This window comes from Streptomyces sp. NPDC044063, from assembly GCF_056434285.1.
This window is the reverse complement of sequence record NZ_JBWKFM010000019.1, coordinates 1-55,869: the sequence shown is the minus strand read 5'-3', so window position 1 is coordinate 55,869 and position 55,869 is coordinate 1. Positions and strand designations below refer to the sequence as shown.

The window sequence follows — 55,869 nt, the reverse complement described above, 5'->3', positions numbered from 1 at the left end:
CTCACTGTTCCGCAGCGAGGTGACCACGACCTTCCGCCGGTGGCGCACCCTCGCGCTGCTGGGCGTCCTCGCGGCCGTCCCGGTCCTGATCGGCGTCGCGGTGAAGATCGAGACGGGTGACGGCGACGGCCCCCACGGCGGTGCCGGGCCGGCCTTCGTCAACCAGGTCACCAACAACGGCCTCTTCCTGGTCTTCGCCGCGCTCGCCGCGACCCTGCCGTTCTTCCTGCCGATGGCGATCGGCGTGATCGCGGGCGACGCCGTCGCCGGCGAGGCGGGCGCGGGCACCCTGCGCTATCTGCTGGTCGCCCCCGCCGGGCGGACGCGACTGCTGCTCGCCAAGTACGCGTCGACGATCGCCTTCTGCTTCGCCGCGACCCTGGTGGTCGCCGTCTCGGCGCTGGCGGTGGGGGCGCTGCTCTTCCCGCTGGGCGAGGTCACGCTGATCAGCGGTACGACCATCGGGTTCGGCGAGGGGCTGCTGAGGGCGCTGGCGATCGCCGGGGTGGTGGCGCTGTCGCTGGTCGGTGTGGCCGCGCTGGGTCTGTTCGTCTCGACGCTCACCAACAGCGGCGTCGCGGCCATGGCCACCACGGTCGGGCTGCTCATCACCGTCCAGATCCTCGATCAGTTCCCGCAGCTGGCCGCCATCCAGCCGTATCTCTTCCCGCACTACTGGCTGAGCTTCGCGGACCTGCTGCGGGACCCGGTGATGTGGGACGGGATCCTGCGTGACCTGGGGCTCCAGGCGCTCTACGCGGCCGTGTTCGGCTCGGCCGCCTGGGCCCGCTTCACGGCGAAGGACATCACGGTGTGAGCGGGCACCGGGCCGTGGTGGGCCGGCCCGGCGCCCGCTCCATGGGGGGTGGAAGGTGCTGGCTCAAGGGATCACACGGTGATCACCTCCGGATCACGCGGTGACCAGGGTGACCAGGGGACCAGGGTGATCAGAAGGTGAGCTTCCAGCTGCCCAGCCGGCCCGTGTCCTGCGCGGCCACGTCCTGGACGCGCAGCTTCCAGGTCCCGTTCGCCGTCTCGGCCGAGGCGTTGACGGTGTAGGTCTCGGTGACGTCCGCGGCCGAGTCGTCGCTGGAGTTCTTCAGCCGGTACGCCTTGCCGCTCGGGCCGATCAGGTCGATCACCAGGTCGCCCCGGTAGGTGTGCCGGATGTCGACCGAGGCCTTGAGCGCGGCCGGGGCGTTGCCCGTCACGCCGGTGACGGCGATCGAGGACTCGACGGCCGAGCCCGCGTCGGGGATGTCGAGCGGCGCCGAGCTCTCGAAGACCTTGCCGGAGGGCGGGGTGGTGCCGCCACCGCCGCTCAGGGTCCAGATCGCGTGGGCGATGGCGTCGCTGTTGGTGTCCAGCGCCGTGTCGTTGATGTTCGCCGTGGTGTCGCAGGACGCGTGGTAGCAGCGGTCGAACGGCTGTCCGGCGGTGCCGCCCCACTTCGCGGCCTGGGCGGCGGTCTTGGTGTAGTCCGCGCCGCTGAAGAGGCCGCCGACGCGGATGCCCGCGTTCTTGAACGGCGCGTGGTCGGACCGGCCGTCGCCCTCGGTCTCGATCTCGGTGGGGATGTTGCGGGCGGCGTACCAGTCCTTGAAGACGCCCTCCAGCGTGGGGTCGTCGTCGTAGACGAAGTAGCCGGGGTTCGGCGAGCCGATCATGTCGAAGTTCAGATAGGCGTCGATCTTCGACCGCTCGGTGGTGGGCAGCTGGCGCACATAGTTCTGCGAGCCGACCAGGCCCAGCTCCTCGGCTCCCCACCAGGCGAACCGCAGGTGCTTGTCGGGCTTGTAGCCCTGCTTGGCGACGGTGAGGGCGACCTCGAGGATGCCGGCCGAGCCGGAGCCGTTGTCGTTGATCCCGGCGCCGCGGGAGACCGAGTCCAGATGGGCCCCGGCGAAGACGACGTGGTTGGCGTCGCCGCCCGGCCAGTCGGCTATCAGGTTGTAGCCGGTGGAGCCGCTGGAGGTGAACTGCTGGACGGTGGTGGTGAATCCGGCGGCGTCCAGCTTGCCCTTCACATAGTCGATCGAGGCCTTGTAGCCGCTGCGCCCGTGGGCGCGGTTGCCGCCGTTGGCGGTGGCTATGGACTGCAACTGGTTCAGGTGGGCCTTGACGTTGGCCACGGAGATGTCGGGCGCGGCGACGCTCCGGCCGGCGGTGGCGGCGGCGGTGGTGGGAACCGCGTGGGCCGTTGCCGGGGAGAGGCCGAGCAGGGTGGCGGCCACGGCCGCGCCGGTGGTGAGGAGCGCGCCGGCGCGGCGTGATCTTCGGTGCAGGGTTGGTCCGTTGAGTTCAGGCATGGGGGGCTCCCAACTCCATTTGACGTGGCCATGATGTTGAGGGCCCCCCGAAGTCGCGTCAAGGGCGGCTTTCGGACACCGATCACCGGTTTCCGGATATCGGGCAGGTGCTCACCCGCTGTGAGCTGTGGTTTCTGTTGCCTGAGGGGTAATTGTGTTTTCTGTGTTACCAGTTGCCACACGTTCGCGCGCCGCCTCCAGATCGGACCGGGACCGCCGGGCCGTCCGCAGCGCGTCCCATGTGAGCACCGCCAGCGCCAGCCACACCAGCGCGAAGCCCGCCCACCGCTCGGCCGGCATCGCCTCGTGGAAGACCAGCAGCCCCAGCGCGAACTGGAAGACGGGCGCGAGGTACTGGAGCATGCCCAGGACCGACAGCGGCAGCCGCACGGCCGCCGCGCCGAAGGAGATCAGCGGCACCGCGGTGATCACACCCGTGCCCAGCAGGAGCAGCAGGTGCCCGCCGCCCTCGGAGACGAACGTGGACTGCCCGCGTCCGCCCAGGAACAGCAGGACCGCGAGCGCCGGGAGGAACTGCACGGCCGTCTCCACGGCCATCGACTCCAGCCCGCCCAGCCCGACCTTCTTCTTCACCAGGCTGTACGTGCTGAAGGTGGCCGCGATCGCGAGCGCGATCCATGGCGGCTTGCCGTAGCCGACGGCCAGCACGACGACGGCGGCGAGGCCGACGCCCACCGCCACCCACTGCCCGACGCGCAGCCGCTCGCGCAGCACGATGACGCCGAGGGCGATGGTGGCGAGGGGGTTGATGAAGTAGCCCAGGGACGTCTCGACGACATGGCCGGAGTTGACGGCCCAGATGTAGACCCACCAGTTCGCCGAGATGACGACCGCGCCCAGCGCCGCCACGGCGAGCCGTCGCGGCTGCCGCAGCAGCGGGCGTATCCACCCCCAGCGCCGGGTCACGGCCAGGGCGATGGCGACGGTCACGAGGGACCACACCATGCGGTGCGCGAGGATCTCGATCGCCCCGCTCGGTTCGAGCAGCGGCCAGTACAGGGGGAACAGCCCCCAGATCCCGTAGGCGGCGACGCCGTACAGCAGCCCCGCCCGGCTCTCGGCGGACGAGCCGGATGAGCTGGATGACGGTGGTGTGGGTGGCATGCGGTTTCCCTCCCGGTTCTCGACGACGACCTGGGGGTGTCCTACGGGTCAGGCCTGATCCGGCCCGACCCGTAAGACACCCCCAGGCGACGGTAGACCCCGGCCAGGGAGGCTGTCATGCCCGTATCGCATTACGGTCGTGGCGAGGGGGCTCCGGGCGGGGTGTGCAGCCGCTGGATGGCGCGGGTCACGTCGAAGGGGAGGATGGTGACGGCCACGTTCGGCAGCTGTTCCAGGACCCTGGCCATCTCCTCCGCCGTGCCCCGGTGCAGCATCCGGCCCAGCGGGGTGGAGTACGTCCGGCGCGGGATCAGCAGGGTCAGGGCCGTCGAGCCGTCCGCCGTGGTGCGCGCCGCCAGGTCGGCGACCGCGTGGCGCAGCCGGCGGTCGGGGCAGTCGACGAGCTCCAGCGGCACGGTGGTGCCCGACGAGCGGTCCCAGCGCTCGGCCAGCCGGTGGGCGCGCTCCTCGTCGATGACGAAGTGGAGGGCCCGCACCTCGTCCGGCCGCAGCTCGTGGGCGTAGCGGAGGGCCTTGATCGTGGCCAGGTCGAGGATGTCGACGAGGACGTGGACCACGTGCCGCCGCCAGTGGGGGCGGTCGGTGGCGAAGGCGGCCACGTTCTCCAGGGCCGCGGCCTCCTCCCGGTACTGCCGGTTGATGACGATCAGCGCCCAGACGCCGAGCGGGAAGACCACCACGACCAGCCAGGCGCCCTCGGTGAACTTGGTGATGGCGAAGATCACGACCACCAGGGCCGACACCACGGCGGCGGCCAGGTTGAGCGCCGTCCGGACGTGGTTGCCCGGGCGCCGCGCGTAGTGGGCGGTCATCCCGGCGGCGGCCATCGTGAAGCCGGTGAAGACGCCGATGGCGTACAGCGCGACGAGCTTGTCGACGCTGGCCCGCGTCACCAGCAGCAGCGCCAGCGAGGTCACCGTGAGGCAGATGATGCCGTTGGAGAAGGCGAGCCGGTGCCCGCGCCGCATCAGCCGGCGGGGCAGGAAGCGGTCCTCGGCGACGAAGCTGGCGAGGAAGGGGAAGCCGGTGAACGGTGTGTTGGCGCCCGTGTAGAGGATGAGGGCCGTGGCCAGCTGGACGTAGACCAGCCCCACGGTGCCCGCCCAGCCGTCGCCGAAGACGAGGTGCGCCTCCTGGGCGATGACGGTCGGGTTGCCGTCCTCGTAGGGGATGGCGTGGGTGTAGTGGGCGAGCGTGGAGACGCCCAGCACCATCGTGCCCAGGGCGCAGCTCATGACGGTCAGGGTGCGCCGGGCGTTGACGCCCTGGGGGCGGCGGAAGGCCGAGACGCCGTTGGAGATGGCCTCCAGCCCGGTGAGGGACGAGCCGCCGTTGGCGAAGGCGCGCAGCACCATGAACACCGGGACGCCGTACAGCCAGCCGTGGCCAGGCTCGCCGAGCGGTACGGCGCCCGCCGCGCGCACGTCGGCGTGCGGGAGGCCGCCGTCCAGGGCCCGCACCAGCCCCACCACGAGCATCAGGGCCACGGCGAGCATGAAGAGGTAGGCCGGGGCCGCGAAGGTCCGGCCCGCCTCCCGCATGCCCCGCAGGTTGCCGTACATGAGGAGCACCACGATGCCCACGGTGAGGGGGAGCTTGAGGTGGTCCAGGCCGGTGTAGCCGCGGCCGACGAGGTGGGCGAGGGAGAGCAGGGCGTCGGTGCCGGCGGCGCTCTGCACGGCGACGGTGACGATGTAGTCGACGAGCAGGGCGACGGCCGCCACCTGGGCCACGCGCGGCCCGAAGTTCTCGCGGGCGACGACGTAGGAGCCGCCGGCCCGGGTGTAGACGGAGACGACGTCGCGGTAGGAGAGGGTGAGCAGCAGCAGGACGAACAGGATCGCGCCCGTCACCGGCATCAGCAGGGTGAAGGCGGCGGCCCCGGCGACCGGGACGAGGATGCGCAGCATCTCCTCGGTGCCGTAGGCCGTGGAGGACATGCAGTCGGAGGCGAGGACCCCGAGCGCCATCGGGTTGGAGAGCTTCTCCCTCGCCAGCTGCTCGGTGACCAGGGGAGGCCCCAGGAGCAGGCGCTTGACGCGGTACGCGAGCCGGTCGCGGACCACCGGCGCCGGGGGCGTCTCGGCGGTCCGGGGCTCGGCGGCATCGGGGTCGGCCATACCCATAGGAGAGCGCCTTCCCCGCTACGCGCCCGGCAGACGCCCCGGCCGGACACCCGAATCGGGTGCCCGGCCGGGGGCGGGTGGCCGTACGGGCCGGCCGGCGTCAGCCGACGACCGTCCAGGTGTCGTTGCCGGCCAGGAGGGCGCCCAGGTCGCCCTTGCCCTTCTGCTCCACGGCGGCTTCCAGCTGGTCGGACATCTGGGTGTCGTAGACCGGGCGGCGGACGTCGCGGAGGACGCCGACGGGGGTGTGGTGGAGCGTGTCGGGGTCGGCCAGCCGCGAGAGGGCGAACGCGGTGGTCGGGGAGGCGGCGTGGGCGTCGTGCACCAGCACGTCCGCCTCGTTCTCCGGGGTGACCGTGACGACCTTCAGATCGCCGGTGGCCCGGTCCCGGACGACACCCTTGCCGTTGTCCGCGCCGAAGCGGATGGGCTGCCCGTGCTCCAGGCGGATGACCGCCTCCTGGGCGCGCTCATTGTCCTTGAGGGCGTCGAAGGCACCGTCGTTGAAGATGTTGCAGTTCTGGTAGATCTCCACGAGCGCCGTCCCGGGGTGGGCCGCGGCCCGGCGCAGCACCTCGGTCAGGTGCTTGCGGTCGGAGTCGACCGTACGGGCCACGAAGGACGCCTCGGCGCCGATGGCGAGCGACACGGGGTTGAAGGGCGCGTCGAGGGAGCCCATCGGCGTGGACTTGGTGATCTTGCCGGTCTCGGAGGTGGGGCTGTACTGGCCCTTGGTCAGCCCGTAGATCCGGTTGTTGAACAGCAGGATCTTGAGGTTGACGTTGCGGCGCAGCGCGTGGATGAGGTGGTTGCCGCCGATGGAGAGGGCGTCGCCGTCGCCGGTGACGACCCAGACGGAGAGGTCCTGCCGAGAGGTGGCGAGTCCGGTGGCGATGGCGGGGGCCCGGCCGTGGATGGAGTGCATCCCGTAGGTGTTCATGTAGTACGGGAAGCGGGAGGAGCAGCCGATGCCGGAGATGAAGACGATGTTCTCTTTGGCGAGGCCCAGTTCGGGGAGGAAGCCCTGGACGGCGGCGAGGATGGCGTAGTCGCCGCAGCCGGGGCACCAGCGCACCTCCTGGTCCGACTTGAAGTCCTTCATGGACTGCCGGGCCTCGGCCTTGGGCACCAGGGAGAGTGCCTCAGTCATGGATGGCCTCCTTGAGCACATCGGCGAGCTGCTCGGCCTTGAACGGCATCCCGCTCACCTGGGTGTGGGAGCGGACGTCGACCAGGTACTTCGCTCGCAGCAGGGTGGCGAGCTGGCCGAGGTTCATCTCGGGCACGACCACGCGGTCGTACCGCTTCAGGACGTCCCCGAGGTTGGCGGGGAAGGGGTTGAGGTGGCGCAGGTGGGCCTGGGCGACATGGCCGCCCGCGGCGCGCACGCGCCGTACGGCCGCCGTGATCGGCCCGTAGGTCGAGCCCCAGCCGAGCACCAGCGTGCGGGCCTCGCCCGAGGGGTCGTCGACCTCGGTGTCGGGGACGGCGATGCCGTCGATCTTGGCCTGCCGGGTGCGGACCATGAAGTCGTGGTTGGCCGGGTCGTAGGAGATGTTGCCCGTGCCGTCCTGCTTCTCGATGCCGCCGATGCGGTGCTCCAGGCCGGGCGTGCCGGGCACGGCCCAGGGGCGGGCCAGGGTGTGGGGGTCGCGCTTGTACGGCCAGAAGACCTCGGTGCCGTCGGCCAGCTCGTGGTTGGGGCCGGTGGCGAACCGTACGCGCAGGTCGGGCAGTTCGTCGGTCTCCGGCACCCGCCACGGCTCGGAGCCGTTGGCCAGGTAGCCGTCGCTCAGCAGGAAGACCGGGGTGCGGTAGGTGAGCGCGATACGGGCCGCGTCCAGCGCCGCGTCGAAGCAGTCGGCGGGCGTCCTGGGTGCCACGATCGGCACCGGCGCCTCGCCGTTCCGCCCGTACATGGCCTGGAGCAGATCGGCCTGCTCGGTCTTGGTGGGCAGGCCCGTGGACGGGCCGCCGCGCTGGATGTCGACGATCAGCATCGGGAGTTCGAGCGAGACGGCGAGGCCGATGGTCTCCGACTTCAGGGCCACACCCGGGCCCGAGGTCGTCGTCACGGCGAGCGCGCCGCCGAAGGCCGCGCCCAGCGCCGCGCCGATGCCGGCGATCTCGTCCTCCGCCTGGAAGGTGCGCACGCCGAAGTTCTTGTGCTTCGACAGCTCGTGGAGGATGTCCGAGGCCGGGGTGATCGGGTACGAGCCCAGGTAGAGCGGCAGGTCCGCCTGGCGGGAGGCGGCGATCAGACCGTAGGACAGGGCGAGGTTGCCGGAGATGTTGCGGTAGGTGCCGGAGGGGAAGGCGGAGGTGGCCGGGGCGACCTCGTAGGAGACCGCGAAGTCCTCCGTCGTCTCGCCGAAGTTCCAGCCGGCCCGGAAGGCGGCGACGTTGGCCTCCGCGATCTGCGGCTTCTTCGCGAACTTCTTCCGCAGGAACGCCTCGGTGCTGTCGGTCGGCCGGTGGTACATCCACGACAGCAGGCCCAGCGCGAACATGTTCTTGCTGCGCTCGGCCTCCTTGCGGGAGAGCCCGAACTCCTTGAGCGCCTCGATCGTCAGCGTCGTCAGCGGCACCGGGTGGACGTTGTACGCGTCCAGGGAGCCGTCCTCCAGCGGGTTGCTGTCGTACCCCACCTTCGCCATCGGGCGCTTGGTGAACTCGTCGGTGTTGACGATGATCTCCGCGCCGTGCGGCACGTCGCCCAGATTGGCCTTGAGCGCCGCGGGGTTCATGGCGACCAGCACGTTCGGAGCGTCGCCGGGGGTGAGGATGTCGTGGTCGGCGAAGTGCAGCTGGAAGGACGACACACCCGGCAGGGTGCCGGCGGGCGCCCGGATCTCGGCCGGGAAGTTGGGGAGGGTGGAGAGGTCGTTGCCGAACGACGCCGTCTCGGAGGTGAAGCGGTCTCCCGTGAGCTGCATGCCGTCACCCGAGTCGCCCGCGAAGCGGATGATGACCCGGTCCAGCCGGCGCACCTCCTTGACGCGCACCTCTTCGACGCGCACCTCCTCGGCGGGCGGATCGGCGGGTGCGGCCTGTTCGGCCGTGCTGCTGACCTGGCTGGTCACTGCTTCGGACCTCCCTCGTGGCGGCGCCGCGCCTTCGGTGGCGCCCAGCGGCGTTCCCACGGTCATCGTACGTTCGGACGATCATGTGCCGATATGAAGTTTGCCGGGGTGCTCTGATGCCGCACTGACGGCGTCCGGGCGGACCCTCGCACCCCGACGGTACGTCGTCGGGGCCGACGGTATGTCCCCATGACCGACGGTAGGTCCTCAGGACCGGAGGTAGGTGAGAACCGCGAGCACCCGCCGGTGATCCCCGTCACTCGGTGCCAGCCCCAGCTTCAGGAAGATGTTGCTGACGTGCTTCTCCACCGCGCCGTCGCTGACCACCAGCTGCTTGGCGACGGCCGAGTTGGTGCGTCCCTCCGCCATCAGCCCCAGCACCTCCCGCTCGCGCGGGGTGAGCCCGGCCAGCACGTCCTGCTTGCGGCTGCGGCCCAGCAGCTGGGCGACGACCTCCGGGTCCAGCGCGGTGCCGCCCCGGGCGACCCGGACCACCGCGTCCACGAACTCGCGCACCTCGGCGACCCGGTCCTTGAGCAGGTAGCCCACGCCCCGGGTGCTGCCCGCCAGTAGCTCCGTGGCGTACTGCTCCTCCACGTACTGCGACAGCACCAGCACCGCCAGCTCGGGAAACTCCTTGCGCAGCCGGACGGCCGCCCGCACGCCCTCGTCGGTGTGGGTCGGGGGCATCCGTACGTCGGCGACCACCACGTCCGGCAGCCCCTCGTCCCCGGCGGCGAGCTCCTGGACCGTCCTGATCAGCGCCTCGCCGTCGCCCACCCCCGCCACGACGTCATGCCCCCGGTCGGTCAGCAGCCGGGTCAGGCCCTCCCGGAGCAGTACCGAGTCCTCGGCGATGACCACCCGCACCCTGTCCTCCACGTTCACGATCTTCCGGCCCCCAGGCAGTGACGCTGATACGAACGTCCCCAGCATCGCAGCATCCGGCCCCGGAGCGGGTCGCTCCGGGGCCGGTGGCGGGCACCTCGAAGGGCGTCAGGAACCGGTGCGGTCCCGCCAGGGCAGCTCGGCCGTGACGACCGTGGGGCCGCCGGCGGGGGAGTCCACCAGCAGCAGCCCGTCCACCGAGTCCAGCCGCTCGGCGAGGCCCGCCAGCCCGGTGCCCGCGGCCGTCCGGGCGCCGCCCCGGCCGTCGTCGGTGACCTGGAGCATCAGCCGGTCCGCCGAGCGCCACACCTCCACCCGCGCCGAGCCGGCCCCGCTGTGCTTGCTGATGTTCTGCAGCAGCTCGGAGACCGTGAAGTAGGCGATGCCCTCGATGGCCGCCACCGGCCGGGTCGGCAGGTCCGCCTCGGTGGTCACCGGCACGGTGCAGCGCGCGGCCAGCGCGGACAGCGCCGGGCCGAGGCCGCGGTCGGTGAGGATGGCGGGGTGGATGCCGCGGGCGAGGTCGCGCAGCTCCCGCAGGGCGAGCTTCACCTCTCCGTGGGCCTCGTCGACCATGCGGGCGGCGGCCTCGGGGTCCTCCAGGAGCTTCTCCTTGGCCAGGCCCAGATCCATGGCGAGGGCGACGAGGCGGGCCTGGGCGCCGTCGTGGAGGTCGCGCTCGATGCGGCGCAGATCGGCGGCCGCCGTGTCGACCACCACGCCCCGGTCCTCCTCCAGCTCCCACACCCGCGTCGCCAGCCGCGACGGCCCCAGCAGCCCCGTCACCAGCAGCCGGTCCACCAGTGCCAGGCCCCGCAGGACCCACGGCGTGCCCAGGACGAGCACCAGGCCCGCGCCGACGGTCAGGGCGATCTCGAAGGGGGTGTCGACGTAGAACGCTTCCCCGTCGGAGTCGCCGTACAGCTGGATGCCCGGCTGCCCGGCGTACCGCGTCAGCGTCCACCGCCACAGCGGGTACAGGAACAGCCCCCAGCCGGTCGTCATCAGCACCACCGACACGACGAACGTGAACAGCGCCCAGGGGAAGTGCACCAGCGGGTACAGCAGCTGCCGCCAGGACGTGCCGCTCTTGAGCAGCGCCCCCACCCACGCCATCAGGCCGCCCCGCGGCCGGCCCCGGCCGTTCGTCCGCCGGGGCCGCACCGGCTCCGGCTCGGCGACCTCCAGGCGCAGCAGCGCCCGGGCCCGGGCCCGCTCCAGCACGCCCAGCCCGCGCGCCCCGGCGAGCGCCCCGGCCAGCACCGGCACGCCCAGGAAGGTGACCAGCAGGCCGACCCCCAGCGCGGTCATGGTGATGACGTAGACGAACGTGACCGTCGCGACCGGCAGGCCGGTCAGGAAGTAGAGGAACTCCCGCCAGGTGCGGCCCTCCAGCGGCGCGCGGAGCACGGCGGGCACCCGGTGGGGGCCGGTCGCCGCCCCCGGGCGGTGCTGGGTTCCGTAGTCGATGGCCATGTTCGTCCTCGTCCTCGCCGTCGTCGTCTTCGTGGTCCGTGGTCCCGGTCCTTGCCGGTATCCAGGCTCGCGCGGCGCGGCCCGGCGGACCATGCGGCGGGTCGGTGTCCCGGGGGTGGGGATGTCCCCACCCCCGCCGGGGCGTCAGCCGCCGGTGCGGTCCCGCCAGGGCAGCTCGGCCGTGACGACCGTGGGGCCGCCGGCGGGGGAGTCCACCGTGAACACGCCGTCCACCGAGCGCAGCCGCTCGGCGAGGCCGGCCAGCCCGCTGCCCCCGGCCGTCGAGGCGCCGCCGCGCCCGTCGTCGCGGACCTGGAGCAGCAGCCGGTCCCGCCGCCGCCACACCTCGACGCCGGCCGAGCCGGCCCCGCTGTGCTTGCTGACGTTCTGCAGCAGCTCGGAGACCGTGAAGTAGGCGATGCCTTCGATCGCCGGCGCGGGCCGGGCCGGCAGGTCCACCGCCACCGTCACCGGCACCGTGCAGCGGGTGGCCACCGACGACAGGGCGGGGCCGAGGCCGCGGTCGGTGAGGATGGCGGGGTGGATGCCGCGGGCGAGGTCGCGCAGCTCCTGGAGCGCGAGCTTCACCTCCCCGTGGGCCTCGTCGACCATGCGGGCGGCGGCCTCGGGGTCCTCCAGGAGCTTCTCCTTGGCCAGGCCGAGGCCCATGGCGAGGGCGACGAGGCGGGCCTGGGCGCCGTCGTGGAGGTCGCGCTCGATGCGGCGCAGATCGGCGGCCGCCGTGTCCACGACGACCCCCCGGTCCTCCTCCAGCTCGGCGACCCGCCGCTCCAGCTCGCTCGACGGGCACAGCAGCCCGCGCACCATCGCCCGGTCCACATGCGTCAGGCCGCGCGTCAGATGGCCCAGAACCGGCCACGCGACGAAGAGGGAGACCAGGACGACCGTGAACGTGAGAACGCCCCATGGCAATCGTATGAACGCGTACAGCGTGCTCCGCCAGCCCACCGGGTCCTTCAGCGTGGCCCACAGCCAGCCCAGGAACCCCCGCTGGTCCCGGCCGCGCGGCAGCGGGCTCGGCTCGTCGATCCGCACGCCCAGCAGCGACCGCGCCCGGGCCCGCTCCAGCCGGCCCAGCACCCGGGACCCCATCAGACCCAGCGCCAGCAGCGGCAGGCCCACCACCGTGACGGACAGCGCCACGCCCGCGTAGAGCCACAGCGAGACGTACAGGAAGCCGATGATGCCCTCGGGCAGATTGACCAGGAGGTGGGCCACCTCCTTCCAGGTCTGTGCCCCGAAGGCGGGACGGACGGGTGGGAGCCGGTCCTCGGCAAAAGCGGAATCAGCGGTTTCGCTGGGGGCGCTGCTGGCGTTCATGGGGCAAGCCTGCCCGGCCCCCACGGGCCGTCGCCATGGGGGCGGTGGGTGCCGGCGGGTGGGGATAACCCCACCTCCGGCCGGACAGCGAGGATCGCCCCGGCCCCGGCAGGGCCTAGACTCGCGTGCGTACAGATCGTCGAACAAACAGGACAGGGAACGAGGGGCGGACGTGCCGGAGGCAACCGTGCGCACCAGTAGCGCCGATGTCCAGCTCGCGTCGGAGTACTTCCACGGCTACACCGTGGTCGGTCTCCTCGCGGTGATCGGGGTGCTCTTCGTCGCCGTGGCCTTCGGGGCCGCGCGGCTCCTGCGGCCGGTGGCGCCGACACCCGAGAAGCTGCTCGCCTACGAGTGCGGGGTGGACCCCGTCGGCGAGGGCTGGGCGCACACCCAGGTGCGGTATTACGTCTACGCGTTCCTTTATGTGATCTTCGCGGTGGACTCGATCTTCCTGTTCCCCTGGGCGACCGTGTTCGCCGCGCCGGGCTTCGGCGGGGCGACGCTCGTGGAGATGTTCATCTTCCTCGGCTTCCTCGCCGTGGGCCTGTTGTACGCATGGAAGAAGGGCGTCCTCGCATGGACGTGACACCCGCCGTGGACCTCCCCGAGCCCCGCCGCCTCGGACCACTGGCCCGCCTCGCCCCCGAGCCCATGAAGGTCGTCCTCAACTGGGGACGCCGCTACAGCCTCTGGGTCTTCAACTTCGGGCTGGCCTGCTGCGCGATCGAGTTCATCGCGGCCTCCATGGCCCGCCACGACTTCATCCGCCTCGGTGTCATCCCCTTCGCACCGGGCCCGCGCCAGGCCGACCTCATGATCGTCTCCGGCACGGTGACGGACAAGATGGCCCCCGCGGTCAAGCGGCTCTACGAGCAGATGCCCGAGCCGAAGTACGTCATCTCCTTCGGCGCCTGCTCGAACTGCGGCGGCCCCTACTGGGACTCGTACTCCGTGACCAAGGGCGTCGACCAGATCATCCCCGTGGACGTCTACGTCCCCGGCTGCCCGCCACGCCCCGAGGCGCTGCTCCAGGGCATCATCAAGCTCCAGGAGAAGATCGCGCGGGAGTCGCTGGGCGAGCGCTACTCGCAGCCGTCGCCGGCGGCGCTGCGCAGCGGGCTGGTGACGCCCCCGCCGGCGCCGGCGCCCGCGGCGGGCCCCGAGGAGTCGGACCGATGAGCGAGCCGACCGAGCCGACCGAGCCGACCGCCGACGCTGCCGAGCCCGCCCCCGCGCCCGAGCCGGTCGTGGGCTGGCTGCCGGCCCCCGCCACCGAGCTGTTCGGCGCGGGTGCCACCGCCGAGGAGGCGTACGACACCCTCACCGTCGACGTCCCCGCCGACTCCTGGATCGCCGCGCTGGAGACCGCCCGGGACCGGCTCGGCTGCACCTTCTTCGACTGGCTGAGCGCCGTGGACGAGCCCGGTACGGGCTTCCGCGTCTGCGCGCACGTGGCCGCGCTGCCGGCCTCCGGGTCCGGCACCCGCCGGCTGCTGCTGCGCACCACCGTGCCGCACGACGCGCCCGCCCTGCCGACCGCCGTCGGCGTCTACGCCGGCGCGGAGTGGCACGAGCGCGAGACCCACGAGATGTTCGGCGTCGGCTTCACCGGCCACCCCCACCTCGTGCCGCTGCTCCTGCCGGAGAACTTCGAGGGCCACCCGCTCCGCAAGGACTTCGTCCTCGCGGCCCGCGTGGTCAAGGCCTGGCCGGGCGCCAAGGAACCCGGCGAGTCCGCCGAGGGCGGCCCCAAGCGCCGCCAGATGCTGCCGCCCGGCGTGCCCGACCCCAACGAGTGGGGCCCCCTCAAGGGCCAGCTCCCCCCGGCCCCGGCCCGCCCCACCCGCGCCGCCCCCGGCGAACGCCGCGCCCGCACGACGACGGACGGCCCGCCCCCGCGCCGTGCGCGCAGCGTGGCGGAGGGCTCGGCGAGCCAGGCCGCGGCCGCGGGCGCGGCCGCGGAGGCGGCTCCGCGGCGTACGCGCAGCGTGGCGGACGGCTCGGCGAGTCAGGCGGCTCCCCGCCGCACCCGTAGCGCGGCGGACGGCTCGGCCAGCCAGGCGGCGGGCGAGGAGACCCGCGCCGCGCGCCCGGCGCCCCGCTCCTCCGACGCCCCCTGGCACCACGCCCGCCCGGCCTTCGACGAGAAGCCCGGCCCGGAGGCGGAGCCCGGCGCGGCCGAACCGGCCGGGACCGCCGAGCCCCCCAAGGACCCCGAGAAGCCCGAGAAGCCCGAGAACCCCCCGCGCACCCCCCGCCACGACACGAACCCCGCCGGAGGCGACCCCGCATGAGCGACACCATGGACGTCGTCCTGCGCCTGGTCGCCGTGTTCGTCGCCTTCGTCGCGCTGCCGCTCGTCATCGGGCAGACCGAGCACAAGGTGATGGCGCACATGCAGGGCCGGCTCGGCCCCATGTACGCCGGTGGTTTCCACGGCTGGGCGCAGCTCGTCGCGGACGGTGTGAAGTTCGCGCAGAAGGAGGACGTGGTCCCGGCCGGCGCGGACCGCAGGATCTTCCAGATGGCGCCCGCGGTGGCCCTGCTGCCGTACCTTCTCGTCCTGCTGGTCATCCCGGTCGGGCCCGGCAACGCCGTCGGGCAGGTCGTCGACGCGGGCATCTTCTTCGTGCTCGCCGTGATGGGCGTCGGCGTGCTCGGCTCGCTGATGGCCGGCTGGGCCTCGGCGAACAAGTTCTCCCTGCTGGGCGGTCTGCGGACGGCGGCCCAGCTGATGGCGTACGAGCTGCCGATGCTGCTCGCGGCCGCCTCGGTCGCGATGGCGGCGGGCACGGTCTCGCTGCCGGGCATCGTGGACGCCTTCCACTGGTGGTGGGTGCCGTGGCAGATCGTCGGCGGGCTGGTCTTCTTCACGGCGGGCCTCGCCGAGCTGCAGCGGCCTCCGTTCGACATGCCGGTCGCCGATTCGGAGATCATCTTCGGCGCGTACACCGAGTACACGGGTCTGCGGTTCGCGATGTTCCTGCTGGCCGAGTACGCGGGCATCGTCGTGCTGTGCGGTCTGACGACCGTCCTCTTCCTGGGCGGCTGGCACGGACCGTTCGGGGCCGACGGCCTCGGCTGGCTGTGGACGCTGCTCAAGACGGCCGTGCTGGCCTTCGTCGTGATCTGGCTGCGGGTGAGCTATCCGCGGCTGCGCGAGGACCAGCTGCAGAAGCTGGCCTGGACCGTCCTCATTCCGCTCGCCCTCGCGCAGATCGCGCTCACCGGCGTCGTCAAGGTGGTGATCCAGTAACCATGGGCATTCCCGGTTCCGGCCTGGCCAAGGGCCTCGCCGTCACCCTCCGCACGATGACCCGTCGCTCGGTCACCGCGCAGTACCCGGAGGTCCAGCCCGAGCTGCCGCCCCGCACGCGCGGTGTCATCGGGCTGTTCGAGGAGAACTGCACGGTGTGCATGCTGTGCGCCCGCGAGTGCCCGGACTGGTGCATCTACATCGACTCCCACAAGGAGACGGTGCCCGCCGCCACCCCGGGCGGCCGCGAGCGCAGCCGCAACGTCCTCGACCGCTTCGCGATCGACTTCGCCCTGTGCATGTACTGCGGCATCTGCATCGAGGTGTGCCCCTTCGACGCGTTGTTCTGGTCGCCGGAGTTCGAGTACGCCGAGACCGACATCCACGAGCTCACCCACGAGCGCGACAAGCTCCGCGAGTGGATGTGGACGGTGCCGGAGCCGCCCGCGCTGGACCCGGCGGCCGAGGAGCCCAAGGAGATCGCGGCGGCCCGCAAGACGGCCGAGAAGCTGGCCGCCCAGCAGGAGCAGGAGCGGCAGGAGAAGGAGAAGGAGGGAGAGGCATGAGCGGTACGAGCACACTCGCCGCGCAGGCGGCGCACGGCTTCCTCTCCACCTCCGGTGTCGAGATCGCCTTCCTCCTGGTCGGCCTCGTCACCCTCGGCGCGGCCCTCGTCACCGTCACCACCCGGCAGCTGGTGCACGCCGCCCTGTGGCTGGTGGTGACGCTCGGCGGGCTCGCCGTGGAGTACCTCCTGCTGACGGCGGAGTTCATCGCCTGGGTGCAGGTGCTGATCTACGTCGGCTCCGTGGTGGTCCTGCTGCTCTTCGGGCTCATGCTCACCAAGGCGCCCATCGGCCGCTCCCCGGACGCCGACTCGGCCAACCGGCTGCCCGCCCTGGGCGTGGCCGCGGCGGCCGCCGTCGCGCTCGTCTGGGTGGTCGTGGACGCCTTCCGCACGACCTGGATCGACGTCCGCGGCGCGCCGCAGGGTTCCACCGAGGTCACCGGCGAGATGCTCTTCCGGCACTGGGTGCTGCCCTTCGAGGCGCTGTCCGTGCTGCTGCTCGCCGCGCTCGTCGGCGCGATCGTGCTCTCCCGCCGGAAGTCCGACGACCGGAAGACCGAGGAGCGCTGATGCATCTCGTGTACCCCGCCGTCCTGGCGGCGCTGCTCTTCTGCGTGGGCCTGTACGGGGTGCTGGCCCGGCGCAACGCGATCCTCGTCCTGATGTCCGTCGAGCTGATGCTCAACGCCGTCAACCTCAACCTCGTCGCCTTCGACGTGTGGCTGCGCGACACGCTGCACGCCGGGCAGGCGCTCACCCTCTTCGTCATCGCCGTCGCCGCCGCCGAGATCGGCATCGGTCTGGCGATCGTCCTGCTCGTCCACCGCAACCGCGGCACCGCCGACATCGACCGGCTCCGCGACCTCCGTGACGACGCACCCGCACCCGACCGCGCAGACCGCGAGGAGAAGGCCGAGGCCGCCGCGTGAGCACCACGACCACCGCCGCCCTCGTCCCCCTGCTGCCCTTCCTCGGTGCCCTCGGCGGGCTGCTGCTCGGCCGCCGCGTCCCCGGTGCCGTCCGGCCGCTGGCCGTGCTGCCGACGCTGGCCGCCGCGGTGCTCGCGGTCGTCGTGGCCTGGCGGCAGGGCGGCGGCGCGCCCCTCGACGCGGCCACCCGGCTCACCCCCACCGGCTCCGTGCCGATCGACCTCGCGCTCCACCTCGACGGTTTCGCGGTGCTGGTCGCCGTGCTCGTCGGCGTCGTGGCGACCTGCGTCCAGGTCTACTCGACCGCCTATCTGCGCGACGACGCCCGCTACCCCTCGTACGCGGCCCTGGTCTCCCTCTTCACCGCCGCCATGCTGCTCGTCGTCTACAGCGGCGACCTGATGGTGCTGCTGGTCGGCTGGGAGATCATGGGCATCTGCTCGTACTTCCTGGTCGGCCACTACTGGGAGACCGAGGCGGCCCGGTCCGCCTCCCTCAAGGCCTTCCTGGTCACCAAGCTCGGCGACGTGCCCTTCCTGATCGGCGTCTTCGCGCTGGCCGCCGACGCCGGGACCTTCCGGATCAGCGGCATCCTCACCACCGCCGCCTCCGGCGGCCTCGACCACCCCACTCTGGTCGCGCTGCTGCTCCTCGCGGGCGTGGCGGGCAAGTCCGCGCAGTTCCCGCTGCACACCTGGCTGCCCGACGCGATGGCCGGCCCCACCCCGGTGTCCGCGCTGATCCACGCCGCCACCATGGTCGCGGCCGGCGTCTACCTCGTCGCCCGGCTGCTCCCCGTCTTCGCCGCCTCGGCCGCTGCCCTGGTCGTGCTGGCCGTGATGGCCGCGGTCACCATGGCCGGCTCGGCGCTCGCCGCCCTCGCCCAGGACGACGTCAAGCGCGTCCTGGCGTACTCGACCGTCGGCCAGCTCGGCTACATGACCGGCGCCCTCGCCGTCGGCGACCGCGGCGCGGCCGTCTTCCACCTCATCTCGCACGGCGCGTTCAAGGCCCTGCTCTTCCTCTGCGCCGGCGTGCTCATCCACGCGGCGGGAACGAACTCGCTGGCCGCGATGGCGCGGATGAACGGCCTGGCCAAGCGGGTGCCCGACGCCTTCTGGACGATGACCTGCGCCCTCCTGGCGCTGGCCGCGATCCCGCCGTTCAGCGGCTTCTTCTCCAAGGAGGCCGTGCTCGGCGCCGCCGAGCACGCGGCCGCCGGCGACGCCCACGGCGTCCCGGCCGCCGCCGGCTGGACCGTCCTGGTCGCCGGCCTGGTCACCGCCCTGCTCACGGCCGGGTACGCCACCCGCCTGTGGCTGCTGGCCTTCCGCGGCCGGGGCACCGAGGCGGCGGGGCACGGCCGCGAGCCGCTCGCCATGACCGCCGTGCTGTGGGTGCTGCTCCTGCCCACCGCCGCGTTCGGCCTGGCCGCCTGGCAGCTGCCCGACTGGTTCGACGGCGGCTCGCTGACCCCCACCCTCACCACCTCGGTGCTCTCCACGGGCCTCGCCGTGGCCGGCGCGGGCGTGATGTACGCGGCCTGGCGCCGGACCACCGCGCTCGCGGCCCGTACCCCGCTGGGCGCCGTGGCCGCCGACCCCGGCGCTGCCCCGGCCGTCTCCGAGGAGGAGTCCATCGCCACCCACGAGGCCGCCTACGGCAGCATCGCGGGCGCCCCCGACCCCGCCGACCCGAGCAGGCTGCTGCTCGGCCGCCTGCACCGCCACGCGGCCGTGGGCTTCCACGTCGACCGCGTGTACTCCGCGGCCTTCGTCAGGCCCACCCTGGCCGCGGCGCGGCTCGCCCGCTTCCTCGACCGCGAGGTCGTCGAGGCGTACGTCAGCGGCGCGGGCACCGCTCCCCGACTGCTCGGCGCCCTCGTCCGCCGCGCCCAGACCGGCAACGTGCAGACCTACCTCAGCGCCCTGCTCGCCGGCTCCGTCGTCCTGGCCGTCGCCGCCGTCCTCGTCGCCACCGGAGCCTGACCGTGAGCCCTACCGTGCTGCAGATCCTCCTCGCCGCGATCGTCGTCGTCCCGCTCCTCGGCTCCGTCGCCGCCCTGCTCCCGGCCCCGCCCGGGCTGAAGGGCAGGAACCCGGACCAGGCCGTGCTCCGGCACGGCGTCACCACCACCGGCGCCGTCCTCGCGCTGTCCGTGGCCCTGGCCGCCGGTTTCGACCACGACCACCCGGCACGCATGCAGGCGACCACCGACATCAGCTGGATCCCGGCGCTCGGCGTCCGCATCCACCTCGGCGTCGACGGCGTCTCGCTGCCCCTCGTCGTGCTGACCGCGCTGCTGACCTTCCTCTGCGCGCTGTACAGCTACCACCGGGCGCCCGACGGGCCGTCCCCCAAGGCGTTCGTGGCGCTGCTGCTCCTGCTGGAGGCCGGCACGCTGGCCACCTTCGCCGTCCTCGACCTGGTGCTGTTCTTCCTGGCCTTCGAGACGGTGCTCATCCCGATGTACTTCCTCGTCGCCCGCTGGGGCGGCGAGGGCCGGGAGCGCGCGGCGTGGCGGTTCATCCTCTACACGCTGCTCGGCTCCGTCGTGATGCTGCTCGGCCTGCTCCTGATCGGGATCGAGGGCGGCACGTTCGACATGGTGGCGCTCGCCGCCGACCAGGGCGCCTCGCTCGGCCACACCACGCAGCTCGTCGCGGCCGTGGCCGTCGCCGCGGGCCTGGCCGTCAAGGCCCCGATGTGGCCGCTGCACAGCTGGCTGCCCGACGCCCACACCGCGGCCCCGACGACGGGCTCGGTCCTGCTGGCGGGCGTGCTGCTGAAGATGGGCACCTACGGGTTCGTGCGCATCGTCCTGCCGGTGACGCCGGAGGGGGCCCAGGCGCTCGCCCCGTACCTCGGCGCCTTCGCGGCCGTCGGCATCGTCTACGGCTCCCTGGTCTGCCTGTCCCTGGCCCGTCCCGGCGCCAAGGGCGACCTCAAGCGCCTGATCGCCTACTCCTCGGTGGGCCACATGGGCTTCGTGCTGCTGGGCATCGCCACGCTGACCCCCACCGGGGTCAACGGCGCGCTGTTCGCCAACATCGCCCACGGCCTCATCACCGGCCTGCTCTTCTTCCTCGTCGGCGCGCTCAAGGACCGCTACGGCACCAGCGACCTCGACGGCCTCTCCGGCGCCACGGGCGCGGCCCTCTACGGCCGGGCCCCGCGCCTCGGCGGCCTGCTGGCCTTCGGCGCCGTCGCCTCCCTGGGCCTGCCCGGCCTCGCCGGGTTCTGGGGCGAGATGCTGGCGATGTTCGCCTCCTTCCGCCCCGCCGCCGGGCTCAGCCGGCCCACGTTCCTGGTCTTCATGGCGCTGGCCGGCCTCGGCACGCTGCTGACCGCCGCGTACCTCCTCGTCGTCGTCCGCCGGGTGTGCATGGGCGAGAAGCGGGACGAGACGCCCGCCCTCGCCGACGTGCGGACCTACGAGTTCGCCGCCTGGACCCCCCTCGTCGTCCTCACCGTCCTCGCCGGACTCTGGCCCGCGGCCCTCCTCGGCCTCACCGACCCGGCCGTACAGCAGCTCCTGGGAGGTGGCCACTGATGGGCTCCCTGGTCCAGTCCGTCGACTGGCTCGCCATCGCCCCGCCCACGATCACCGCCGTCGTGGCGCTGGTCGTCCTGGTGGCCGACCTCTTCCTGCCGGAGGGCAGGAAGCCGCTCCTCGGGGGGATCGCCGTCACCGGCCTGATCCTCGCCGGGCTCTCGCTCCTGCCGCTGCGGGGCGGCGACCGCACGACGTTCTGCCTCACCGGCACCCGGGCCGGCGACGGCGCGTGCAGCTACGCCGCCGACCACTTCACGCTGGTCGTCCAGCTGCTGGTGCTGGGCGGCGCCCTGCTGACGGCCCTGCTGTCCGTCACCGACATCGTGGACACCGAGCTGCCCGCCGGCGAGTTCTGGTTCCTGCTGCTGTCGTCCGCCGCCGGTGCGGCCCTGCTGCCGGCCTCCCGGGACCTCGCGACGCTGATCGTCGCCCTCGAAGTGGCCTCGCTGCCCGCGTTCGCCCTCGTCGGCCTGCGCCGCGGCGACAGCCGCTCCTCCGAGGCGGCCCTGAAGTTCTTCCTGTCGTCGGTCACCGCCACCGCCGTCACCCTGCTCGGCGTCAGCTTCGTCTACGCCGCGACCGGCACCCTCCACCTCACCCGGATCGCCGAGGGCCTCAGCCAGGTCGACCCGCGCCTGGCCGTCCTGGCCCAGGCGGGCGTCGCCCTCACGCTCGTCGGCTTCGCCTTCAAGACCGCGGCGGTCCCCTTCCACTTCTGGGTGCCCGACACCTACGCGGGCGCCCCCCTGCCGGTCGCCGCCTACCTGTCGGTCATCGGCAAGGCGGTCGGCTTCACCGGCCTCATCCTGGTGACCGTCGTCGCCTTCCCCGCCTACGCCGATGTCTGGGCCCCGGCCCTCGCCGTGCTCGCCGCCCTCACCATGACCGCGGGCAACGTCGCGGCCCTGCGCCAGCGGCCCGACCGCGCGCGCAGCGCCGTCCGGCTGCTGGCCTGGTCCTCGGTCGGCCAGGCGGGCTACCTGCTGGTACCCATCGCCGCCGCCGGCTACGCCGACGACGCCTCCCGGGCCATCGGCGCCACCGTCGCGTACGCCCTGATGTACGCCGCGGTGAACCTCGGCGCCTTCGCGGTGGCCGCCCTCGTGGCCCGTACGAGCCCCGGGAACCGCATCACCGACTACCGGGGCCTCTACGCCCGCCGGCCCCTCGCCGCGCTCGCCCTGGGCTTCTTCCTGCTCTGCCTGGCGGGCCTGCCGCCGGGCGTGATCGGCCTCTTCGCCAAGGTCACCGTCTTCACGGCGGCCGTCGACGCCGGGCTGGGCTGGCTGGCGGTCGTCATGGCCGTCAACGTGGTGATCGCGCTCTACTACTACCTCCAGTGGACGGCCGTGCTCTTCCGCGCCCCCGCCCCCGGCGAGGAGCCGGAGGCCGGCCACGAGCCCGCGCCGGTGCGCCCGTCGCGCCCGCTGACCGCGGCCATCGCCCTGGCCACCGCCGCCGGCGTCGCCCTGTCGGGCGCCCCGCAGCTGGTGCTGCGCTTCGCCTCGCAGGCGCTGCTGTAGCGGGCCCCGCGGCAGACCTCACCCGTACGGACCAGAGCCGTACGGGGTGCGCGGGGGAACCGCCGGTCCTCGCCTGGCGTTGACCAGTTCGAAAGGTTCCACTGGTTCAAGGGTTCCCCTGCCGCACCATTTGGAGGGCGTACCGTGCACCGCCGGCACAACGGGCTCCGGACGGCCGTGCTCCTCGGAGGGCTGTCCGCGCTCATCATCGTCATCGGCAGCATGTTCGGGCGTACGGGCCTGATCGTGGCGGTCCTGGTGGCGCTCGGCACCAATGCCTACGCCTACTGGAACAGCGACAGGATCGCCCTGCGCGCGATGCGGGCGCGGCCGGTCAGCGAGTTCGAGGCACCGCAGCTCTACCGCATGGTGCGCGAGCTCTCGACGGCCGCCCGGCAGCCCATGCCCCGCCTCTACATCTCCCCGACGGAGGCCCCCAACGCCTTCGCCACCGGCCGCAACCCGCGCAACGCCGCCGTCTGCTGCACCGAGGGCATCCTGCGCCTGCTGGACGAGCGCGAGCTGCGCGGGGTCATCGGCCACGAGCTCAGCCACGTCTACAACCGCGACATCCTGATCTCGTCGGTCGCGGGCGCGCTGGCGTCCGTGGTGATGTTCCTGGTGAACTTCGCCTGGCTGATCCCCATCGGCCGCTCGGACGACGACGAGGGCCCCGGGATCATCGGCATGATCATGATCATGCTGCTGGGCCCCATCGCGGCCTCCCTGATCCAGCTCGCCGTCAGCCGTTCCCGCGAGTACGAGGCCGATGCCTCCGGCGCCCGGCTCACCGGCGACCCGCTGGCCCTGGCCTCGGCCCTGCGCAAGCTCGAAGCGGGCACCCAGCGCCTGCCGCTGCCGCCCGAACCCCGCCTGGAGACCGCGAGCCACATGATGATCGCGAACCCGTTCCGGCCGGGCGAGGGCATGTCCAGGCTCTTCTCCACCCACCCCCCGATGCGGGAGCGCATCAGCCGCCTGGAGCGGATGGCGGGCTAGGCCCGATCCCGTCCCCTAGGGGCCTTCTCAGGGTCCCCACCTGCGGGAACCCGCAACCGCGGGGCCCCTCCACGCGGTCTCTGTGGTTGGAGAACCGCTCGCGTGGGAGGCTGAGGTACATGAGGTTGATCCTGAATCTGATCTGGTTGATCCTCTGCGGATTCTGGATGGCGCTCGGCTATGTCGTGGCGGGCCTGATCTGCTGCGTGCTCATCGTCACCATCCCGTTCGGGATCGCGTCGTTCCGGATCGCCGGCTACGCCCTGTGGCCTTTCGGACGGACGACGGTGGAGCGGCGGGACGCGGGCGCCGGATCGCTGCTCGGCAACATCATCTGGATCGTCTTCGCGGGCTGGTGGCTGGCGCTCGGCCACATCTTCACCGGCATCGCCCTGTGCGTGACGATCATCGGAATCCCGCTGGGCATCGCGAACTTCAAGCTCATCCCGATCTCGCTGATGCCGCTGGGCCGTGAAATCGTCCCGACGGACCGGCCGTTCGCGACGCGCTGAGGCCGGCCGGGTACGCGCGAGGGCGCGCCGGGAGGGGGCCCGTGCGGCCCCGTCCCGGCGCGCCCTCGCCGGCGTTCCGGCCCGGCTTCCGGCGTGTGCCTACCGGTAGTTGACGAACTGGAGGGCGAAGTCCAGGTCCTTGCCCTTCAGCAGGGCGATGATGGCCTGGAGGTCGTCGCGGCTCTTGGAGGAGACGCGCAGCTCCTCGCCCTGGACCTGGGCCTTGACGCCCTTGGGGCCCTCGTCGCGGATGATCTTCGCGACCTTCTTGGCGTTCTCCTGGGAGATGCCCTCCACGATCGACGCGAAGAGCTTGTACTCCTTGCCGGAGGCCTGGGGCTCGCCGGCGTCCAGGGACTTCAGGGAGATGCCGCGCTTGATCAGCTTGGACTGGAAGATGTCGAGAACCGCGTTGACCCGCTCCTCGGAGTTGGCCCGCATCTCGATCTTCTCGCCCGACCAGGCGATCGAGGCCCCGACGCCCTTGAAGTCGTAGCGCGTGGCGATCTCCTTGGCGGCCTGGTTCAGCGCGTTGTCGACCTCCTGCCGCTCGACCTTCGAGACGATGTCGAAACTGGAGTCGGCCATATTGAGTTGGCTCCTCGTACGTAGATCCATCAGGGGGTCGCGGACCCGTGACGGGGCCGCGTGGCCAGCCTAGTCACCCGAGCCGTGATCCAGGCGCTGTGAACCGAGTGGCGGACCACCCCAGGTCATCGGGTATGGTTTACGTCGTTGCCCCGGAGCGGCTCGAAAGAGCGACCGAGGCGAACACCATGGCGGTGTGCCCGAGTGGCCAATGGGAGCGGACTGTAAATCCGTCGGCTTAGCCTACCCAGGTTCGAATCCTGGCGCCGCCACGGAACGAGGCCCCTGATCTGCGAGGATCAGGGGCTTCTTTCGTTCTCCGGCCCGTCTCAGGCCGTGCCCAGGGCCTTCACCGCCTCCGTCACCGGCGTGTCCCCGGCGATCAGCTCCAGCGTCAGGCCCACGGAGCCCCGCTCGTCCTCGTCCAGCAGGGCCGCCAGCACCGCCGCCACGTCGTCCCGCGCCACCCCGCCCCGGCCGGTGCGGCCCGCCGAGAGGGTCACCAGGCCGGTCCCGGGCTCGTCCGTCAGCGTGCCCGGGCGCAGGATCGTCCAGTCCAGGCCGGGCCGGGAGGTGATGTCCGCGTCGGCGGCGCCCTTGGCGCGCAGATAGGCGGCGAAGACCGGATCGGTGCCCTCCGGGGGCTCCTGCCCGGCGCCCATGGACGAGACCACGACGTACCGCCGCACCCCGGCGGCCTCCGCCGCGTCGGCGAAGAGGACCGCGGCCGCCCGGTCGACGGTCTCCTTCCGGGCGGCGCCGCTGCCGGGCCCCGCCCCGGCGGCGAAGACGGCGGCGTCCGCGCCCTGAAGGTGCCGGGCGACATCCGCGACGGACGCCGTCTCCAGGTCGCACACGACGGGCTCGGCGCCCGCCGCCAGCAGATCCCCCGCCTGCCCCGGGCGGCGGATCACGCCCGCCACCTCGTCGCCGCGCGCGGCGAGCAACCGCTCCAGCCGCAGCGCGATCCGACCGTGTCCTCCAGCGATGACAATGCGCATGATCCGACCGTACGCCCCGCCCCCTCGCCCTAGGCCGGATCCGAGCCGCGTGGCGACTGGCGGGGCAGATCGAGCGCCACCGTGGCCTGGACGTCGCCGTACTCCCGCACCGCGCTCGTCCGGGCCACCACCCGGCCCCGGTGGACCACGAGCCGGCTGTAGCCCAGGGAGAGCGCCCCGGCGACCCCGCCGCCCCGCACCGCCAGCAGCTCGGCCGGGAAGCCCGCCTCCACCCGCACCTCCGGCAGCCCCAGCGCCTCCCGGGCGTGCCCGCTCACGGACTCGTACGCCCGCTCCGGGCTCAGCTCGCCGCGCGAGGCCAGCAGGAAGGCCGCCTCCAGGGGGTCCCCCCGGCCCACCGGGTTGGCCGCGTCGCGCAGCGCCCCGCTGCCCGCCGTCACCCGGACGCCGGCGGCCCGCAGCAGCCGCACGGGGACGCCCCAGGGGCCCCTGGCGGCCCCCAGGCCGCCGCAGTCGCCCTGGGGCAGGCAGACGACCGTCACGCCCGCCGCGGCCAGCTGCTGGGCCGCCAGGGCCGCCTGGTCGTACGGGAGCCGCCCCAGGCCCCCGCAGGGGCCGATGGCCACCCCCGGCCGCAGACCGCCCGCCATGGCGGCCAGCCGGGCCAGCCGGGCCGGGTCGGCGCCGTCCGTGTGGAGGTCGACGGCGCAGCCGTGCTCGGCCGCGACCTCCAGCACGGCCTCGGCGTAGCCCGTCGGGTCCGGGTCGAGGTCGGGGCAGCCGCCGACGACGGTGGCGCCCATCTTCACGGCGTCCCGCAGCATGGCCAGGCCGTCGGCCCCGGCGGCGCCGGTCAGCAGCCGGGGCACCGCGACGGCGGTGAGCTCGGTGAGCCCGCGCAGCGCCCGACGGGCCGCCAGGACGGCCTGGAGCGAGCGGAGTTCCTGCACGTCGCCGATGCGTACGTGGGAGCGCACCGCGGTGACGCCGTGGCCCAGCTGGAGCAGCGCGGCCTCGGTGGCCCGGCGCTGGACGTCCTCGGCGGAGCAGGGGACCGGCCCGCCCAGGTCGGCGGTGAGCGCGGTGTCGTAGTGGGCGTGCGGTTCGGCGGGGGCGGGCAGCAGGACGTAGCCGCCGAGGTCCACGCGGGGCCCGGGGGCGAGGCTGCCGGCCGTGCCGACGGCCTCGATCCGGCCGCCGCTCAGCCGGACGTCCACGATCCGGCCGTCGGCGAGCCGGGCGCCGCTGAGCACCAGTGGCCCGTCGCCGGACCGGGGGTCGGCGGCGTCGCCGTCCGGGCTCCTGGCGGGCTGCGGCTGACTGTCGGGCATCGCGATCCTCCGGTCTGCCGGGGCGGGCATGATCACGCGGCGGTCCGAGCGTAGGCCGCCCGGTGGGCCGGTTCGAGCAGGCGACGAATAGTCGTACTGGTGTGGTCCTCGGGGCCGGAGCGGGTACCCGGGAGAAGCGCCTGGCGGGGGCGGCCGGATACGGATTTCACCTTCGGCCGGAGACCGTGTAATGTCTTCCTCGCTCGCCCCAATAGCTCAGTCGGCAGAGCGTCTCCATGGTAAGGAGAAGGTCAACGGTTCGATTCCGTTTTGGGGCTCTGGTGTAAGAGGTTGCTCCCCGCCTTCGGGCGGGGAGGTTCCTCCCGCATCAAAGCGGCGTAGCTCAGTCGGTAGAGCAAGCGGCTCATAATCGCTGTGTCACCGGTTCAAGTCCGGTCGCCGCTACACACAGTAGCCGATTGTGGGGTCGGTCCTCCGATCGGCTACTCTTTTCTGCGTTGAATCCGTCCATCCGTCAAGGAGCACTCACGTGGCTGCCACCGACGTCCGCCCGAAGATCACGCTGGCCTGCGTGGAGTGCAAGGAGCGGAACTACATCACCAAGAAGAACCGGCGTAATGACCCGGACCGACTTGAGATGAAGAAGCACTGCCCGCGCTGCAACGCCCACACGGCGCACCGCGAAACGCGCTGACGCAAGTCTCGACCATGAGGCCGTCCCCACATGCTGGGGGCGGCCTCATGGTGTATTCGCCCCCCGGAAGAAACCAGTCCATCAGGAGGTGCCGAGCCAATGGCGCTCGACCAGTCCTTCGTCGGACGGACCTACCCGGCCACCGACCCCTATGAGGTCGGCCGGGAGAAGATCCGCGAATTCGCCGAGGCCGTCGGCGATGCCAATCCGGTCTACACCGACGCCGAGGCGGCAGCCACGTTCGGTCACCCGGATGTGATCGCCCCGCCGACTTTTGTGTTCGCCATCACGTTCAAGGCCGCCGGACAGGTCATCCGTGACCCCCAGCTGGGCCTGGACTACTCCCGCGTGGTGCACGGAGACCAGAAGTTCGTCTACAGCCGCCCGGTCCGCGCCGGTGACCGGCTGACGGTCACCTCCACGATCGAGTCGATCAAGTCGCTCGCGGGCAACGACGTCCTGTCGGTCCGCGGCGAGGTCCACGACGCGGACGGCGAGCACGTGGTGACCGCCCACACGACGCTGGTGGCCCGCGGCCCCGAGGAGGCGTGATGACGGCCAAGGTTTCCTACGACGACGTCGAGGTCGGCACCGAGCTCCCCGCCGGCTCCTTCCCCGTCGACCGCGCCACCCTGGTGCGCTACGCGGGTGCCTCCGGCGACTTCAACCCGATCCACTGGAACGAGCGGTTCGCCAAGGAGGTCGGCCTCCCCGACGTGATCGCCCACGGCATGTTCACCATGGCCGAGGCGATCCGCGTGGTCACCGACTGGGCCGGCGACCCGGCGGCCGTCGTCGAGTACGGCGTGCGGTTCACCAAGCCGGTCGTCGTCCCCGACGACGACAAGGGCGCGGTCATCGAGGTCAGCGGCAAGGTCGCGGCCAAGCTCGACGACGAGGCCCGCACGGTCCGCGTCGACCTGGTGGCGATGAACGAGGGCCGCAAGGTCCTCGGCATGTCCCGCGCGGTCGTCCGCCTCGCCTGACGTGACGGGCGCCCCCTCCCGCCGGTGGCCGGGCGGGGGCGCCGCACCCGTACCCTGGTGCGCGTGCAGGAACGACACGACGCCCCCCTCGCCCCCCTGACCACCTTCCGCCTCGGCGGCCCGGCGACCCGGCTGATCACGGCCGTCACCGACGCCGAGGTGATCGCCGCGGTGCGCGAGGCCGACGAGGCCGGCACCCCGCTGCTGATCATCGGCGGCGGAAGCAACCTGGTCATCTCCGACAAGGGCTTCGAGGGCACCGCCCTGCGCATCGCCACCACCGGCTTCGAGCTCGACGGCACCCGCCTGGAGCTCGCCGCCGGCGAGAACTGGTCCGACGCCGTCGCCCGCACCGTCGCGGCCGGACTGGCCGGCATCGAGTGCATGGCCGGCATCCCCGGCTCCGCCGGCGCCACGCCCATCCAGAACGTCGGCGCGTACGGCCAGGACGTCTCCGCCACGATCACAGAGGTCGTCGCCTACGACCGCAGGGCCGGCGAGACGGTGGTCGTCCCCAACGCCGAGTGCGACTTCTCCTACCGGCACAGCCGCTTCAAGCAGGACCCCGACCGCTACGTCGTCCTGCGCGTCCGCTTCGAGCTGGAGGACGCCGGCGGTCTCTCCGCCCCGCTGAAGTACCCCGAGACCGCCCGCACCCTCGGTGTGGAGGCCGGCGACCGGGTGCCCGTCGCCCACGCCCGGGAGACGGTCCTCAGGCTCCGGGCCGGCAAGGGCATGGTCCTCGACGCCGAGGACCACGACACCTGGTCCGCGGGCTCCTTCTTCACCAACCCCGTCCTCACCGCGGCCGAGCACACCGCCTTCCTGACCCGCGTCGCCGAGCGGCTCGGCCCGGACGTGGCGCCGCCGGCCTTCCCGGCCGGGGACGGCCTGGTCAAGACCTCGGCCGCCTGGCTGATCGACCGGGCCGGCTTCACCAAGGGCTACGGCGAGGGCAGGGCCCGCATCTCCACCAAGCACACGCTGGCGCTGACGAACCGGGGCGAGGCCACGACCGAGGACCTCCTGGCGCTGGCCCGCGAGGTCCGTGACGGGGTCCACGAGGCCTTCGGAGTCACGCTGGTGAACGAGCCGGTGACGGTGGGCGTCAGCCTCTAGGTCTCAATCGCCGGCCGGGCCGGGAGGCGCGGCCAGCCACGCGTCCACCCCGGCCAGGAGCCGGGCCCGGACGTCCGGCGGGGCCGCCGACCCCCGGACCGACTGCCGCGCCAGTTCCGCCAGCTCCGGGTCCGTGAAGCCGTGGTGTTCGCGGGCCAGCTCGTACTGGGCCGCCAGCCGGGAGCCGAACAGCAGGGGGTCGTCCGCGCCCAGCGCTATCGGCACGCCCGCGTCCCACAGCGTCCGCAGCGGGACGTCGCCCGGCTTGTCGTAGACGCCCAGGGCGACGTTCGACGACGGGCACACCTCGCACGTCACGCCCCGGTCCGCGAGCTTCCGCAGCAGGCGCGGGTCCTCGGCGGCGCGTACGCCGTGCCCGACGCGGGCCGCGTGGAGGTCGTCCAGGCAGTCCCGGACGCTGCTCGGGCCCGTCAGCTCGCCGCCGTGCGGGGCGGCCAGCAGACCGCCCTCCCGGGCGATCTCGAAGGCACGGTCGAAGTCGCGGGCGAGCCCGCGCCGCTCGTCGTTGGAGAGGCCGAAGCCGACGACGCCCCGGTCGGCGTAGCGCACGGCGAGCCGGGCCAGCGTCCGGGCGTCCAGCGGGTGCTTCATCCGGTTCGCGGCGACCAGCACCCGCATCCCCAGACCGGTCTCCTTCGACGCCTCCTCCACCGCGTCGAGGATGATCTCCAGGGCCGGGATCAGACCGCCCAGGCGGGGCGCGTACGAGGTGGGGTCGACCTGGATCTCCAGCCACCCGGAGCCGTCCCTGACGTCCTCCTCGGCGGCCTCGCGGACCAGCCGCCGGATGTCCTCCTCGGACCGCAGGCAGGAGCGCGCGATGTCGTACAGCCGCTGGAAGCGGAACCAGCCGCGCTCGTCCGTCGCCCGCAGCTTCGGCGGCTCGCCGCCCTTGAGGGCCTCGGGCAGGTGCACGCCGTACTTGTCGGCGAGCTCCAGCAGCGTGGCGGGGCGCATGGACCCGGTGAAGTGCAGGTGCAGATGGGCCTTGGGCAGCAGACGGAGATCACGCGAGCGTTCCATTGCCCGATCCTGCCTCATGGGGACAGCGATCGGAAGGCGTGTTCCCTGATCGGGGAGTGAATCGAAAGCGAATGCGGGGTTCCGGCCGCACCGGCCGGAACCCCGCGATTCAGCACGTGGGCGTGCCGGTGACTACTTGGCCTCCGCCAGCAGCTTCTGGATGCGCGAGACGCCCTCGACGAGGTCCTCGTCGCCCAGCGCGTACGACAGGCGCAGGTAGCCCGGCGTGCCGAAGGCCTCGCCCGGGACCACGGCGACCTCGGCCTCGTCCAGGATCAGCGCGGCCAGCTCCACCGAGGTCCGCGGACGCTTGCCGCGGATCTCCTTGCCGAGCAGCTCCTTGACCGACGGGTAGGCGTAGAACGCGCCCTCGGGCTCGGGGCAGAAGACGCCCTCGATCTCGTTGAGCATCGCGACGATCTTCCGGCGGCGGCGGTCGAAGGCGACCTTCATCTCCTCGACGGCCGTCAGGTCGCCGGAGACGGCGGCCAGCGCCGCGACCTGGGCGACGTTGGAGACGTTCGACGTGGCGTGCGACTGGAGGTTGGTCGCGGCCTTCACGACGTCCTTCGGGCCGATGATCCAGCCCACGCGCCAGCCGGTCATCGCGTACGTCTTGGCGACACCGTTGACGACGACGCACTTGTCGCGCAGCTCCGGCACCACGACCGGCAGCGACGAGAACTCCGCGTCGCCGTAGACCAGGTGCTCGTAGATCTCGTCCGTCAGCACCCACAGCCCGTGCTCGGCGGCCCAGCGGCCGATCTCCTCGACCTGGGCGCGGGAGTAGACCGCGCCGGTGGGGTTGGAGGGGGACACGAAGAGCAGCACCTTGGTGCGCTCCGTGCGCGCGGCCTCCAGCTGCTCGACCGACACCCGGTAGCCCGTGGTCTCGTCGGCCACGACGTCCACCGGCACACCGCCCGCGAGGCGGATCGACTCGGGGTAGGTGGTCCAGTACGGGGCCGGGACGATGACCTCGTCGCCCGGGTCGAGGATCGCGGCGAAGGCCTCGTAGATGGCCTGCTTGCCACCGTTGGTGACGAGCACCTGGGAGGCCTCGACCTCGTAGCCGGAGTCGCGCAGCGTCTTCGCGGCGATGGCGGCCTTGAGCTCGGGGAGGCCGCCGGCCGGGGTGTAGCGGTGGTAGCGCGGGTCGCGGCAGGCCTCGACGGCGGCGTCGACGATGTAGCCGGGCGTGGGGAAGTCGGGCTCGCCGGCGCCGAAGCCGATCACCGGGCGCCCGGCGGCCTTGAGGGCCTTGGCCTTGGCGTCCACGGCGAGGGTGGCCGACTCGGAGATCGCACCGATGCGGGCCGACACCCGGCGCTCGGTGGGGGACGACTGGACGGGAGGAGTGGCGTCGCTCATGGGGGCATCGTCCCAGACCCCGGGGACGGCGGGCACACGGGTTTCACAGGGTGACCGGGGTGGCCGCCCGGCCCGGTGGCGGTAGTTCCGCTTCGCCCCGCGGGAGGTCCCGGCGGGCCGCCGCGCCCCGGCTGTTCGACGTCAGGGCCAGGACCACGTACACTCATGCGTCGTTGGCCCCTCGCAGCGGATTCCGCTCCAGGCATGCACACCGTGCTCCGTGCACACCGTGCTTCCGGGTGGATGCGGTACGTTGGGGGGAACCACAAAGGGTCGTAGCTCAATTGGTAGAGCACTGGTCTCCAAAACCAGCGGTTGGGGGTTCAAGTCCCTTCGGCCCTGCTACACGCATCGTCACCAGGGTGCGTGCATGCGTACGCACTGAAATGCACCGCCGTGCGGCTCAAACCGGGCGCGGCACGGCCACGACCCGGATTCAGGTGAGGACGTAGTGACGGAAGCCCTTGGCTCCACCGCGACGCCTGAGAGCGGTCGTCCCGAGGACGAGGTGGCCGCCAAGAAGGGCCGCCGTGGCGGGAAGCGCGGGAAGAAGGGCCCTCTGGGCCGCCTCGCGCTCTTTTACCGTCAGGTAGTAGCCGAGCTCCGCAAGGTCGTCTGGCCCACTCGGAGCCAGCTGTCGACGTACACCACCGTGGTGATCGTCTTCGTTGTCATCGTCATTGGTCTGGTGACCGTGATTGACTATGGGTTCGAGCAGGCCGTCAAGTACGTCTTCGGCTGAGCCGGCCCCGCGCGTCAGGCGGCCCTCCCCGAGAGCCGCCTCTTCGCTCGTTCCACCCCTTGAAGCCAGGAAGAAGCAGCCACGTGTCTGACCCGAACCTGAACGACGCCGCCGAGCCCGTCGCGGCTGAGGCCAACGTTGACGAGGCTGTCTCGGCCGAGGTCGAGGGCGACGACACGGCGCAGGAGATCGTCGAGAACGCCGACAACGCCGACGAGCCGGCCGCCGAGGACGCCGCCGCCGGCGAGCCCGCCGAGGAGGCCGCGCTGAGCGTGGAGTCCGACGAGGACGTCGCCGAGGACGAGGAGGAGGCCGAGGAGGCCGCTCCGGTCGACCCGGTCGCCGCCCTCCGCGACGAGCTCCGCGGCCTGCCCGGCGAGTGGTACGTCATCCACACCTACGCCGGTTACGAGAACCGCGTGAAGACCAACCTCGAGCAGCGCGCCGTCTCGCTGAACGTCGAGGACTACATCTTCCAGGCCGAGGTGCCGCAGGAAGAGGTCGTCCAGATCAAGAACGGCGACCGCCGCACCGTCCGCCAGAACAAGCTGCCCGGCTACGTCCTGGTGCGCATGGACCTGACGAACGAGTCCTGGGGCGTCGTCCGCAACACGCCCGGTGTCACCGGCTTCGTGGGCAACGCCTACGACCCGTACCCGCTGACCCTGGACGAGATCGTCAAGATGCTCGCCCCCGAGGCCGAGGCGAAGGCCGCCAAGGAGGCCGCCGAGGCCGAGGGCCGCCCGGTCCCCAGCCGCAAGGTCGAGGTCCAGGTCCTGGACTTCGAGGTGGGCGACTCGGTCACCGTCACGGACGGTCCGTTCGCCACCCTCCAGGCGACGATCAACGAGATCAACGCCGACTCGAAGAAGGTCAAGGGCCTCGTCGAGATCTTCGGTCGCGAGACCCCGGTCGAGCTCAGCTTCGACCAGATCCAGAAGAACTGATCCACACAGCTTCCGCAGAGGTCGGACCGGCTCCACAGCCGGTCCGACCTCTCGGTTTTTGGTCCGGCCGCGTTACCCGTTATCGTGGTGCGGTATGCCTGCGAGCAGTGTGTCGCAGGCAAAAAAACTCTCACTAGGACCCGGAGAGAGCAATGCCTCCCAAGAAGAAGAAGGTCACGGGGCTTATCAAGCTCCAGATCAGCGCCGGTGCCGCGAACCCGGCTCCGCCGGTCGGCCCCGCGCTGGGCCAGCACGGCGTCAACATCATGGAGTTCTGCAAGGCCTACAACGCCGCGACCGAGTCGCAGCGTGGCATGGTCGTGCCGGTGGAGATCACGGTCTACGAGGACCGTTCCTTCACCTTCGTGACCAAGACTCCGCCGGCCGCGAAGCTGATCCTCAAGGCCGCGGGTGTGGACAAGGGCTCCGGCGAGCCGCACAAGACCAAGGTCGCCAAGATCACCGAGGCGCAGGTCCGCGAGATCGCCACCACCAAGATGCCCGACCTCAACGCCAACGACCTGGACGCCGCGGCGAAGATCATCGCCGGCACCGCCCGGTCCATGGGCGTCACGGTCGAGGGCTGACCTCCACCCCCCCTGTAGCACCCCCGTGGGAGGGCCGGCGCGGCCCGCACCACGACTCCAATCACCACTGAGGAGTTTCAGTGAAGCGCAGCAAGACTCTTCGCAACGCGGACGCGAAGGTCGACCGGGAGCGTCTGTACGCCCCGCTCGAGGCCGTCCGTCTGGCGAAGGCCACCACCTCCGTCAAGTTCGACGCGACCGTCGAGGTCGCCATGCGTCTGGGTGTCGACCCGCGCAAGGCCGACCAGATGGTCCGCGGCACCGTGAACCTTCCGCACGGCACCGGTAAGACCGCCCGGGTCCTGGTCTTCGCGACCGGCGACCGTGCCGAGGCCGCGCGTGCCGCCGGCGCCGACATCGTCGGTGCCGACGAGCTGATCGACGAGGTCGCCAAGGGCCGTCTGGACTTCGACGCCGTCGTCGCCACCCCGGACCTCATGGGCAAGGTCGGCCGCCTGGGCCGCGTGCTCGGTCCGCGTGGTCTGATGCCGAACCCGAAGACCGGCACGGTCACCCCGGACACGGCCAAGGCCGTGACCGAGATCAAGGGCGGCAAGATCGAGTTCCGAGTGGACAAGCACTCGAACCTCCACTTCATCATCGGCAAGGTCTCCTTCGACGAGGCCAAGCTGGTGGAGAACTACGCCGCGGCGCTCGAGGAGATCACCCGCCTCAAGCCGTCCGCCGCCAAGGGCCGCTACATCAAGAAGGCGACCCTGGCCACCACGATGGGCCCCGGCATCGCCCTGGACCCGAACCGCACCCGCAACCTCCTGGTGGAGGACGAGACCGTCTGAGACGGACTCGCGGGCGCGTAGTGGCGCTCTGAGCAGCACGGGCCGGGCCCCGCACCTCTTTCGAAGGTGCGGGGCCCGGCTCGATTTGCATCCATACACACCCATCGCGTAATCTCCTCAGGAAGCCAAAGACCGCTGGTCGTTGCCGTGTCTCCATCCGGAGGCGTGGTGGCCGAAGGATCCGCTAGCTGCGGGCGACCTGCGCAGGTTGATTTGAGGTTGCACTCCCGTCAGGGCGTAAGGAAATTGCGTCCGCACGGTCGAGTCACGCCCCGAGCGCCTGCGCCGGGGCGTTTCGTTTTGCCCAAGCCCCCTTCTCGCGCCTAAGCGGTCCGAATCACCCGGAAGGAGGCCGAGGCTCATGGCGACGTCCGCCAAGGCCGCCGCGGTTGCCGAGCTGACGGACAAGTTCCGCAGCTCCAACGCCGCTGTGCTGACCGAGTACCGCGGTCTCACCGTGGCGCAGCTCAAGACGCTGCGCCGTTCGCTCGGTGAGAACGCGCAGTACGCCGTGGTGAAGAACACGCTGACCAAGATCGCGGCCAATGAGGCCGGGTTCACGCTGGAGGACGAGCTCTTCGCTGGTCCGACGGCTGTCGCCTTCGTCACCGGTGACCCGGTGGAGTCGGCGAAGGGTCTTCGTGACTTCGCCAAGGAGAACCCCAACCTGATCATCAAGGGCGGTGTCCTTGATGGCAAGGCGCTGTCCGCCGATGAGATCAAGAAGCTTGCGGACCTCGAGTCCCGCGAGGTTCTGCTCAGCAAGCTGGCCGGTGCCATGAAGGGCAAGCAGTCCCAGGCTGCCTCGCTCTTCCAGGCGCTGCCGACGAAGCTCGTCCGCACCGTGGACGCGCTGCGCGCCAAGCAGGCCGAGCAGGGCGGTGCCGAGTAATTCGGCTCGCGCATTGATCGGTGCCGCATCCCTGCGGCACTGATCGCAGCGGGCCGTCAGCCCGCCTACATGTACATCCGGCACCTGCCGATTTAGTGGAAGGACCCGCCACCATGGCGAAGCTCACCCAGGACGAGCTGCTCGCGCAGTTCGAGGAGATGACCCTCATCGAGCTGGCCGCGTTCGTCAGCGCCTTCGAGGAGAAGTTCGACGTCACCGCCGCCGCCGCCGCGCCGGTCGTCGTTGCCGGTGCCGCCGGTGGCGCCGCTGCCGCCGAGGTCGAGGAGAAGGACGAGTTCGACGTCATCCTCACCGCCGCCGGTGACAAGAAGATCCAGGTCATCAAGGTCGTGCGTGAGCTGACCTCCCTGGGTCTGAAGGAGGCCAAGGACCTCGTCGACGGCACCCCGAAGCCGGTCCTCGAGAAGGTCGCCAAGGACGCCGCGGAGAAGGCCGCCGAGGCCCTCAAGGGCGCCGGCGCCTCCGTCGAGGTCAAGTGACCCCACGGAGTCGTACGACTCTTCACTGACGCGAGTCAGTAACCTAAGGGCGATCACCCATGCGGGTGGTCGCCCTTGGGCGTTCCCGGGACGGATGCGCGCACCAGCCCGCGCGGACGAGTATGGTGATCTTCGTTGTCCTGTCGTGGCCGCGTCCGCCGGGGGACCGCCCGGCGGCGGTCCGTGCGGCCGTCACAGGAGGCCGCCGGGGCCGAGGGGCCTTGACGAACGGCACGCCGCGCGCGATTCTCAGGACGCGTCCAGGACGCGCCGCCACATCGGTCCTCCGTCCGAGGCATGGATCGAGGGCGGAGAGGGAAGTATCGTCATGCGTTCGACGCGCATGACATGCGTCGGGCGGGCGCCAGGCGATGAGGAACAACAGAGGATCCCGGAGGGAGAGATTGGTATCGCACCGGTCTCCGGAAATCCGCTCTGGACATCAGTGGGCCAAGTGGCTACACTGACCCTTTGCGCTGCCTGTTAGCTGCTCCCTGCCCGTCACCAGGGGCATGCCCACTTCCGAGCACAGCTGATGGAAACCCCCTGAGCTGGGATTTCTCTCCTTTGTACGGAGTGGGGCCGGTACGCGCGTAGTGAGTCCGAGCCCTCGGAAGGACCCCCTCTTGGCCGCCTCGCGCAACGCCTCGACCGCCAATACGAACAACGGCGCCAGCACCGCCCCGCTGCGCATCTCCTTTGCGAAGATCAAGGAGCCTCTCGAGGTTCCGAACCTCCTCGCGCTGCAGACCGAGAGCTTCGACTGGCTGCTCGGCAATGCCGCCTGGAAGGCTCGCGTCGAGGCTGCGCTGGAAAGTGGTCAGGACGTCCCCACCAAGTCCGGTCTGGAGGAGATCTTCGAGGAGATCTCCCCGATCGAGGACTTCAGCGGGTCGATGTCCCTGACTTTCCGTGACCACCGCTTCGAGCCCCCGAAGAACTCGATCGACGAGTGCAAGGAGCGCGACTTCACGTACGCGGCCCCGCTCTTCGTCACCGCCGAGTTCACCAACAACGAGACCGGTGAGATCAAGTCCCAGACGGTCTTCATGGGCGACTTCCCGCTCATGACGCCGAAGGGAACCTTCTGCATCAACGGCACCGAGCGTGTCGTCGTCTCGCAGCTGGTCCGTTCGCCGGGTGTCTACTTCGACTCCTCCATCGACAAGACGTCCGACAAGGACATCTTCACGGCCAAGATCATCCCGTCCCGGGGTGCCTGGCTGGAGATGGAGGTCGACAAGCGTGACATGGTCGGCGTCCGCATCGACCGTAAGCGCAAGCAGTCCGTCACCGTCCTCCTGAAGGCTCTCGGCTGGACCACCGAGCAGATCCTCGAGGAGTTCGGCGAGTACGAGTCCATGCGCGCCACCCTGGAGAAGGACCACACCCAGGGCCAGGACGACGCGCTGCTCGACATCTACCGCAAGCTGCGTCCGGGCGAGCCGCCGACCCGTGAGGCCGCGCAGACGCTGCTCGAGAACCTCTACTTCAACCCGAAGCGCTACGACCTCGCGAAGGTCGGCCGCTACAAGGTCAACAAGAAGCTGGGCGCGGACGCCCCGCTCGACGCCGGTGTGCTCACGGTCGACGACGTCATCGCGACGATCAAGTACCTGGTGAAGCTGCACGCCGGCGAGGTCGAGACCGTCGGTGAGAACGGCACGGACATCGTCGTCGAGACCGACGACATCGACCACTTCGGCAACCGTCGTCTGCGCAACGTCGGCGAGCTCATCCAGAACCAGGTCCGTACCGGTCTGGCTCGTATGGAGCGCGTCGTCCGCGAGCGGATGACCACCCAGGACGTCGAGGCGATCACGCCGCAGACCCTGATCAACATCCGGCCGGTCGTCGCCTCCATCAAGGAGTTCTTCGGCACCAGCCAGCTGTCCCAGTTCATGGACCAGACCAACCCGCTGTCGGGTCTGACCCACAAGCGTCGTCTGTCGGCGCTGGGTCCGGGCGGTCTCTCCCGTGAGCGGGCCGGCTTCGAGGTCCGAGACGTCCACCCGTCGCACTACGGCCGTATGTGCCCGATCGAGACGCCCGAAGGCCCGAACATCGGTCTGATCGGCTCGCTCGCCTCCTACGGTCGCGTCAACGCGTTCGGTTTCGTCGAGACCCCGTACCGCAAGGTCGTCGAAGGCCAGGTCACCGACGAGGTGCACTACCTGACCGCCGACGAGGAGGACCGCTTCGTCATCGCCCAGGCGAACGCCGCCCTGGGTGACGACATGCGCTTCGCCGAGGCCCGTGTGCTGGTCCGCCGCCGTGGTGGCGAGATCGACTACATCGCGCCGGACGAGGTCGACTACATGGACGTCTCGCCGCGCCAGATGGTGTCGGTCGCGACCGCCATGATCCCGTTCCTCGAGCACGACGACGCCAACCGCGCGCTCATGGGATCGAACATGATGCGCCAGGCCGTCCCGCTGATCAAGGCCGAGGCGCCGCTGGTCGGCACCGGCATGGAGTACCGCTGCGCGGTCGACGCCGGCGACGTCATCAAGGCCGAGAAGGACGGTGTCGTCCAGGAGGTCTCCGCCGACTACGTGACGGTGGCCAACGACGACGGCACGTACAACACCTACCGGGTCGCCAAGTTCTCCCGCTCCAACCAGGGCACGTCCTTCAACCAGAAGGTCGTCGTGGACGAGGGTACCCGCGTGGTGGCCGGCCAGGTGCTCGCCGACGGTCCGTCCACGGACGAGGGCGAGATGGCGCTCGGCAAGAACCTCCTCGTGGCGTTCATGCCGTGGGAGGGCCACAACTACGAGGACGCGATCATCCTGTCGCAGCGCCTCGTCCAGGACGACGTCCTCTCCTCGATCCACATCGAGGAGCACGAGGTCGACGCCCGTGACACCAAGCTGGGCCCCGAGGAGATCACCCGGGACATCCCGAACGTCTCCGAGGAGGTCCTCGCCGACCTCGACGAGCGCGGCATCATCCGCATCGGTGCCGAGGTCGTCGCCGGCGACATCCTGGTCGGCAAGGTCACCCCGAAGGGTGAGACCGAGCTGACCCCGGAGGAGCGCCTGCTCCGCGCGATCTTCGGTGAGAAGGCCCGCGAGGTCCGTGACACCTCCCTGAAGGTGCCCCACGGTGAGATCGGCAAGGTCATCGGCGTCCGCGTCTTCGACCGCGAAGAGGGCGACGAGCTGCCCCCGGGCGTGAACCAGCTGGTCCGCGTCTACGTGGCGCAGAAGCGCAAGATCACCGACGGTGACAAGCTCGCCGGCCGTCACGGCAACAAGGGTGTCATCTCCAAGATCCTCCCCGTGGAGGACATGCCGTTCCTCGAGGACGGCACCCCGGTCGACATCATCCTCAACCCGCTCGGTGTCCCGTCCCGAATGAACCCGGGACAGGTCCTCGAGATCCACCTCGGCTGGCTCGCCAGCCGCGGCTGGAAGGTCGAGGGCGACGAGGACTGGATGAAGCGCCTCCAGGCGATCGGCGCCGACGACGTCGCGCCGGGCACCAACGTCGCGACCCCGGTCTTCGACGGCGCCCGCGAGGACGAGATCGCCGGTCTCTTCGAGTCCACGATCCCCAACCGCGACGGCGAGCGCCTGGTGCTCCCGTCCGGCAAGGCCCGGATGTTCGACGGCCGCTCCGGCGAGCCGTTCCCGGACCCGATCTCGGTCGGGTACATGTACATCCTCAAGCTGCACCACCTGGTCGACGACAAGCTGCACGCCCGTTCGACCGGTCCGTACTCCATGATCACCCAGCAGCCGCTGGGTGGTAAGGCTCAGTTCGGTGGCCAGCGCTTCGGTGAGATGGAGGTGTGGGCGCTGGAGGCTTACGGCGCCGCGTACGCCCTCCAGGAGCTCCTGACCATCAAGTCCGACGACGTCACCGGCCGAGTGAAGGTCTACGAGGCGATCGTCAAGGGCGAGAACATCCCCGAGCCCGGCATCCCCGAGTCCTTCAAGGTGCTCATCAAGGAGATGCAGTCCCTCTGCCTCAACGTGGAGGTGCTGTCCTCGGACGGCATGTCCATCGAGATGCGGGACACCGACGAGGACGTCTTCCGCGCGGCGGAGGAGCTCGGTATCGACCTGTCCCGGCGCGAGCCGAGCAGCGTCGAAGAGGTCTGACGGGTCTGGTCGGGGCCTCGTAAGAGGCCCCGACCGTCCCCGGACCCCCAGACCACTGATGTAGAGCCCATACCTCGCTAGCGCGAGAGGGCACGAACCCTGAAAGAGGGATTGACGACAAGTGCTCGACGTCAACTTCTTCGACGAGCTGCGGATCGGCCTGGCGACCGCGGACGACATCCGAACCTGGTCCCACGGCGAGGTCAAGAAGCCGGAGACCATCAACTACCGCACCCTGAAGCCGGAAAAGGACGGGCTCTTCTGCGAGAAGATCTTCGGCCCCACCCGGGACTGGGAGTGCTACTGCGGCAAGTACAAGCGTGTCCGCTTCAAGGGCATCATCTGTGAGCGCTGTGGCGTCGAGGTCACGCGCGCCAAGGTGCGCCGTGAGCGGATGGGCCACATCGAGCTCGCCGCCCCCGTCACCCACATCTGGTACTTCAAGGGCGTCCCGTCGCGTCTGGGCTACCTGCTCGACCTCGCCCCGAAGGACCTCGAGAAGGTCATCTACTTCGCCGCCTACATGATCACGTGGGTGGACGAGGAGCGCCGTACGCGCGACCTGCCCTCGCTGGAGGCCCACGTCTCCGTCGAGCGTCAGCAGATCGAGCAGCGCCGTGACGCCGACCTCGAGGCCCGCGCCAAGAAGCTCGAGTCCGACCTGGCCGAGCTGGAGGCCGAGGGCGCCAAGGCCGACGTGCGCCGCAAGGTGCGCGAGGGTGCCGAGCGCGAGATGAAGCAGCTGCGCGACCGCGCGCAGCGCGAGATCGACCGCCTCGACGAGGTGTGGAGCCGCTTCAAGAACCTCAAGGTCCAGGACCTCGAGGGCGACGAGCTGCTCTACCGCGAGCTGCGCGACCGCTTCGGCACCTACTTCATGGGTGCGATGGGCGCCGCCGCGCTGCAGAAGCGCCTGGAGTCCTTCGACCTCGACGAGGAGGCCGAGCGCCTCCGCGAGATCATCCGCACCGGCAAGGGCCAGAAGAAGACCCGTGCGCTCAAGCGCCTCAAGGTCGTCTCCGCCTTCCTGCAGACCCGCAACAGCCCCAGCGGCATGGTGCTGGACTGCATCCCCGTGATCCCGCCGGACCTGCGTCCGATGGTGCAGCTGGACGGTGGCCGCTTCGCGACCTCCGACCTGAACGACCTGTACCGCCGTGTGATCAACCGCAACAACCGTCTGAAGCGTCTGCTCGACCTCGGTGCCCCCGAGATCATCGTGAACAACGAGAAGCGGATGCTCCAGGAGGCGGTCGACGCCCTCTTCGACAACGGCCGTCGTGGTCGCCCGGTCACGGGCCCCGGCAACCGTCCGCTGAAGTCCCTCAGCGACATGCTGAAGGGTAAGCAGGGTCGATTCCGTCAGAACCTGCTCGGTAAGCGTGTCGACTACTCGGCCCGTTCCGTCATCGTCGTCGGTCCGCAGCTGAAGCTGCACCAGTGCGGTCTGCCCAAGGCCATGGCGCTGGAGCTCTTCAAGCCGTTCGTGATGAAGCGCCTGGTCGACCTGAACCACGCGCAGAACATCAAGTCGGCCAAGCGCATGGTCGAGCGCGGCCGCACCGTGGTGTACGACGTCCTCGAAGAGGTCATCGCCGAGCACCCGGTGCTGCTGAACCGTGCGCCCACGCTGCACCGCCTCGGCATCCAGGCCTTCGAGCCGCAGCTGGTCGAGGGCAAGGCCATCCAGATCCACCCGCTCGTCTGCACCGCGTTCAACGCGGACTTCGACGGTGACCAGATGGCCGTCCACCTGCCGCTCTCCGCGGAGGCGCAGGCCGAGGCCCGCATCCTGATGCTGTCCTCGAACAACATCCTCAAGCCGGCCGACGGCCGTCCGGTCACCATGCCGACCCAGGACATGGTGCTCGGTCTGTTCTTCCTCACCACCGACGAGGAGGAGCGCAAGGTCATCGGTGAGGGCCGGTCCTTCGGCTCGGTCGCCGAGGCGATCATGGCGTTCGACGCCCGTGAGCTCTCGCTCCAGGCGAAGGTCGACATCCGCTTCCCGATCGGCACCGTTCCCCCGCGCGGCTGGGTTCCCCCGGTCGCCGAGGAGGGCGAGCCGGAGTGGCAGCAGGGTGACTCGTTCCGTCTGCGCACCACCCTGGGCCGCGCGCTCTTCAACGAGCTGCTGCCCGAGGACTACCCGTTCGTCGACTACTCGGTGGGCAAGAAGCAGCTCTCCGAGATCGTCAACGACCTGGCCGAGCGCTACCCCAAGGTCATCGTGGCGGCGACGCTCGACAACCTGAAGGCGGCCGGCTTCCACTGGGCGACCCGTTCCGGCGTCACCGTGGCCATCTCCGACGTCGTCGTTCCCGAGGCGAAGAAGGAGATCGTCAAGGGCTACGAGGCGCAGGACGAGAAGGTCCAGAAGCAGTACGAGCGCGGTCTGATCACCAAGGACGAGCGCACGCAGGAGCTCATCGCGATCTGGACCAAGGCGACCAACGAGGTCGCCGAGGCGATGAACGCGAACTTCCCCAAGACGAACCCCATCTTCATGATGGTTGACTCGGGTGCCCGAGGAAACATGATGCAGATGCGACAGATCGCCGGTATGCGTGGTCTGGTGTCGAACGCGAAGAACGAGACCATTCCGCGACCCATTAAGGCGTCGTTCCGTGAGGGTCTCTCCGTGCTGGAGTACTTCATCTCCACCCACGGTGCCCGTAAGGGTCTCGCGGACACCGCCCTCCGTACCGCCGACTCGGGTTACCTCACCCGTCGTCTGGTCGACGTCTCCCAGGACGTGATCATCCGCGAGGAGGACTGCGGCACCGACCGTGGCCTCAAGCTGGCGATCGCCGTCCGCGGCGAGGACGGCGTCCTGCGCAAGACGGACGACGTCGAGACCAGCGTCTACGCCCGCATGCTGGCCGAGGACGTCGTCGTCGACGGCAAGGTCATCGCGCCGGCCAACGTCGACCTCGGTGACGTGCTCATCGGCCAGCTGGTCGCGCACGGCGTCGAGACGGTCAAGACCCGTTCGGTCCTCACCTGTGAGTCCGCGGTCGGCACCTGTGCCTTCTGCTACGGCCGCTCGCTGGCGACCGGCAAGCTGGTGGACATCGGTGAGGCGGTCGGCATCATCGCCGCCCAGTCCATCGGTGAGCCCGGTACCCAGCTGACGATGCGTACCTTCCACACCGGTGGTGTGGCCGGTGACGACATCACCCAGGGTCTGCCCCGTGTCGTCGAGCTCTTCGAGGCCCGTACGCCCAAGGGTGTCGCCCCGATCTCGGAGGCGGCCGGCCGCGTCCGTATCGAGGAGACCGAGAAGACCAAGAAGATCGTCGTCACTCCGGACGACGGCAGCGACGAGACGGCGTTCCCGATCTCGAAGCGTGCCCGTCTGCTGGTCAGCGAGGGCGAGCACGTCGAGGTGGGCCAGAAGCTCACCGTGGGTGCCACCAACCCGCACGACGTCCTGCGCATCCTCGGCCAGCGCGCCGTCCAGGTCCACCTGGTCGGCGAGGTCCAGAAGGTCTACAACTCGCAGGGTGTGTCGATCCACGACAAGCACATCGAGATCATCATCCGGCAGATGCTGCGCCGCGTGACGATCATCGAGTCCGGCGACGCGGAGCTGCTGCCGGGCGAGCTCGTGGAGCGCTCGCGCTTCGAGTCCGAGAACCGTCGGGTCGTGACGGAGGGTGGCCACCCGGCCTCCGGCCGTCCGCAGCTGATGGGTATCACCAAGGCCTCGCTGGCGACGGAGTCCTGGCTGTCGGCCGCCTCCTTCCAGGAGACGACCCGAGTCCTGACGGATGCGGCGATCAACGCCAAGTCCGACAGCCTCATCGGCCTCAAGGAGAACGTCATCATCGGTAAGCTCATCCCGGCCGGTACGGGTCTGTCCCGCTACCGCAACATCCGGGTGGAGCCCACCGAGGAGGCCAAGGCCGCGATGTACTCGGCCGTCGGTTACGACGACATCGACTACTCGCCGTTCGGCACCGGCTCCGGCCAGGCCGTCCCGCTGGAGGACTACGACTACGGTCCGTACAACCAGTAGGACGATCGCTGATCGTTGATCGCGCACAGGGCGGTCACCCCTCCGGGGGTGGCCGCCCTGCGGCGTTTCCGGCAGCGTTTCCGGCGTGGTCAGTGGGCCGCGAGCTGGAGGGCCGCCAGCACCAGACCGGCCAGGGCCGTCAGCGCGGCCACCCCGGCCATCGGCCAGCGGGCCCGCTCCAGGGCGTCCAGCCGGGCCTCGTGATCGGCCAGCTGCTTGTCGGTCTGGTCGCTGCGCTGTACGAGCAGCGCGAGCGACCCGTCGACCCGGGCGAACCCGGCCTCCATCGTGCCGCGCAGCCGCTCCAGCTCCAGGGCGACGGTGGCGGGGGCGGTGCGCTCTGTTCCGGTCTCGGTCATGCGCGGCCCCGGTCATCGGTGCGCAGCCAGCCGGGCAGCAGGGCCTGGACGCCGGGCAGGGCCATGACGCGGGTGACGGCACCGGCGGCCGCCAGCGCGCCGGCGACCCAGGGGAGGGTCGCGGGGAGACCGGCCGCCTCGACGACCGCGGGCAGGACGACGGCGAGCGCCACGGCCGTCTGGAGCACGGTGCGCAGGGTGCGCTTGGTGGTGTCGGTCATGGGGGGCCTTTCATTCAGGAGCGGGGGACCTTCAGGGCGTCCCAGGAGGTCCGGCCGGGCAGGCCGTCGGCGTCGGAGCCGGAGAAGCCGAGCTTGTGCTGCCAGGCGGCGTACGAGCGGCGGTCGGCCTCGCTCCAGCGCGGGCCGGGCCCCTCGGCGTAGGCGGAGCAGCCCTCCTCGACGAGGCGCCGGCCCATGGCGGTGACGACGGGGGACTCGGGGGCGCCGCGGAAGAAGGCGGTTCCGGGGAAGGGCTCGTAGTCGTTGCCGGGGGCGGGAACGCGCAGTTCCTGGCCCGGGCGCAGGACGTCGGGCTCGTCGAGGTCGTTCAGGGCGACGAGCCGGGTGGTGGTGGTCGCGTGGGACTCGGCGATGCCGTAGAGGGTGTCGCCGCGCCGGACGGTGTAGGACGTCACGGCCGGGGCCGGGTCACCCCCACCGGCCGGCGGCTCGGCGGGGCCGCCGGGCGCGGAGCCCAGGCGGGACGCGATGCGGCCGCGCATGTCGTCCATCGAGAAGCCCGCCGGGTCGATCTTGGTGGCGGTCCACTCCTTGTGCCCGATGACGGACGCCGAGCTCCAGCCGTGGGCGCGGCACAGCGCCGCCGAGGCGCGCTCGATGGCCTCCAGCTGGGCCGCGGGCCAGGGGTCCTCGCCGTCGCCGAGGTTGACGCACTCGAAGCCGTAGAAGCGGGCGTTGCCGTCGGTGTCGTCGCTGCCGGGGCTGGGCGCGCTCGCCTCGCGGACGACGGCGTCGAGCACCCGCCCGTCGCCGCTGCCGGCGTGGTTGGCGCGGCCGGCGCTGATGAGGTGGACGGTGCCGTCCTTGTCGATGACGCCGTGGCACAGGGGGCCGGGCAGTTCGTCGTAGCCGTCGTAGCAGATGTCGACGGAGTCCTTGGTGCCGCTGGTCACGGTGTGGTGGACGATCACGCCGTGGACGGGCCCCCAGGCGCCCTTGTGGTTGCGGTCGTGCTCACGCCAGTCGCCGACCTCGACGACGTCGAGGCCCTCGGCACGGAGGGCGGCGAGCAGCTGGTCGGCGGTGAGGGGAGTTGCCATGGGTTCGCTCCAGGGTGGGTTCGGTACGGGAGAAGGCCCCGGGCCGCCGCCGGGGGAGCGGGACGGCCCGGGGCCTTTCGGGGGAGGGGTGGCCCGGGATCAGGCGAGGGCGGCCCAGATGGCGTTCGCGTCCTCGACGATCGTCGTGGTGGAGGGCTTGAACGAGGCCGGCAGCGAGGTCTGGCCGGTCGTCGCCAGGCGGCCGTAGCGGGTGAAGGCGCCGGGCATCCTGGCCGAGCCGGAGGGCTGCCGGCCCGCGTTCGCGCCGGCGGCGAAGCCGGGCCCGTCGGTCCGCTTGTCCTCCGAGGGACCATTGATCAGCAGCGCGATCCAGTAGGTGCCGGGCTGGGCGTCGTAGGGCGTGGTCAGGGGGCAGACGACCGTGGCCCCGAAGGTCGCCCTGATGTGGTTGGTCAGCGAGGTGGTCTCGCCGACGCGGGTGCCGGCGGAGGTGTACAGGCCCGCGTACGAGGCGGTGCTCAGCGAGGTGCCGTTGAAGCCGAGCACGTAGAAGGCGAGGTCGCTGATCCTGGTGGCGACCGGCACGTTGACGCCGATCAGGTAGATGGTGCCCGGGACGCAGAACTGGGCGGCGTCGTAGGCGGCCGTGGCCGGGTCGAAGGTCCAGGCGCTGAAGCCCAGGTCGCGCGGGCCCCAGGTGCCGGGGGCGGCCAGGGAGTCCACATAGCCCTTCGTGGCCAGGTGCCCGGCGGCGGTCGGCCGGTCCGTGGAGATTGGGGCGGCGGTGAAGGTCTTCACACCGTCGACGCTCTGATCGCCGGTCAGCAGCACGGCCGTGCCGGCGGGGACGGCGCCGGTGGCCGCCGCGTCCAGCACGACCTGGCCGGTGCGGCCGTTGACGGACTTCACCGGGACGGCCGACTGCTGGACGTAGCGGAGGTCGGCGGCCGCCTGGTCGAGGGCGCCCACGTCCGTCGCGGTCAGGACGACCGCGCCCTTCTTGGTGTTGACGCTGGAGACGGCCGCGACCGCGCCCGGCGGCAGCTGGGCGGCCGGCACCTTGCCGGTGGCGTCGAGCCCGGCGACCCCGTTCGCCGCGCCGACGGACGCGGCCGGCACGGCCTTGACGTCGTCGGCGGTCAGGGTGATGTCCGCGGCGCTCCTGCCGTTGACGGACCGGACGAGGCCGGGCGCGCCGGCGGGGCCGGGGGCTCCGGCGGGACCCGGCGGGCCCGGCACGGCGACGTAGTGCGGCGCCTCGGGGTCGACCGGGGCGATGTCGGCCAGGTCGACGGTGGGCTGGGCGGCCGGCAGCGCCACCTCGTAGGTGCGGTTGACCGGGAGGCCGGCCAGTTGCTCGGTGACGTTGTACGTCCACTGGGCCGGGTTCATGCCGGGCGCGTCCGTGGCGGGCAGCGTGGCCCGGATGCGCCCGTCCGCGTCGAGCACGGCGACGATCGGGCCGCCCAGGATGACGTCGCTGCCGCTGTGCGTGAGCAGGGAGGGGGCGCGGAAGGTGACGGTGCCGCTGAGCGCTTCACCGTTGGGGGTCAGATAGCGACCGGTGACGGTCACCGTGGGAATGCCGGTGGGCAGCACGCTGGGTGCCTCCTTGTGATGGGAAGAAGGGACGCCGCTCAGGGCGACTTGACGCCGTAGAGCGCGCGGGGGACGCAGCGGACGGTGCCGCCGGGCCGGGTGGCGCGGGCCTGCACCTGGAAGGTGACCTGGGTGTCGAAGGGGACCCCGATGGGCTCGGTGAACCGGAGCTCCCCGGTGGCGGCCGGCCCGACCTGGGCCCCGTTGACCAGCAGCCGCACCTCGCCGTCCGCGCCGCCGGTGATCCGGCAGTGGAGGTAGGGGTGCTGGGCGATCGCGTCACCGCCGTAGAGCGTCGTCCACTCCGTGGAGCCCGTGGACTCCCAGCGGCTCTCGTCCACCGGGAGCGGCAGCGGGTACGGCAGGTAGGGGCGGGCGAGGCCCTCCCCGGAGGGGTCGTCCGAGAGGATGGCGTTGCTCTTGTGGTCGAAGATCTTCAGCGACTGCCGGTCCTCGATGTCGGGCGCCTCGGTCCGTACGGCCATGGCGACGGACCCGTCCTCGCGCCGCAGCATGAAGCCGGTCTGTCCGTTGCCGTCGGGCCGGTTGGGGAAGACCTGCGGGCTCTGACCGATGTAGAGGAGTTCGGCGCCCTTCTCGTCCTCGCTGCTGCGTACGGACAGCTGCCCGCCGTCGCTGATGACGACGTTGCCGCCCTTGACCCGGTCCATCGCGGGCCGGGTGTTGGCGCTGCCCATCAGGGCGCGCACCTGCCGCTCCAGGGAGCGGATGCGGTCGAGGAGGTCGGTGGGGATGGCTGCCATCTAGGCCTCCTCCAGATAGAGCTTGGCGGTCTCGCCCTTGCCGCGCGCGGGCGGTGTGACGGTCAGGCCGACGACGCGGTAGCGGGCGTCGGACCCGTCGCGGTGCCAGCCGTCGCGGATGCGCAGCAGGACGGTGGCGCCGATGAGGGCGGGGGTGATGCGGCCGTCCATGCGGATGGTGACCTCGGGGATCACCTGGGGGCGGCGGGCGCGCTGGAGCTCGGCGGCGGCCGAGCCGTCGAGGAGCGCCTTCTCCGAGATGCCGCTGAGGTCCGAGGAGCCCTCCAGCCGGGGCCAGCCGGCCTTCAGGTCCTCCCGCGCCACCTGTACGGCGGACATCTGCGGGCGGGACTCGCTCGCCTGGTCGCGGTTGTCCGACTCGCCGCGGGCGACCCAGACGTTGGCCTGCACGGTGGAGTCGGCCGGCAGGCTGTAGGTGAGCACCGGGCCGGGCCGGTCGAGCACGATGTCGGCCCGGGTGCTGGTCGTGATGGTGGGGTGGCCGAGTTGGAGCCGCTTGACGCGGGCCCCGGTGTCGGGATCGCGGAAGCAGTGGATCCGCCACTCGAAGCCGTTCTCCATGGCGGCCAGCTGTTCGATGAGCTCCCTGACCCGGGCAAGGTCGGTCCAGGCGTACGAGCGCCGGGTGGCGACCTTGGACCGTTCCGTGCCGAAGGTGATCCCGATGTCGCCGCCGTCCTGCTCCTGGGCGTGCTGGACGAGGCCGCGGACGATCTCGAACTGGTCGACCGGCGGTTGCCCGGTCTCCGGCGGGAAGCTCAGGTCCCGGGAGAGGACGCGGTGCTCCAGGTAGGAGTCGAACGTCCCGGCCTGGATCTGCACGCTCAGCCGGCCCCGCTCGTCGCCGGCGGGCGTGCTGGTCCACAGGACGCCGCCCCACCAGATGTCGGAGCCGCGCTCCAGCCAGACCGCGGTGCGGCCGGGCCGGAGCGCTTCGCGGGCGCGGCGCGCCAGGGCCTCGTCGGGCAGCGGGACGGTGGCGCGCAGCTGTCCCGGCTTGCCGATGAAGTCGTCGAACTCGACGTCGGTGAGCGGCAGGGCGTCGACGACGCGATCGGTGAGCAGGTCGCAGAACAGGGCGCGGTAGGTGACGTCCCTCATCGGCGGCTGCCTCATGCGGCGACCTCGTAGGTGCCCCAGATCTCGTACCAGTTGGAGGGCAGTTCGACGGGCGTGCCGGGCATCCCGCCCCAGCCGGCGGCGCCGAGCGGGGGCATCGGGTCGTCGCCGTCGACCCAGGCGGTCGTGGGCGCGCCGGAGGACTTGATGGTGGTCCAGTTGCGGGCCGAGCCGCCCAGGCTGGGGCTGAGCTCGCAGGCGCCGTGGAAGTAGCCGCCGCTCGCGTCGCCCAGGCGGGCGCGGAAGTGGCCGGTGGAGCTCCTGGCGGGCACGACGGGCAGGGTGACGTACCAGTTGCCGTTCGTCCCCGGGCCGCCCCAGCTGTCGAGGGCGCCGATCTGCAGGAGGACGCGGAAGTGCACCACCGGGCCGATCTTGATGTAGCGGCCCTCGATGGAGCCGCCGCGCAGGACGGGCTGGGCCGCGCCGTCCCGGCCGGAGCGCCAGCGGGGGATGTAGTCCTTCCACACCGGCTGCTCCGGGTACGGCCGCCACTCCTTGCCGTTCCAGCGCTCCAGGCCCGAGCCGTTGTCGCGGTACTGGCCGGGGTAGGCGCCGCCGAAGGCCACGCCCTTGGCGAGCGGGACGATGCCGCCGACCGCCACGGTGGCCCGGCGCAGGTCCTCCACCGCCGACTTCCAGTCGAGGCCGCCGGTGCCGGCGGAGGCGCCCGCGGGGATGGTGACCTTGGCCAGGGGCAGCGCGCCCGCGGGCACCGGCTGGGCCGTGGGGGAGGCGCCCGGACGCCCCGGGACGATCTCGATCGTGGCGTCGGTCCGGCCCAGGCCGTCCTGGTCGTTGTCGTAGACGCGCAGGACGACGAGGTCGACGCGGGGGTTGCCCGGGTCGCCGTCGGCGAAGGTGATGCTGGTGGTCTCCGGCAGGTACACGGGGTAGCCGCCCGCGGTCTCGCTGCCCTGGACGACGGCACGGCCCGGGGCGACCTTGGCGCTCAGGCCGGTGGTGTCGCCGTAGACGCGCAGGCCGGATATGGCCGTGGCGCCGTTCGCGGAGCCCGGGACCACACCGTCCAGGGAGGCCAGCGGGCCGGCGGGGGTCATGGTGCCGAGCGGGGCGAGGCGGGTGTCGATGCGGGACTGGCCACCGCCTGCGTCGGTGGTGTTGAGCAGCCAAGCACTGCGGATGTTCATGCCGTTCTCCATGAGGTGTACGGGTAGGGATGGGCGGCCGGGCTCGTGCGCGGGCGGGTCACCAGCCGGCGTCGCGCCAGGTGACGGAGGCCTGCGCCTCGGTGTTGACCGCGTCGGGATCGCAGCGGAAGGCCAGCGACGACTCCCCGGGCTCCAGCTGGAAGAGCTGCTCGGGCGAGGACCGGGCGGTGGCGGTGTGCAGCCGGGACGTCGTCCCGTTGAGGGTGACCGTGCCCGCGCCGGTGTCGACGGTCAGCACGTCCTGGGGGCCGAGCGCGATGTCGTACTCCAGGCGCAGGTCGTCGCCGAGCCGGGTCAGCGACGGCCGCCGGACCGGGCCGCGGAACTCGATCACCGGGGTGGCCGGGGCGTCCCCGGCGTTGACCGCGGTGAGCACGCCGTTGGCGGACGAACCTCCCCAGGCCAGCGGCCACTTCAGGCCGCCGCCCCAGTCGAGGCCGGCCTCCCGCCGCGGCAGCCCGGTCGTCGCGACGCGCTCCTCGATCGAGAAGCGCCGCGGATCGGCGCAGACCCACTGCACGGTGGCCTTGGCCGCGCCGCGCGTGACGAACATGCGGTCGTGGGGGATCGCGCGCTGGTTGACCCGGGCCCGTACGGCCAGCGTCTCGCCGTGGAGCCGTACGGCCAGCCACTGCTCGTCGCTGTGGACGGCGGTGGCGGCCCGGAACCGCCGCGCCACCTCCGCCGCCCGCTCGGGCCGGTCGGGCAGCAGCCAGACCGGCGCGGTGACGGTACGGGCCTGCGCCCACAGCGCCCCCGGCCAGGCACCGTGCTGGTCCGGCCGCAGGACGTCGCCGCTGTCGAGACCGGGCAGGTCGGCCCAGCCGGTGAGACCGCCGCTGTCGATCTCGTAGTCGGTACCGGGCCCGAAAAGAAGCCCGGCCCACTGGATCTGCCCGTCGCGGGTGATCAGTGAGCCGGGGGGTTCGGTGCCGGTGTTCATCTGTGTCGGGGTTGGTGCCATGGGTGGGTGGCCCTCACCTTCTTGTCTGTGCGCTGGTCCGCGCGAGGAACAGCAGGTCCTCGGCGATGCCGTGGGAGGCGCGGCCCTCGGGCTCGTGGAAGTGCTCGACGCGGCAGGCCGGGGCGGCCGCCGGGGGCCGGGCGTGCCGGGCCGCCTCGGCCGTACGGGCCAGGAGCGCGTCGAGCTTGGACAGCGGCAGGACGGCCTCGGCCTCACCGGCCTCGGCGAGGATCACGGGGACGCCGCCGTCGCGGGGGGTGACGACGCCGCCCCGCGCCAGCATCGGGATCTTCGGCAGGTCGACGCCGAAGTGCTTGCCGAGGATGCTGAAGCTGAGGCTGTTGAGGCCGTCGATGACCCAGTTGGCGAAGGCGATGATTCCTTCGATCGGTCCCCTGACGACGCCGGCGACCGTCTGGAAGCCGGTTTCGAGGAATCCGCCCATGCCGTGCAGGGCCTTGCGCATCGCGGAGTCGACGACGCGGAAGCCGCGGGGGATGTCCTTGGTGACCCAGGTGACCACCGGCTTGATGACGCGTTCGACGCCGTGCCAGACGGTGGTGATCGCGGCGAGGTAGCCGGTGACCACCGGCACGATCACGGCCAGGGCGGTGGAGATGTACGTCTCGACGAGGCCGAAGACCGTCTCCATGATCTGCTGCCCGAGCTCCGAGTTCATCGCGAAGTCGATGAGCTCGGCGGCGAACGGGGCGAGCAGGGTGGTGACGAGGACGAAGGGGTTCGTCTTCATCACGAGGTTGACGGCCGTCATCACGCCGCCGGCGATCTTCAGATTGCCGCCGAGGACGCCGGCGAGGCGCCCGGTGAGGCCGGCGCTCCGGCCGGTCAGGGCGAGGGTCCTGGCGGCGGTGGCCGATCCGCGGCCGGCGTTCTTCATCAGCCGGGCCGACTGCCGGGTGCCGGTCCGCGTCCTCAGCAGGCCGGACCCGGCGGTGGCGGACTGCCGGCCGAGTCCGGCGAGGGCCCGGCCGGCCGCTCCCGCGTCCGTCCCGAACCGCTTGACGTCCTTGCCGGCCGGGCCGGAGGAGGCCCTGATGCGGTCGGCGGCGCGGGCCGCGGCGCGGGCACCGCCCTGGAGACCACCGACGGACCCGGCGACTCCGCGGAGCGCGGTGCCGAAGGCGCGGAAGGCGCCGGCGGACCCGGCGAGGGGATCGCGGGGAGTGCGGGGGAGAGCTGCTGTGGCGGCCATCCGGTGTCCTCCTTCACCCGCGGGCCTTGGCCAGGAACATCAGCGCCCGGGCGGTGTCCTGGGGATCGCTGGACGAGGTGGCGTAGTAGTTCTCGATGTGGAAGCCGGCGGCGCGCGTGGCGCCGGCGCCGGCCTTCGCGGAGGCGAGCCGTGCCTCGACCGCGGTGCGGGTGACCAGCCGGTCGAGCTTGGACAACGGCATGACCGCCTCCGCCTCGCCCGCCTCGGCGACGATCGCGGGCACGCCGCCGCTGCGCGGGGCGACGATGCCGCCCTCGGCGAGCATGGGGATGCGCGGGATGCTGACACCGAAGGTCTTGCCGCCGACGAGGGGGACCCAGCCGGGGATCGAGACGCTGATGCCGTTGAGGGCGCCGATGGCGGAGTTGATCAGGCCGATGACGCCGTTGAGCGGAGCCTTGACGGCCGACAGGATGCCGTCGAAGACCGACCCGGCGAACGACGACAGCCCGCTCCAGGCGCTGGAGAGGGCGTCCTTGACGGTGTTGAACGCGCCGGGGATCGCGGAGCCGATCCACAGCGCGATGGGCAGGATGGCGGCCTTGATGCCGTCCCAGACCTTGGCGATGATCTGGCCGGTGGCCTTCATGAGGGGGCCGATGGCCTTCATGACGGTGTCGACGACCTTGCCGATGACGTCGAAGGCGACCTTCATGATCTTCTGCATCGCCTTCGACTTGGACGCCATGGTGACGACCTTCTCGATGAGCGGTGCGAAGAGTTCGAGCAACATCCCGATGACGTTGCCCTTCATGGACTTGTTGAGCCCCTTGAACCCACCGTCGGCCTTCTTGAGCCCGCCGTGGAGCTTGCCCATGGACGTGCCGCCCTTGCCGGCCTCCTTACCGGCCCGGCCCACGGACCGGGCCGCCTGGTCGGCGGCGGTCCGCATGCCCTTGAGCTCCCGGCCGGCCTGCTGGGCTGAGCCCCGGATCCGGCCGACATCGGTATGGGCGGTGCCGGCCTGCCGGCCCAGGCCGGACGCGGACCGGCCGGCGGCGTCGAGATTGGTCTTGAAGCCTCGGAGGGAGCCGTTGGCTCTGCCGAGTGATTGAACCAGAGACATGTCTTTCCCTGCGTCGAGACGGTCCGTCCGTCAGCCCAGTGCGCGCGCCAGGTTGGTGACACGCAGCTCGAGGTCGCGGATGCGCGCGGCATCGTTCCCCTGTACAGGGGTGGGAGGGCGGCGCGACGCCTCGCCGGTGCGAACCTGGTCGCGAACCCCCTGTCGGGCGGATTCCAGGCGCCCCACCCTGGGGATCACGTTGTCGTGAACGGTCCGGGCCAGTCTGAGGAACTGGTTGACGGACTGCCGTTGCTGACTTTCCAGGGAGTCGATCCGAAGGATTTCGTTGTCGAGGGGGTTCGCGGGTTTCTTCCAGAGGAAACCCCATTTATTCCGTTCGAGCTTGAACTGCTTCTCGATCATGCTGTCCAGATTGAACAGCTTGGGCAGCCCCAGTGAAAGGATGCTGGTCACCTTCGTGACCACGATGATCTCGACCCATTTGCTCCAGTTGACCTTCCAGTCGGTCCAGTTCACCGACGGACTGTCTTTTACCTCAGCAGCCTTGTTCTGCTTTTTGGCAAGCTCTGCTTCGACCTTGGCGAGCCGTTCTTCGATCTCTTTTTCCGACATGGCTGGGTGCGCACCTCCTTGTTGTTGTCCGAGTTTCCGGGTGTCTGGTCGGGGTGCCAGGGGTGACGTATGATCCGGGTGTGTCGCCGAGCCGCTCCTGATTCATCGTGGCGAGGCGTTGACTTGAATAAGGGGAGGGGTGCTCGGTATGTCTTTACCGGCGATTGTGTGGGTGATATTGGCATTCGGGATCGCATGGATCTTCTTCGGTGCGATCCTGGCTGTTTCCGATACCCTTGCCTATCGCAGGCGAGTGGTCGTCCCCGCCCGCTGTCACGCGCTGAACGACGAGGCCGGTGGAGTCGTCCGGCATCTGCTCGAGCGGCGCCCGGTGGGAATCGAGAACTCATCGGTCCTCCTGAGGACCCGAGGGGTGGTCGCCCGGGTGGGGGACGAGATCCAGATTTCTTACGATCCGAAAAGGGCGCATCAGGTGTTCGTTGCCGCCATGCACCCCCGGTTCGAACACGCGCGGGCCGTTCTGATGGCGGGGGGCATCGGCCTTCTGCCGATTCTCTACGTGCTCATCAGGTGGACATGAGCCGGCCGGCGGACCGCTTCATTTATCCGAAGAGCTTCATGAGATCCGCGTGCGAGGGACTACCGGACCCTTCTCCTCGCTCGCCGGGGAGCGGAGTCACCGGATCCGGCCCCGCGGGGCTCGGCCGCGGCACCGGCTCCGGACAGTCCAGCGGTTCGGAGTCCTCGCCGCTGTTGATGGTGACCGTCAGCCAGTTGGCCACAGCCGTGTGGTCGACCAGCGCCGCCAGCAGATGCGTCGACGCGTCCCACTCCACGGCCTCGCCGTGGAGGTCGCGGTTGATCGCGCTGTCGCGCGGCATGTGCTTCACCAGCACCGCGAGCCGTCGCGAGGACAGCGAACCCCGGTGCCAGTCCAGCAGGTCCACCCCGTAGTGCCGCAGCAGATCGGCTTCCAGAGCCTCGGCGTGTTCCTCTGCGAACGCGTCGAGGCTCAGTCTTCCCCCAGGCCGAGCCCGGTCTCCTTGCCGTAGGCCTCCAGGATCGCGGCGATGTCCTGCATCGTCACGTCGTGCTCCAGGAAGCGCTTGAACTGCTTCTCGCCCAGCAGCAGTCCCAGCAGGCCGTCGACGTCGTTGTCGTCGAGCTCGCGCAGGGCGCGGGCCGTACGGTGGCCGATCTCGGTGGGGAGTTCGAAGGTGTCGTCGTCGAGCCGGAAGGTCCAGGTCCTGCCGAGGGCCTCCAGGCGCTGGGCGCGGGCGGCGTTGACGTCGAATCCGGGCATGGGAGCTCCTGTTTCAGAAGGGTGGGGAGTGAGGGGCGGGGGGGGGGGGGGGGGGGGGGGGGGGGGGGGGGGGGGGGGGGGGGGGGGGGGGGGGGGGGGGGGGGGGGGGGGGGGGGGGGGGGGGG

Annotated in this window: 52 protein-coding genes and 4 tRNA genes (1 of these 56 only partly in view); 30 read left to right on the top strand and 26 right to left on the bottom strand. The window is 71.3% G+C overall.

The window, feature by feature from the left end:
• Positions 1-817, top strand: the 3' portion of a protein-coding gene (locus tag AC07BS_RS22795) for an ABC transporter permease (protein ID WP_478934100.1). Its footprint begins 59 nt before the window's first position; the window shows 817 of its 876 coding nt (coding positions 60-876); the start codon falls outside the window, past its left edge; the stop codon is at positions 815-817.
• A 130-nt stretch (positions 818-947) separates the two neighbouring features.
• Here AC07BS_RS22795 and AC07BS_RS22790 read toward each other — a convergent pair whose 3' ends face one another.
• From AC07BS_RS22790 to AC07BS_RS22755, 8 genes are all read right to left on the bottom strand, one after another.
• Positions 948-2,309 carry a M28 family metallopeptidase gene (locus AC07BS_RS22790; RefSeq protein WP_478934098.1) on the bottom strand — a complete coding sequence of 454 codons (1,362 nt, stop codon included), beginning with the start codon at positions 2,307-2,309 and terminating at the stop codon, positions 948-950.
• A gap of 111 nt (positions 2,310-2,420) precedes the next feature.
• Complete coding sequence (gene rarD, locus AC07BS_RS22785; RefSeq protein WP_478934096.1) at positions 2,421-3,434, bottom strand: EamA family transporter RarD; 1,014 nt, start codon at positions 3,432-3,434, stop codon at positions 2,421-2,423.
• A gap of 131 nt (positions 3,435-3,565) precedes the next feature.
• A complete protein-coding gene (locus AC07BS_RS22780; protein ID WP_478934094.1) occupies positions 3,566-5,575 on the bottom strand; it encodes an APC family permease in 2,010 nt (669 codons plus the stop codon).
• Between the two features lie 106 nt (positions 5,576-5,681).
• Positions 5,682-6,731, bottom strand: a complete 1,050-nt coding sequence (locus AC07BS_RS22775; RefSeq protein WP_478934092.1) for a 2-oxoacid:ferredoxin oxidoreductase subunit beta — start codon at positions 6,729-6,731, stop codon at positions 5,682-5,684.
• Entirely contained in the window at positions 6,724-8,664 is a 1,941-nt protein-coding gene (locus AC07BS_RS22770) for a 2-oxoacid:acceptor oxidoreductase subunit alpha (RefSeq protein ID WP_478647170.1), read from the bottom strand. Before AC07BS_RS22770 ends, AC07BS_RS22775 begins: the two co-directional genes overlap by 8 nt.
• Positions 8,665-8,871: 207 nt before the next feature.
• On the bottom strand, positions 8,872-9,534 hold the full coding sequence (locus tag AC07BS_RS22765) for a response regulator (protein ID WP_478647313.1): 663 nt from the start codon (positions 9,532-9,534) through the stop codon (positions 8,872-8,874).
• A gap of 126 nt (positions 9,535-9,660) precedes the next feature.
• The gene (locus AC07BS_RS22760; RefSeq protein ID WP_478934090.1) at positions 9,661-11,028 is read right to left on the bottom strand and encodes a sensor histidine kinase; all 1,368 of its coding nucleotides are present in this window, start codon (positions 11,026-11,028) and stop codon (positions 9,661-9,663) included.
• A 144-nt stretch (positions 11,029-11,172) separates the two neighbouring features.
• Positions 11,173-12,369 carry a sensor histidine kinase gene (locus AC07BS_RS22755; protein ID WP_478934088.1) on the bottom strand — a complete coding sequence of 399 codons (1,197 nt, stop codon included), beginning with the start codon at positions 12,367-12,369 and terminating at the stop codon, positions 11,173-11,175.
• 172 nt (positions 12,370-12,541) lie between these two features.
• Here AC07BS_RS22755 and AC07BS_RS22750 point away from each other — a divergent pair, with 172 nt between their 5' ends.
• The 12 genes from AC07BS_RS22750 to AC07BS_RS22695 all read left to right on the top strand — a co-directional run bounded on the left by AC07BS_RS22750 (position 12,542) and on the right by AC07BS_RS22695 (position 23,715).
• The gene (locus AC07BS_RS22750; RefSeq protein WP_478647165.1) at positions 12,542-12,958 is read left to right on the top strand and encodes an NADH-quinone oxidoreductase subunit A; all 417 of its coding nucleotides are present in this window, start codon (positions 12,542-12,544) and stop codon (positions 12,956-12,958) included.
• Positions 12,949-13,551, top strand: a complete 603-nt coding sequence (locus AC07BS_RS22745; RefSeq protein ID WP_478647163.1) for an NADH-quinone oxidoreductase subunit B — start codon at positions 12,949-12,951, stop codon at positions 13,549-13,551. The genes AC07BS_RS22750 and AC07BS_RS22745 overlap by 10 nt, the downstream gene beginning before the upstream one ends.
• Positions 13,548-14,666 carry an NADH-quinone oxidoreductase subunit C gene (locus tag AC07BS_RS22740; protein ID WP_478934085.1) on the top strand — a complete coding sequence of 373 codons (1,119 nt, stop codon included), beginning with the start codon at positions 13,548-13,550 and terminating at the stop codon, positions 14,664-14,666. Before AC07BS_RS22745 ends, AC07BS_RS22740 begins: the two co-directional genes overlap by 4 nt.
• Positions 14,663-15,628 carry a complex I subunit 1/NuoH family protein gene (locus AC07BS_RS22735; protein ID WP_478647159.1) on the top strand — a complete coding sequence of 322 codons (966 nt, stop codon included), beginning with the start codon at positions 14,663-14,665 and terminating at the stop codon, positions 15,626-15,628. Before AC07BS_RS22740 ends, AC07BS_RS22735 begins: the two co-directional genes overlap by 4 nt.
• Before the next feature lie 2 nt (positions 15,629-15,630).
• Positions 15,631-16,194, top strand: a complete 564-nt coding sequence (locus tag AC07BS_RS22730) for a NuoI/complex I 23 kDa subunit family protein (RefSeq protein ID WP_478934083.1) — start codon at positions 15,631-15,633, stop codon at positions 16,192-16,194.
• A complete protein-coding gene (locus AC07BS_RS22725) occupies positions 16,191-16,766 on the top strand; it encodes an NADH-quinone oxidoreductase subunit J family protein (protein ID WP_478647155.1) in 576 nt (191 codons plus the stop codon). The genes AC07BS_RS22730 and AC07BS_RS22725 overlap by 4 nt, the downstream gene beginning before the upstream one ends.
• Positions 16,766-17,125 carry an NADH-quinone oxidoreductase subunit NuoK gene (nuoK, locus tag AC07BS_RS22720; protein ID WP_478647154.1) on the top strand — a complete coding sequence of 120 codons (360 nt, stop codon included), beginning with the start codon at positions 16,766-16,768 and terminating at the stop codon, positions 17,123-17,125. Before AC07BS_RS22725 ends, nuoK begins: the two co-directional genes overlap by 1 nt.
• Positions 17,122-19,113 (top strand): NADH-quinone oxidoreductase subunit 5 family protein, encoded by a 1,992-nt coding sequence (locus AC07BS_RS22715; RefSeq protein WP_478934080.1) that lies wholly within the window; start codon positions 17,122-17,124, stop codon positions 19,111-19,113. Before nuoK ends, AC07BS_RS22715 begins: the two co-directional genes overlap by 4 nt.
• 17 nt (positions 19,114-19,130) lie before the next feature.
• Complete coding sequence (locus tag AC07BS_RS22710) at positions 19,131-20,678, top strand: complex I subunit 4 family protein (RefSeq protein ID WP_478647311.1); 1,548 nt, start codon at positions 19,131-19,133, stop codon at positions 20,676-20,678.
• Entirely contained in the window at positions 20,678-22,204 is a 1,527-nt protein-coding gene (locus AC07BS_RS22705) for an NADH-quinone oxidoreductase subunit N (RefSeq protein ID WP_478647150.1), read from the top strand. The genes AC07BS_RS22710 and AC07BS_RS22705 overlap by 1 nt, the downstream gene beginning before the upstream one ends.
• A gap of 144 nt (positions 22,205-22,348) precedes the next feature.
• Entirely contained in the window at positions 22,349-23,203 is an 855-nt protein-coding gene (gene htpX, locus AC07BS_RS22700) for a zinc metalloprotease HtpX (protein WP_478647149.1), read from the top strand.
• A 119-nt stretch (positions 23,204-23,322) separates the two neighbouring features.
• Entirely contained in the window at positions 23,323-23,715 is a 393-nt protein-coding gene (locus AC07BS_RS22695; protein ID WP_478647148.1) for a YccF domain-containing protein, read from the top strand.
• Between the two features lie 99 nt (positions 23,716-23,814).
• Here the strand turns inward: AC07BS_RS22695 and AC07BS_RS22690 are convergent, their stop codons facing one another.
• Positions 23,815-24,303 (bottom strand): YajQ family cyclic di-GMP-binding protein, encoded by a 489-nt coding sequence (locus AC07BS_RS22690; protein ID WP_478647146.1) that lies wholly within the window; start codon positions 24,301-24,303, stop codon positions 23,815-23,817.
• A 190-nt stretch (positions 24,304-24,493) separates the two neighbouring features.
• Here AC07BS_RS22690 and AC07BS_RS22685 point away from each other — a divergent pair.
• Positions 24,494-24,575 (top strand) — tRNA-Tyr (locus AC07BS_RS22685).
• A gap of 57 nt (positions 24,576-24,632) precedes the next feature.
• Here AC07BS_RS22685 and AC07BS_RS22680 read toward each other — a convergent pair.
• Both AC07BS_RS22680 and AC07BS_RS22675 read right to left on the bottom strand, forming a co-directional pair.
• Positions 24,633-25,304 (bottom strand): NAD(P)H-binding protein, encoded by a 672-nt coding sequence (locus tag AC07BS_RS22680; protein WP_478647144.1) that lies wholly within the window; start codon positions 25,302-25,304, stop codon positions 24,633-24,635.
• Positions 25,305-25,333: 29 nt separating this feature from the next.
• Positions 25,334-26,596, bottom strand: coding sequence for an amidohydrolase family protein (locus AC07BS_RS22675; RefSeq protein ID WP_478647142.1), 1,263 nt, complete (start codon positions 26,594-26,596; stop codon positions 25,334-25,336).
• Positions 26,597-26,801: 205 nt separating this feature from the next.
• On the opposite strand from AC07BS_RS22675, the gene AC07BS_RS22670 reads away from it, so the two are divergent.
• From AC07BS_RS22670 to AC07BS_RS22645, 6 genes are all read left to right on the top strand, one after another.
• Positions 26,802-26,874: transfer RNA gene (locus tag AC07BS_RS22670), tRNA-Thr, on the top strand.
• Positions 26,875-26,928: 54 nt separating this feature from the next.
• Positions 26,929-27,001, top strand: a tRNA-Met gene (locus AC07BS_RS22665).
• A gap of 85 nt (positions 27,002-27,086) precedes the next feature.
• The gene (gene rpmG / locus AC07BS_RS22660; protein ID WP_004571794.1) at positions 27,087-27,251 is read left to right on the top strand and encodes a 50S ribosomal protein L33; all 165 of its coding nucleotides are present in this window, start codon (positions 27,087-27,089) and stop codon (positions 27,249-27,251) included.
• Between the two features lie 99 nt (positions 27,252-27,350).
• Positions 27,351-27,803 carry an FAS1-like dehydratase domain-containing protein gene (locus AC07BS_RS22655; protein ID WP_478647140.1) on the top strand — a complete coding sequence of 151 codons (453 nt, stop codon included), beginning with the start codon at positions 27,351-27,353 and terminating at the stop codon, positions 27,801-27,803.
• Positions 27,803-28,237: a MaoC family dehydratase gene (locus AC07BS_RS22650; RefSeq protein ID WP_478647138.1), complete on the top strand. Its 435-nt coding sequence runs from the start codon at positions 27,803-27,805 to the stop codon at positions 28,235-28,237. Before AC07BS_RS22655 ends, AC07BS_RS22650 begins: the two co-directional genes overlap by 1 nt.
• 57 nt (positions 28,238-28,294) lie before the next feature.
• Entirely contained in the window at positions 28,295-29,356 is a 1,062-nt protein-coding gene (locus tag AC07BS_RS22645) for a UDP-N-acetylmuramate dehydrogenase (RefSeq protein WP_478647136.1), read from the top strand.
• A gap of 3 nt (positions 29,357-29,359) precedes the next feature.
• Here the strand turns inward: AC07BS_RS22645 and AC07BS_RS22640 are convergent, their stop codons facing one another.
• Both AC07BS_RS22640 and AC07BS_RS22635 read right to left on the bottom strand, forming a co-directional pair.
• A complete protein-coding gene (locus tag AC07BS_RS22640) occupies positions 29,360-30,400 on the bottom strand; it encodes an adenosine deaminase (protein WP_478647134.1) in 1,041 nt (346 codons plus the stop codon).
• A gap of 132 nt (positions 30,401-30,532) precedes the next feature.
• Complete coding sequence (locus AC07BS_RS22635; RefSeq protein ID WP_478647133.1) at positions 30,533-31,771, bottom strand: pyridoxal phosphate-dependent aminotransferase; 1,239 nt, start codon at positions 31,769-31,771, stop codon at positions 30,533-30,535.
• 269 nt (positions 31,772-32,040) lie between these two features.
• Between AC07BS_RS22635 and AC07BS_RS22630 the strand changes: the two genes are divergently transcribed.
• The 9 genes from AC07BS_RS22630 to AC07BS_RS22590 all read left to right on the top strand — a co-directional run bounded on the left by AC07BS_RS22630 (position 32,041) and on the right by AC07BS_RS22590 (position 44,366).
• A tRNA-Trp gene (locus AC07BS_RS22630) sits at positions 32,041-32,113 on the top strand.
• A gap of 109 nt (positions 32,114-32,222) precedes the next feature.
• Positions 32,223-32,513, top strand: a complete 291-nt coding sequence (gene secE / locus AC07BS_RS22625; RefSeq protein WP_086567320.1) for a preprotein translocase subunit SecE — start codon at positions 32,223-32,225, stop codon at positions 32,511-32,513.
• A gap of 83 nt (positions 32,514-32,596) precedes the next feature.
• Positions 32,597-33,460 carry a transcription termination/antitermination protein NusG gene (gene nusG, locus AC07BS_RS22620; RefSeq protein WP_478647130.1) on the top strand — a complete coding sequence of 288 codons (864 nt, stop codon included), beginning with the start codon at positions 32,597-32,599 and terminating at the stop codon, positions 33,458-33,460.
• A gap of 152 nt (positions 33,461-33,612) precedes the next feature.
• A complete protein-coding gene (rplK, locus tag AC07BS_RS22615; protein ID WP_336413079.1) occupies positions 33,613-34,047 on the top strand; it encodes a 50S ribosomal protein L11 in 435 nt (144 codons plus the stop codon).
• Between the two features lie 80 nt (positions 34,048-34,127).
• Positions 34,128-34,844, top strand: a complete 717-nt coding sequence (rplA, locus tag AC07BS_RS22610; protein ID WP_478647128.1) for a 50S ribosomal protein L1 — start codon at positions 34,128-34,130, stop codon at positions 34,842-34,844.
• Between the two features lie 361 nt (positions 34,845-35,205).
• Positions 35,206-35,736, top strand: coding sequence for a 50S ribosomal protein L10 (rplJ, locus tag AC07BS_RS22605; protein WP_478647126.1), 531 nt, complete (start codon positions 35,206-35,208; stop codon positions 35,734-35,736).
• 113 nt (positions 35,737-35,849) lie between these two features.
• Positions 35,850-36,236, top strand: a complete 387-nt coding sequence (gene rplL, locus AC07BS_RS22600; protein WP_126914720.1) for a 50S ribosomal protein L7/L12 — start codon at positions 35,850-35,852, stop codon at positions 36,234-36,236.
• A 626-nt stretch (positions 36,237-36,862) separates the two neighbouring features.
• Complete coding sequence (gene rpoB, locus AC07BS_RS22595) at positions 36,863-40,345, top strand: DNA-directed RNA polymerase subunit beta (protein ID WP_478647124.1); 3,483 nt, start codon at positions 36,863-36,865, stop codon at positions 40,343-40,345.
• Positions 40,346-40,466: 121 nt separating this feature from the next.
• Positions 40,467-44,366 (top strand): DNA-directed RNA polymerase subunit beta', encoded by a 3,900-nt coding sequence (locus AC07BS_RS22590; RefSeq protein WP_478647122.1) that lies wholly within the window; start codon positions 40,467-40,469, stop codon positions 44,364-44,366.
• Positions 44,367-44,455: 89 nt separating this feature from the next.
• On the opposite strand, the gene AC07BS_RS22585 is transcribed toward AC07BS_RS22590, so the two are convergent.
• The 11 genes from AC07BS_RS22585 to AC07BS_RS22535 form a co-directional block, all read right to left on the bottom strand.
• Positions 44,456-44,725, bottom strand: coding sequence for a hypothetical protein (locus tag AC07BS_RS22585; protein WP_478647120.1), 270 nt, complete (start codon positions 44,723-44,725; stop codon positions 44,456-44,458).
• Positions 44,722-44,946: a hypothetical protein gene (locus AC07BS_RS22580; protein WP_478934073.1), complete on the bottom strand. Its 225-nt coding sequence runs from the start codon at positions 44,944-44,946 to the stop codon at positions 44,722-44,724. The genes AC07BS_RS22585 and AC07BS_RS22580 overlap by 4 nt, the downstream gene beginning before the upstream one ends.
• A gap of 14 nt (positions 44,947-44,960) precedes the next feature.
• The gene (locus tag AC07BS_RS22575) at positions 44,961-46,007 is read right to left on the bottom strand and encodes a peptidoglycan-binding protein (RefSeq protein WP_478647116.1); all 1,047 of its coding nucleotides are present in this window, start codon (positions 46,005-46,007) and stop codon (positions 44,961-44,963) included.
• Positions 46,008-46,106: 99 nt separating this feature from the next.
• Positions 46,107-47,567 carry a phage tail protein gene (locus tag AC07BS_RS22570; RefSeq protein ID WP_478647114.1) on the bottom strand — a complete coding sequence of 487 codons (1,461 nt, stop codon included), beginning with the start codon at positions 47,565-47,567 and terminating at the stop codon, positions 46,107-46,109.
• Between the two features lie 38 nt (positions 47,568-47,605).
• Positions 47,606-48,331 (bottom strand): hypothetical protein, encoded by a 726-nt coding sequence (locus AC07BS_RS22565; RefSeq protein ID WP_478934070.1) that lies wholly within the window; start codon positions 48,329-48,331, stop codon positions 47,606-47,608.
• Entirely contained in the window at positions 48,332-49,468 is a 1,137-nt protein-coding gene (locus AC07BS_RS22560; protein ID WP_478647112.1) for a hypothetical protein, read from the bottom strand.
• Entirely contained in the window at positions 49,465-50,622 is a 1,158-nt protein-coding gene (locus AC07BS_RS22555) for a hypothetical protein (protein ID WP_478647110.1), read from the bottom strand. Before AC07BS_RS22555 ends, AC07BS_RS22560 begins: the two co-directional genes overlap by 4 nt.
• 58 nt (positions 50,623-50,680) lie before the next feature.
• On the bottom strand, positions 50,681-51,607 hold the full coding sequence (locus AC07BS_RS22550; RefSeq protein ID WP_478934068.1) for a phage distal tail protein: 927 nt from the start codon (positions 51,605-51,607) through the stop codon (positions 50,681-50,683).
• 13 nt (positions 51,608-51,620) lie between these two features.
• The gene (locus AC07BS_RS22545) at positions 51,621-52,820 is read right to left on the bottom strand and encodes a phage tail family protein (RefSeq protein ID WP_478934066.1); all 1,200 of its coding nucleotides are present in this window, start codon (positions 52,818-52,820) and stop codon (positions 51,621-51,623) included.
• A 13-nt stretch (positions 52,821-52,833) separates the two neighbouring features.
• Positions 52,834-53,907 carry a phage tail protein gene (locus AC07BS_RS22540; RefSeq protein WP_478934064.1) on the bottom strand — a complete coding sequence of 358 codons (1,074 nt, stop codon included), beginning with the start codon at positions 53,905-53,907 and terminating at the stop codon, positions 52,834-52,836.
• Between the two features lie 30 nt (positions 53,908-53,937).
• The gene (locus AC07BS_RS22535) at positions 53,938-54,480 is read right to left on the bottom strand and encodes a hypothetical protein (protein ID WP_478647104.1); all 543 of its coding nucleotides are present in this window, start codon (positions 54,478-54,480) and stop codon (positions 53,938-53,940) included.
• Positions 54,481-54,628: 148 nt separating this feature from the next.
• On the opposite strand from AC07BS_RS22535, the gene AC07BS_RS22530 reads away from it, so the two are divergent.
• Complete coding sequence (locus AC07BS_RS22530) at positions 54,629-55,021, top strand: hypothetical protein (protein ID WP_478934062.1); 393 nt, start codon at positions 54,629-54,631, stop codon at positions 55,019-55,021.
• A 22-nt stretch (positions 55,022-55,043) separates the two neighbouring features.
• On the opposite strand, the gene AC07BS_RS22525 is transcribed toward AC07BS_RS22530, so the two are convergent.
• Positions 55,044-55,388 carry a hypothetical protein gene (locus AC07BS_RS22525; protein WP_478647102.1) on the bottom strand — a complete coding sequence of 115 codons (345 nt, stop codon included), beginning with the start codon at positions 55,386-55,388 and terminating at the stop codon, positions 55,044-55,046.
• Positions 55,389-55,453: 65 nt separating this feature from the next.
• Positions 55,454-55,744: a hypothetical protein gene (locus tag AC07BS_RS22520; RefSeq protein ID WP_478647100.1), complete on the bottom strand. Its 291-nt coding sequence runs from the start codon at positions 55,742-55,744 to the stop codon at positions 55,454-55,456.
• Between the last annotated feature and the right edge of the window lie 125 nt (positions 55,745-55,869).

What these genes read in the sequence shown, in the direction of transcription:
- AC07BS_RS22790 (WP_478934098.1), bottom strand. Translation starts at nt 2,309, where the DNA reads ATGCCTGAACTCAACGGACCAACCCTGCACCGAAGATCACGCCGCGCC.
- rarD (WP_478934096.1), bottom strand. Translation starts at nt 3,434, where the DNA reads ATGCCACCCACACCACCGTCATCCAGCTCATCCGGCTCGTCCGCCGAG.
- AC07BS_RS22780 (WP_478934094.1), bottom strand. Translation starts at nt 5,575, where the DNA reads ATGGCCGACCCCGATGCCGCCGAGCCCCGGACCGCCGAGACGCCCCCG.
- AC07BS_RS22775 (WP_478934092.1), bottom strand. Translation starts at nt 6,731, where the DNA reads ATGACTGAGGCACTCTCCCTGGTGCCCAAGGCCGAGGCCCGGCAGTCC.
- AC07BS_RS22760 (WP_478934090.1), bottom strand. Translation starts at nt 11,028, where the DNA reads ATGGCCATCGACTACGGAACCCAGCACCGCCCGGGGGCGGCGACCGGC.
- AC07BS_RS22755 (WP_478934088.1), bottom strand. Translation starts at nt 12,369, where the DNA reads ATGAACGCCAGCAGCGCCCCCAGCGAAACCGCTGATTCCGCTTTTGCC.
- AC07BS_RS22745 (WP_478647163.1), top strand. Translation starts at nt 12,949, where the DNA reads ATGGACGTGACACCCGCCGTGGACCTCCCCGAGCCCCGCCGCCTCGGA.
- AC07BS_RS22740 (WP_478934085.1), top strand. Translation starts at nt 13,548, where the DNA reads ATGAGCGAGCCGACCGAGCCGACCGAGCCGACCGCCGACGCTGCCGAG.
- AC07BS_RS22735 (WP_478647159.1), top strand. Translation starts at nt 14,663, where the DNA reads ATGAGCGACACCATGGACGTCGTCCTGCGCCTGGTCGCCGTGTTCGTC.
- AC07BS_RS22730 (WP_478934083.1), top strand. Translation starts at nt 15,631, where the DNA reads ATGGGCATTCCCGGTTCCGGCCTGGCCAAGGGCCTCGCCGTCACCCTC.
- AC07BS_RS22725 (WP_478647155.1), top strand. Translation starts at nt 16,191, where the DNA reads ATGAGCGGTACGAGCACACTCGCCGCGCAGGCGGCGCACGGCTTCCTC.
- nuoK (WP_478647154.1), top strand. Translation starts at nt 16,766, where the DNA reads ATGCATCTCGTGTACCCCGCCGTCCTGGCGGCGCTGCTCTTCTGCGTG.
- AC07BS_RS22705 (WP_478647150.1), top strand. Translation starts at nt 20,678, where the DNA reads ATGGGCTCCCTGGTCCAGTCCGTCGACTGGCTCGCCATCGCCCCGCCC.
- AC07BS_RS22695 (WP_478647148.1), top strand. Translation starts at nt 23,323, where the DNA reads ATGAGGTTGATCCTGAATCTGATCTGGTTGATCCTCTGCGGATTCTGG.
- AC07BS_RS22690 (WP_478647146.1), bottom strand. Translation starts at nt 24,303, where the DNA reads ATGGCCGACTCCAGTTTCGACATCGTCTCGAAGGTCGAGCGGCAGGAG.
- AC07BS_RS22680 (WP_478647144.1), bottom strand. Translation starts at nt 25,304, where the DNA reads ATGCGCATTGTCATCGCTGGAGGACACGGTCGGATCGCGCTGCGGCTG.
- AC07BS_RS22675 (WP_478647142.1), bottom strand. Translation starts at nt 26,596, where the DNA reads ATGCCCGACAGTCAGCCGCAGCCCGCCAGGAGCCCGGACGGCGACGCC.
- AC07BS_RS22655 (WP_478647140.1), top strand. Translation starts at nt 27,351, where the DNA reads ATGGCGCTCGACCAGTCCTTCGTCGGACGGACCTACCCGGCCACCGAC.
- AC07BS_RS22650 (WP_478647138.1), top strand. Translation starts at nt 27,803, where the DNA reads ATGACGGCCAAGGTTTCCTACGACGACGTCGAGGTCGGCACCGAGCTC.
- AC07BS_RS22640 (WP_478647134.1), bottom strand. Translation starts at nt 30,400, where the DNA reads ATGGAACGCTCGCGTGATCTCCGTCTGCTGCCCAAGGCCCATCTGCAC.
- AC07BS_RS22635 (WP_478647133.1), bottom strand. Translation starts at nt 31,771, where the DNA reads ATGAGCGACGCCACTCCTCCCGTCCAGTCGTCCCCCACCGAGCGCCGG.
- rplK (WP_336413079.1), top strand. Translation starts at nt 33,613, where the DNA reads ATGCCTCCCAAGAAGAAGAAGGTCACGGGGCTTATCAAGCTCCAGATC.
- rplJ (WP_478647126.1), top strand. Translation starts at nt 35,206, where the DNA reads ATGGCGACGTCCGCCAAGGCCGCCGCGGTTGCCGAGCTGACGGACAAG.
- rplL (WP_126914720.1), top strand. Translation starts at nt 35,850, where the DNA reads ATGGCGAAGCTCACCCAGGACGAGCTGCTCGCGCAGTTCGAGGAGATG.
- AC07BS_RS22585 (WP_478647120.1), bottom strand. Translation starts at nt 44,725, where the DNA reads ATGACCGAGACCGGAACAGAGCGCACCGCCCCCGCCACCGTCGCCCTG.
- AC07BS_RS22580 (WP_478934073.1), bottom strand. Translation starts at nt 44,946, where the DNA reads ATGACCGACACCACCAAGCGCACCCTGCGCACCGTGCTCCAGACGGCC.
- AC07BS_RS22575 (WP_478647116.1), bottom strand. Translation starts at nt 46,007, where the DNA reads ATGGCAACTCCCCTCACCGCCGACCAGCTGCTCGCCGCCCTCCGTGCC.
- AC07BS_RS22565 (WP_478934070.1), bottom strand. Translation starts at nt 48,331, where the DNA reads ATGGCAGCCATCCCCACCGACCTCCTCGACCGCATCCGCTCCCTGGAG.
- AC07BS_RS22560 (WP_478647112.1), bottom strand. Translation starts at nt 49,468, where the DNA reads ATGAGGCAGCCGCCGATGAGGGACGTCACCTACCGCGCCCTGTTCTGC.
- AC07BS_RS22555 (WP_478647110.1), bottom strand. Translation starts at nt 50,622, where the DNA reads ATGAACATCCGCAGTGCTTGGCTGCTCAACACCACCGACGCAGGCGGT.
- AC07BS_RS22550 (WP_478934068.1), bottom strand. Translation starts at nt 51,607, where the DNA reads ATGGCACCAACCCCGACACAGATGAACACCGGCACCGAACCCCCCGGC.
- AC07BS_RS22545 (WP_478934066.1), bottom strand. Translation starts at nt 52,820, where the DNA reads ATGGCCGCCACAGCAGCTCTCCCCCGCACTCCCCGCGATCCCCTCGCC.
- AC07BS_RS22540 (WP_478934064.1), bottom strand. Translation starts at nt 53,907, where the DNA reads ATGTCTCTGGTTCAATCACTCGGCAGAGCCAACGGCTCCCTCCGAGGC.
- AC07BS_RS22535 (WP_478647104.1), bottom strand. Translation starts at nt 54,480, where the DNA reads ATGTCGGAAAAAGAGATCGAAGAACGGCTCGCCAAGGTCGAAGCAGAG.
- AC07BS_RS22530 (WP_478934062.1), top strand. Translation starts at nt 54,629, where the DNA reads ATGTCTTTACCGGCGATTGTGTGGGTGATATTGGCATTCGGGATCGCA.
- AC07BS_RS22520 (WP_478647100.1), bottom strand. Translation starts at nt 55,744, where the DNA reads ATGCCCGGATTCGACGTCAACGCCGCCCGCGCCCAGCGCCTGGAGGCC.